At 41.6% G+C, this 57,671-nt stretch carries 57 protein-coding genes, 1 tRNA gene, 1 pseudogene and 1 riboswitch (1 of these 60 running past the window's edge); of the genes and pseudogenes, 36 read left to right on the plus strand and 23 right to left on the minus strand.

Annotated features, from left to right (window positions below):
- Positions 1-127: 127 nt before the first annotated feature.
- Both V3595_RS17000 and V3595_RS17005 read right to left on the minus strand, forming a co-directional pair.
- Positions 128-475: a phage holin family protein gene (locus V3595_RS17000; protein WP_101223581.1), complete on the minus strand. Its 348-nt coding sequence runs from the start codon at positions 473-475 to the stop codon at positions 128-130.
- A 404-nt stretch (positions 476-879) separates the two neighbouring features.
- Complete coding sequence (locus tag V3595_RS17005) at positions 880-1,770, minus strand: TetR/AcrR family transcriptional regulator (protein ID WP_101223580.1); 891 nt, start codon at positions 1,768-1,770, stop codon at positions 880-882.
- A gap of 612 nt (positions 1,771-2,382) precedes the next feature.
- On the opposite strand from V3595_RS17005, the gene katA reads away from it, so the two are divergent.
- The 3 genes from katA (at position 2,383) to V3595_RS17020 (ending at position 5,547) form a co-directional block, all read left to right on the plus strand.
- Positions 2,383-3,837, plus strand: coding sequence for a catalase KatA (gene katA, locus V3595_RS17010; protein ID WP_101223579.1), 1,455 nt, complete (start codon positions 2,383-2,385; stop codon positions 3,835-3,837).
- A 248-nt stretch (positions 3,838-4,085) separates the two neighbouring features.
- Positions 4,086-4,262 carry a hypothetical protein gene (locus V3595_RS17015; protein ID WP_485908481.1) on the plus strand — a complete coding sequence of 59 codons (177 nt, stop codon included), beginning with the start codon at positions 4,086-4,088 and terminating at the stop codon, positions 4,260-4,262.
- Between the two features lie 91 nt (positions 4,263-4,353).
- Positions 4,354-5,547, plus strand: a complete 1,194-nt coding sequence (locus V3595_RS17020; RefSeq protein ID WP_485908482.1) for a M14 family metallopeptidase — start codon at positions 4,354-4,356, stop codon at positions 5,545-5,547.
- A gap of 439 nt (positions 5,548-5,986) precedes the next feature.
- Here V3595_RS17020 and V3595_RS17025 read toward each other — a convergent pair whose 3' ends face one another.
- A complete protein-coding gene (locus V3595_RS17025) occupies positions 5,987-6,313 on the minus strand; it encodes a hypothetical protein (RefSeq protein WP_241663268.1) in 327 nt (108 codons plus the stop codon).
- Between the two features lie 276 nt (positions 6,314-6,589).
- Between V3595_RS17025 and purT the strand changes: the two genes are divergently transcribed.
- The 10 genes from purT to rpsN all read left to right on the plus strand — a co-directional run bounded on the left by purT (position 6,590) and on the right by rpsN (position 14,769).
- A complete protein-coding gene (gene purT, locus V3595_RS17030; RefSeq protein WP_402903896.1) occupies positions 6,590-7,747 on the plus strand; it encodes a phosphoribosylglycinamide formyltransferase 2 in 1,158 nt (385 codons plus the stop codon).
- A 471-nt stretch (positions 7,748-8,218) separates the two neighbouring features.
- On the plus strand, positions 8,219-9,586 hold the full coding sequence (locus tag V3595_RS17035; RefSeq protein ID WP_485908483.1) for an alkaline phosphatase: 1,368 nt from the start codon (positions 8,219-8,221) through the stop codon (positions 9,584-9,586).
- A gap of 20 nt (positions 9,587-9,606) precedes the next feature.
- Positions 9,607-10,254: a DUF4352 domain-containing protein gene (locus tag V3595_RS17040; protein WP_485908484.1), complete on the plus strand. Its 648-nt coding sequence runs from the start codon at positions 9,607-9,609 to the stop codon at positions 10,252-10,254.
- A 103-nt stretch (positions 10,255-10,357) separates the two neighbouring features.
- Positions 10,358-10,510, plus strand: coding sequence for a YpzG family protein (locus tag V3595_RS17045; protein WP_283899230.1), 153 nt, complete (start codon positions 10,358-10,360; stop codon positions 10,508-10,510).
- A gap of 207 nt (positions 10,511-10,717) precedes the next feature.
- Positions 10,718-11,098, plus strand: a complete 381-nt coding sequence (locus V3595_RS17050; protein WP_170946990.1) for a nucleotide excision repair endonuclease — start codon at positions 10,718-10,720, stop codon at positions 11,096-11,098.
- A gap of 154 nt (positions 11,099-11,252) precedes the next feature.
- A complete protein-coding gene (locus tag V3595_RS17055) occupies positions 11,253-11,423 on the plus strand; it encodes a hypothetical protein (RefSeq protein WP_485908485.1) in 171 nt (56 codons plus the stop codon).
- A 436-nt stretch (positions 11,424-11,859) separates the two neighbouring features.
- Entirely contained in the window at positions 11,860-13,053 is a 1,194-nt protein-coding gene (locus V3595_RS17060) for a GTP-binding protein (protein ID WP_485908486.1), read from the plus strand.
- A gap of 22 nt (positions 13,054-13,075) precedes the next feature.
- Positions 13,076-13,225, plus strand: coding sequence for a 50S ribosomal protein L33 (rpmG, locus tag V3595_RS17065; protein WP_034310390.1), 150 nt, complete (start codon positions 13,076-13,078; stop codon positions 13,223-13,225).
- 66 nt (positions 13,226-13,291) lie between these two features.
- Positions 13,292-14,461: a SidA/IucD/PvdA family monooxygenase gene (locus V3595_RS17070; RefSeq protein ID WP_485908487.1), complete on the plus strand. Its 1,170-nt coding sequence runs from the start codon at positions 13,292-13,294 to the stop codon at positions 14,459-14,461.
- Between the two features lie 38 nt (positions 14,462-14,499).
- On the plus strand, positions 14,500-14,769 hold the full coding sequence (gene rpsN / locus V3595_RS17075) for a 30S ribosomal protein S14 (protein WP_350300407.1): 270 nt from the start codon (positions 14,500-14,502) through the stop codon (positions 14,767-14,769).
- A 131-nt stretch (positions 14,770-14,900) separates the two neighbouring features.
- On the opposite strand, the gene V3595_RS17080 is transcribed toward rpsN, so the two are convergent.
- Positions 14,901-16,544, minus strand: coding sequence for an alkaline phosphatase (locus V3595_RS17080; protein WP_485908534.1), 1,644 nt, complete (start codon positions 16,542-16,544; stop codon positions 14,901-14,903).
- Positions 16,545-16,714: 170 nt separating this feature from the next.
- Positions 16,715-17,101 (minus strand): VOC family protein, encoded by a 387-nt coding sequence (locus V3595_RS17085; RefSeq protein WP_485908488.1) that lies wholly within the window; start codon positions 17,099-17,101, stop codon positions 16,715-16,717.
- Positions 17,102-17,421: 320 nt separating this feature from the next.
- Between V3595_RS17085 and V3595_RS17090 the strand changes: the two genes are divergently transcribed.
- From V3595_RS17090 to V3595_RS17100, 3 genes are all read left to right on the plus strand, one after another.
- Positions 17,422-17,691, plus strand: a complete 270-nt coding sequence (locus V3595_RS17090) for a DUF1292 domain-containing protein (RefSeq protein ID WP_137020263.1) — start codon at positions 17,422-17,424, stop codon at positions 17,689-17,691.
- Between the two features lie 382 nt (positions 17,692-18,073).
- Positions 18,074-18,502 carry a cell wall hydrolase gene (locus V3595_RS17095; RefSeq protein WP_137020264.1) on the plus strand — a complete coding sequence of 143 codons (429 nt, stop codon included), beginning with the start codon at positions 18,074-18,076 and terminating at the stop codon, positions 18,500-18,502.
- Positions 18,503-18,648: 146 nt separating this feature from the next.
- Positions 18,649-20,115 (plus strand): PAS domain-containing sensor histidine kinase, encoded by a 1,467-nt coding sequence (locus tag V3595_RS17100; protein WP_485908489.1) that lies wholly within the window; start codon positions 18,649-18,651, stop codon positions 20,113-20,115.
- Positions 20,116-20,152: 37 nt separating this feature from the next.
- On the opposite strand, the gene V3595_RS17105 is transcribed toward V3595_RS17100, so the two are convergent.
- The gene (locus V3595_RS17105; RefSeq protein WP_485908490.1) at positions 20,153-21,145 is read right to left on the minus strand and encodes an NADPH:quinone oxidoreductase family protein; all 993 of its coding nucleotides are present in this window, start codon (positions 21,143-21,145) and stop codon (positions 20,153-20,155) included.
- Positions 21,146-21,307: 162 nt separating this feature from the next.
- Here V3595_RS17105 and V3595_RS17110 point away from each other — a divergent pair, with 162 nt between their 5' ends.
- Complete coding sequence (locus V3595_RS17110; protein WP_063234129.1) at positions 21,308-21,748, plus strand: peptidylprolyl isomerase; 441 nt, start codon at positions 21,308-21,310, stop codon at positions 21,746-21,748.
- Between the two features lie 74 nt (positions 21,749-21,822).
- Here V3595_RS17110 and V3595_RS17115 read toward each other — a convergent pair whose 3' ends face one another.
- Both V3595_RS17115 and V3595_RS17120 read right to left on the minus strand, forming a co-directional pair.
- On the minus strand, positions 21,823-22,761 hold the full coding sequence (locus V3595_RS17115) for an oxidoreductase (protein ID WP_485908491.1): 939 nt from the start codon (positions 22,759-22,761) through the stop codon (positions 21,823-21,825).
- Positions 22,762-22,868: 107 nt separating this feature from the next.
- The gene (locus V3595_RS17120; protein ID WP_485908492.1) at positions 22,869-23,639 is read right to left on the minus strand and encodes a TSUP family transporter; all 771 of its coding nucleotides are present in this window, start codon (positions 23,637-23,639) and stop codon (positions 22,869-22,871) included.
- 216 nt (positions 23,640-23,855) lie between these two features.
- Here V3595_RS17120 and V3595_RS17125 point away from each other — a divergent pair, with 216 nt between their 5' ends.
- Positions 23,856-24,638 (plus strand): TrmB family transcriptional regulator, encoded by a 783-nt coding sequence (locus tag V3595_RS17125; protein ID WP_350300401.1) that lies wholly within the window; start codon positions 23,856-23,858, stop codon positions 24,636-24,638.
- Positions 24,639-24,702: 64 nt separating this feature from the next.
- Here the strand turns inward: V3595_RS17125 and V3595_RS17130 are convergent, their stop codons facing one another.
- Entirely contained in the window at positions 24,703-25,056 is a 354-nt protein-coding gene (locus tag V3595_RS17130) for a hypothetical protein (protein ID WP_485908493.1), read from the minus strand.
- A gap of 104 nt (positions 25,057-25,160) precedes the next feature.
- On the opposite strand from V3595_RS17130, the gene nagZ reads away from it, so the two are divergent.
- Together nagZ and V3595_RS17140 are read left to right on the plus strand one after the other, a co-directional pair.
- On the plus strand, positions 25,161-26,477 hold the full coding sequence (gene nagZ, locus V3595_RS17135; RefSeq protein WP_485908494.1) for a beta-N-acetylhexosaminidase: 1,317 nt from the start codon (positions 25,161-25,163) through the stop codon (positions 26,475-26,477).
- A 91-nt stretch (positions 26,478-26,568) separates the two neighbouring features.
- Positions 26,569-26,757, plus strand: a complete 189-nt coding sequence (locus V3595_RS17140) for a hypothetical protein (RefSeq protein ID WP_101223561.1) — start codon at positions 26,569-26,571, stop codon at positions 26,755-26,757.
- Positions 26,758-26,936: 179 nt separating this feature from the next.
- On the opposite strand, the gene V3595_RS17145 is transcribed toward V3595_RS17140, so the two are convergent.
- Together V3595_RS17145 and V3595_RS17150 are read right to left on the minus strand one after the other, a co-directional pair.
- Positions 26,937-27,338, minus strand: coding sequence for an SET domain-containing protein (locus tag V3595_RS17145; RefSeq protein ID WP_034310428.1), 402 nt, complete (start codon positions 27,336-27,338; stop codon positions 26,937-26,939).
- 274 nt (positions 27,339-27,612) lie between these two features.
- Positions 27,613-29,238 (minus strand): M4 family metallopeptidase, encoded by a 1,626-nt coding sequence (locus V3595_RS17150; RefSeq protein ID WP_485908495.1) that lies wholly within the window; start codon positions 29,236-29,238, stop codon positions 27,613-27,615.
- Positions 29,239-29,680: 442 nt separating this feature from the next.
- Between V3595_RS17150 and V3595_RS17155 the strand changes: the two genes are divergently transcribed.
- The 3 genes from V3595_RS17155 (at position 29,681) to V3595_RS17165 (ending at position 33,306) form a co-directional block, all read left to right on the plus strand.
- A complete protein-coding gene (locus tag V3595_RS17155; protein ID WP_485908496.1) occupies positions 29,681-31,162 on the plus strand; it encodes an amino acid permease in 1,482 nt (493 codons plus the stop codon).
- Between the two features lie 215 nt (positions 31,163-31,377).
- Complete coding sequence (locus V3595_RS17160; RefSeq protein WP_485908497.1) at positions 31,378-32,502, plus strand: CaiB/BaiF CoA transferase family protein; 1,125 nt, start codon at positions 31,378-31,380, stop codon at positions 32,500-32,502.
- Positions 32,503-32,781: 279 nt separating this feature from the next.
- Entirely contained in the window at positions 32,782-33,306 is a 525-nt protein-coding gene (locus V3595_RS17165) for a hypothetical protein (RefSeq protein ID WP_485908498.1), read from the plus strand.
- 145 nt (positions 33,307-33,451) lie between these two features.
- Here the strand turns inward: V3595_RS17165 and V3595_RS17170 are convergent, their stop codons facing one another.
- Complete coding sequence (locus tag V3595_RS17170; protein ID WP_485908499.1) at positions 33,452-34,555, minus strand: 5-methyltetrahydropteroyltriglutamate--homocysteine S-methyltransferase; 1,104 nt, start codon at positions 34,553-34,555, stop codon at positions 33,452-33,454.
- 83 nt (positions 34,556-34,638) lie between these two features.
- Positions 34,639-34,740: riboswitch (SAM riboswitch) on the minus strand.
- Positions 34,741-34,896: 156 nt separating this feature from the next.
- Here V3595_RS17170 and V3595_RS17175 point away from each other — a divergent pair.
- The 4 genes from V3595_RS17175 (at position 34,897) to glpK (ending at position 38,595) form a co-directional block, all read left to right on the plus strand.
- On the plus strand, positions 34,897-35,316 hold the full coding sequence (locus V3595_RS17175) for a hypothetical protein (RefSeq protein WP_485908500.1): 420 nt from the start codon (positions 34,897-34,899) through the stop codon (positions 35,314-35,316).
- 172 nt (positions 35,317-35,488) lie between these two features.
- On the plus strand, positions 35,489-36,031 hold the full coding sequence (locus V3595_RS17180; protein ID WP_048683275.1) for a glycerol-3-phosphate responsive antiterminator: 543 nt from the start codon (positions 35,489-35,491) through the stop codon (positions 36,029-36,031).
- Positions 36,032-36,257: 226 nt separating this feature from the next.
- Entirely contained in the window at positions 36,258-37,082 is an 825-nt protein-coding gene (locus V3595_RS17185) for an MIP/aquaporin family protein (protein WP_485908501.1), read from the plus strand.
- A 22-nt stretch (positions 37,083-37,104) separates the two neighbouring features.
- Complete coding sequence (glpK, locus tag V3595_RS17190; protein WP_485908502.1) at positions 37,105-38,595, plus strand: glycerol kinase GlpK; 1,491 nt, start codon at positions 37,105-37,107, stop codon at positions 38,593-38,595.
- 161 nt (positions 38,596-38,756) lie between these two features.
- Here the strand turns inward: glpK and V3595_RS17195 are convergent, their stop codons facing one another.
- The gene (locus tag V3595_RS17195) at positions 38,757-38,927 is read right to left on the minus strand and encodes a hypothetical protein (RefSeq protein WP_485908503.1); all 171 of its coding nucleotides are present in this window, start codon (positions 38,925-38,927) and stop codon (positions 38,757-38,759) included.
- Between the two features lie 41 nt (positions 38,928-38,968).
- Here V3595_RS17195 and V3595_RS17200 point away from each other — a divergent pair, with 41 nt between their 5' ends.
- The 3 genes and pseudogenes from V3595_RS17200 (at position 38,969) to V3595_RS17210 (ending at position 43,220) form a co-directional block, all read left to right on the plus strand.
- Positions 38,969-40,621, plus strand: a complete 1,653-nt coding sequence (locus tag V3595_RS17200) for a glycerol-3-phosphate dehydrogenase/oxidase (protein WP_485908504.1) — start codon at positions 38,969-38,971, stop codon at positions 40,619-40,621.
- 203 nt (positions 40,622-40,824) lie between these two features.
- A complete protein-coding gene (locus V3595_RS17205) occupies positions 40,825-42,279 on the plus strand; it encodes an alanine/glycine:cation symporter family protein (protein ID WP_485908505.1) in 1,455 nt (484 codons plus the stop codon).
- Between the two features lie 235 nt (positions 42,280-42,514).
- A pseudogene (locus V3595_RS17210) lies at positions 42,515-43,220 on the plus strand (MBL fold metallo-hydrolase).
- A gap of 124 nt (positions 43,221-43,344) precedes the next feature.
- Here V3595_RS17210 and V3595_RS17215 read toward each other — a convergent pair.
- The 4 genes from V3595_RS17215 to V3595_RS17230 form a co-directional block, all read right to left on the minus strand.
- Positions 43,345-44,565: a PucR family transcriptional regulator gene (locus V3595_RS17215; protein ID WP_485908506.1), complete on the minus strand. Its 1,221-nt coding sequence runs from the start codon at positions 44,563-44,565 to the stop codon at positions 43,345-43,347.
- Between the two features lie 133 nt (positions 44,566-44,698).
- Positions 44,699-46,165, minus strand: a complete 1,467-nt coding sequence (gene putP / locus V3595_RS17220) for a sodium/proline symporter PutP (RefSeq protein WP_034310465.1) — start codon at positions 46,163-46,165, stop codon at positions 44,699-44,701.
- A 167-nt stretch (positions 46,166-46,332) separates the two neighbouring features.
- Positions 46,333-47,874 carry an L-glutamate gamma-semialdehyde dehydrogenase gene (gene pruA, locus V3595_RS17225; protein ID WP_348962579.1) on the minus strand — a complete coding sequence of 514 codons (1,542 nt, stop codon included), beginning with the start codon at positions 47,872-47,874 and terminating at the stop codon, positions 46,333-46,335.
- Positions 47,875-47,931: 57 nt separating this feature from the next.
- Complete coding sequence (locus V3595_RS17230) at positions 47,932-48,849, minus strand: proline dehydrogenase family protein (protein WP_485908507.1); 918 nt, start codon at positions 48,847-48,849, stop codon at positions 47,932-47,934.
- A 408-nt stretch (positions 48,850-49,257) separates the two neighbouring features.
- Here V3595_RS17230 and V3595_RS17235 point away from each other — a divergent pair, with 408 nt between their 5' ends.
- Positions 49,258-49,422 carry a hypothetical protein gene (locus V3595_RS17235; RefSeq protein WP_485908508.1) on the plus strand — a complete coding sequence of 55 codons (165 nt, stop codon included), beginning with the start codon at positions 49,258-49,260 and terminating at the stop codon, positions 49,420-49,422.
- A 552-nt stretch (positions 49,423-49,974) separates the two neighbouring features.
- Here V3595_RS17235 and V3595_RS17240 read toward each other — a convergent pair.
- Positions 49,975-50,205: a helix-turn-helix domain-containing protein gene (locus V3595_RS17240; RefSeq protein ID WP_289326739.1), complete on the minus strand. Its 231-nt coding sequence runs from the start codon at positions 50,203-50,205 to the stop codon at positions 49,975-49,977.
- 495 nt (positions 50,206-50,700) lie between these two features.
- Here V3595_RS17240 and V3595_RS17245 point away from each other — a divergent pair, with 495 nt between their 5' ends.
- Entirely contained in the window at positions 50,701-51,903 is a 1,203-nt protein-coding gene (locus V3595_RS17245; RefSeq protein WP_485908535.1) for an aminotransferase-like domain-containing protein, read from the plus strand.
- 540 nt (positions 51,904-52,443) lie between these two features.
- Here the strand turns inward: V3595_RS17245 and V3595_RS17250 are convergent.
- Positions 52,444-52,509 (minus strand) — tRNA-Ala (locus V3595_RS17250).
- A gap of 186 nt (positions 52,510-52,695) precedes the next feature.
- Between V3595_RS17250 and V3595_RS17255 the strand changes: the two genes are divergently transcribed.
- Positions 52,696-52,929 (plus strand): phBC6A51 family helix-turn-helix protein, encoded by a 234-nt coding sequence (locus tag V3595_RS17255; RefSeq protein WP_353750400.1) that lies wholly within the window; start codon positions 52,696-52,698, stop codon positions 52,927-52,929.
- Positions 52,930-53,522: 593 nt separating this feature from the next.
- Here V3595_RS17255 and V3595_RS17260 read toward each other — a convergent pair.
- Genes V3595_RS17260 through V3595_RS17270 form a run of 3 tightly spaced genes read right to left on the minus strand, consistent with a single transcriptional unit; the run spans position 53,523 to position 54,350 of the window.
- Positions 53,523-53,927: an endonuclease domain-containing protein gene (locus V3595_RS17260; RefSeq protein ID WP_485908509.1), complete on the minus strand. Its 405-nt coding sequence runs from the start codon at positions 53,925-53,927 to the stop codon at positions 53,523-53,525.
- 20 nt (positions 53,928-53,947) lie between these two features.
- Entirely contained in the window at positions 53,948-54,130 is a 183-nt protein-coding gene (locus V3595_RS17265) for a hypothetical protein (protein ID WP_485908510.1), read from the minus strand.
- Positions 54,123-54,350: a helix-turn-helix domain-containing protein gene (locus V3595_RS17270; RefSeq protein WP_191930686.1), complete on the minus strand. Its 228-nt coding sequence runs from the start codon at positions 54,348-54,350 to the stop codon at positions 54,123-54,125. Before V3595_RS17270 ends, V3595_RS17265 begins: the two co-directional genes overlap by 8 nt.
- Positions 54,351-54,709: 359 nt before the next feature.
- On the opposite strand from V3595_RS17270, the gene V3595_RS17275 reads away from it, so the two are divergent.
- From V3595_RS17275 to V3595_RS17285, 3 genes are all read left to right on the plus strand, one after another.
- Positions 54,710-55,033, plus strand: a complete 324-nt coding sequence (locus V3595_RS17275; protein WP_485908511.1) for a hypothetical protein — start codon at positions 54,710-54,712, stop codon at positions 55,031-55,033.
- 314 nt (positions 55,034-55,347) lie between these two features.
- Positions 55,348-56,208: an FtsK/SpoIIIE domain-containing protein gene (locus V3595_RS17280; RefSeq protein WP_485908536.1), complete on the plus strand. Its 861-nt coding sequence runs from the start codon at positions 55,348-55,350 to the stop codon at positions 56,206-56,208.
- On the plus strand, positions 56,195-56,842 hold the full coding sequence (locus tag V3595_RS17285; protein WP_485908512.1) for a hypothetical protein: 648 nt from the start codon (positions 56,195-56,197) through the stop codon (positions 56,840-56,842). The genes V3595_RS17280 and V3595_RS17285 overlap by 14 nt, the downstream gene beginning before the upstream one ends.
- Before the next feature lie 347 nt (positions 56,843-57,189).
- Here V3595_RS17285 and V3595_RS17290 read toward each other — a convergent pair whose 3' ends face one another.
- On the minus strand, positions 57,190-57,671 hold the end of the coding sequence (locus V3595_RS17290) for a hypothetical protein (RefSeq protein WP_485908513.1). 553 nt of this gene lie beyond the right edge of the window; 482 of the gene's 1,035 nt are visible here — the last part of the coding sequence; its start codon lies beyond the right edge, outside the window — the gene reads right to left on this strand; its stop codon occupies positions 57,190-57,192.

Raw genomic sequence — 57,671 nt, forward strand, 5'->3', positions numbered from 1 at the left:
CCGGAACGCCCGCGGAAAGCGAGTGCCTGTAGTGGAAATCAACGTTCATATTGTATAAACTCAAAAAAAACTGTAGACAAATTCGATTTTTCATCGAGTTTGTCTACAGTCTGAAACCGTCAGTATGCTACTGACGGTTTTTTTTACTCTGTTTTATAAGAAGACTTTGAATGAAACTCAATAACAATGATCCGATTAAAGCTCCCCAAAAAGAATTTATTACAAAGCCACTGACGGCATAGGAAGTGATTTGGAATGTGAAGGCATTGATAATAAAAGAAAACAACCCGAACGTCAGGATGGTGATCGGCAATGTGATAAGCTGGAGAATGGGCCTAACCAGCAAGTTCATGATTGATAATATAAAAACCGCCAGCAAGGCTGTTCCGTAAGATTTAATCGTGATGGAGTCGAGAAGCCAGTCAATAACGAGCAATACCAGCCCGTTGATAAGAAAACGCATTATTATGTTCATGAAAAACTCCTCCTGAAGTCACCTTAACTACAAGTCATTATACTAAAATTTCATGAATTTCAGTTATATGTTTGCAGAATTGTCACAAAAAAAGAGGAATACGATATGTATTCCCCAAGATTGGAAAAAGGTCCATTTAAGGGTCTTAGAGCAGTTTTTTTTAAAAAAAACGTTCCAGCTGTTTCAGAAATCCGCTCCCTTTCCGCCGGCTGACTGCCAAGCCTCCTCCGCTCAAGCGCCTGCTGTCTCGTCTAGCCAGTTATTCGGCAGGGGTGTCGCAAATTTCTTCAATCCAGTGAGGGTTTCATATAATAGTAAAAAACCAATTAGTATAACTTAGTCTTGTTGTGAAATCATGGTTTGGGATAAGACCATTCCGAACCCCATTTGTCTTCTTTTTCTATTTAATTGTTGGCAATGATCTTTTCGAATTCACTTAATTCCAATGTGTTTTTCAATTTTGGATTGGTGTTTAAGGAAAGCAGGGCACTTTCAATGAGAAAGGTTCGCGGTTCAACGTTTTGTAATAATTCCTCTTGGATAAAGTGAATCAATTTTAGGTTTTTAACCCGTTCTGCTTCATCATCTTGGCATAACCTTAGGATCATCTTTTTTAGGTCGTTTGCAGAGTGCAGGAGTGCAGTATGAAAATCCTGCTGTGAATGGAAGCACTCTGGCAGCCATTGCTTGATGAGGTCGGGTTCCAAAAGCTGTGCATTTGACTGGCTGACATCTTCGAAAATCGATTTAATCCTATCGACGCAATAACGGATAATTTCAGTAGGGTTGAAATCGGGCTCTTTAGCCAAAGCATTAAAATGAATCGTTTGATGCATCATTCCCGAGTAAAGAATGGCGCAGTCCAAAATATAGGGTTTTTTATCAGCACCGAAAATGTCCAGAAACCGTTTTGATAGCCAATGGATATGCTGGAATTTTGCATGTGTGATGAAGTTCTTAAGTTCGGTATCATTTGAAATCATTACTTCTTCATATAAGAAAAAGATTTTATTGTTTTTGTTGGAGTGCATTTGTAATTCCGATTGTTTGATGAATATCTCAATATCTGCAAGGTTTTGCCCAATCAGCAATTCATTCCGCTCTTTTTCGAATTTTTCTTGCGAAGTTAGAAAGACTGCCTTAAGCAATTCGCTTTTAGAAGAAAAATAGTTATAAAATGTTCCTTTTGAAATGCCGCTATAATCTAAAATATCCTGAATGGAAGTTGCTTGATATCCCTTTTCAATAAATAATTGGTGTGCATATTTAACTACCAATTGTTTGCGCTCATTCATATATATCACCCTTACTCTTATTGGACGGTCATTTTAACGTAATAGTATCTTATTTTCTATACGAACACAAACCAGTATGTTTACAATTGCTCTAGCAAATTAAGGGTGAAGGCCTCTTGTTTCAGTCAATTCATGAAGTGTTCTGCTGAAGATAGGGTTCACAAAAGCGATGAAAAATCGTTTCTATGCATCCTTCTATTCACCATGTAAATAAAGGCAGATGAAGTGAACAAAGTCACAGGAGAACACTTCGGTTTGTTATAAGATAAATAGAAGGAGATGGGTGAAGTAGCGCAAAGTATCTATAATATTCGGCATCATTCTCGATTACTAACCCATTGGTAGGAGAAATGATAAAATCACTTGTCGTGAAGGAATATTGGTTATAAGGGTCGTATACCATTATTAGGAATGTGATTATGGCAATATGCTGTTCCTTAAACGGTTTATACCATTATTATTTTCCATATGTTGGGTGCGGTTAAAGTTATAATGTTAATAAATAAATAATGAATTTATTATTATATTAAAATTATTATAAATAAGTATTGATTTTTTTCTGAGAAGCTTTATCATTATATACATAAATAATAATGAAAAGGTGGTTCAATTATGACAAATAAGAAAAACCTTACTACAAGCTGGGGAGCGCCAGTTGGAGATAATCAAAATTCGATCACTGCCGGCGAGCGCGGCCCGGTGCTCATTCAAGATGTACACTTATTGGAAAAGCTAGCCCACTTCAACCGTGAACGTGTGCCTGAACGTGTAGTTCATGCGAAGGGTGCCGGTGCATTCGGAACTTTCGAAGTAACGAACGACCTTTCTCAGTACACGAAAGCTAAACTTTTCAATGGTGTGGGCAAGAAGACAGATCTTTTTATCCGTTTCTCCACAGTTGCAGGTGAATTGGGTTCTGCTGATACAGTCCGTGACCCGCGTGGATTTGCTGTTAAATTCTACACGGAAGAAGGAAACTACGATATCGTCGGTAATAATACGCCTGTATTCTTTATTCGCGATGCGATTAAATTCCCCGACTTCATCCATACACAAAAAAGAGATCCTAGAACACATTTGAAAAACCCTACGGCAGTTTGGGATTTCTGGTCACATTCACCGGAATCTCTGCACCAAGTGACGATTCTGATGTCCGACCGGGGCATTCCTGCTACACTCCGTCATACACATGGTTTCGGAAGCCACACATTTAAATGGGTGAATGCTGAAGGAAAAGGCGTTTGGGTGAAATACCACTTCAAAACAGAACAGGGCATCAAAAACCTTGATGTCGATCTAGCTGCAAAACTAGCAGGTGAAAACCCTGATTACCATACGGAAGATCTTTTCAATGCCATTGAAAAAGGGGACTTCCCTGCATGGAAATTGTATGTTCAGATCATGCCTCTGGAAGATGCGGATACATACCGTTTCGATCCATTCGATGTGACGAAGGTATGGTCTCAAAAAGATTATCCGCTGATCGAGCTTGGTCGTATGGTATTGAACAGAAATCCTGAAAACTACTTTGCTGAAGTGGAGCAAGCCACGTTCTCACCGGGAACATTCGTACCGGGAATTGAAGCTTCCCCAGACAAGATGCTTCAAGGACGCCTATTCGCATATGGAGATGCACACCGTTACCGTGTGGGCTCGAATCATAACCAGCTTCCGGTTAACCGTCCGAAAGTGGAAGCGAATAACTATCAGCGTGATGGCTTCATGCGTGCAGATGACAATGGCAAGGGATCTGTTTATTATGAGCCGAATAGTTTTGGAGGCCCTGCCGAATCAACGGAAAATAAAGTCACTCCTTTCGAGGTGACTGGGCAAGCTGCACAAGTCGGTCATAATAGTGATGATCACTACACCCAAGCAGGTGACTTATACCGTCTATTAAGTGCCGAAGAGAAAACTCGCCTTGTTGACACGATCGTGGGCGCAATGAAACCTGTGGAATTGGAAGAAATCAAGCTTCGTCAAATCGGCCATTTTTACAAAGCCGATCCGGAATACGGAACGCGCATAGCCGAAGGTTTAGGTTTACCTGTACCGCAAGAAGCGTAAAATATGGGACTACCAATCTAGTAAATGCAAACAGGCATCCATTCATGAATGGATGCCTGTTTTGTTTTATGCAGGGCGCCATTATATAAATGACACCCGACAAGTTCGGTATGAATATATAGTTATAAATGGTTTGTAAGGAAGTCATGCTGTCAGATTAGTTGGGGGCCAGTTACTTAGATTATCGGTAAAGGGTGGAATTAATGACTAGTAAAAAGAATCGGGATAAAGTAGGCAGTCCAATTTAATTGCCTCACAAGTTATCCGACATTCGCTTGAAGCATCTGGGCTGGGTCAAAGAAGAAGATCGTATGGTGAAATTCAAAAGATATCGGGAATTAGACCCAGAAGGTACGTATGGAAGCACTGAGCAATACCTAAGCATTCTGGATGATGCCCCCAATTTGGTTCGTTTTGAGGAGTGACTTTTATATAATCATGAAGTCCAGAAAGGTCAGGGCGCGTTGGCAATAATTAAATCGAGTCAGCATACATTTGATTAAGAGGAGGTGCAGTATGGACGTTTTTGTGCGGCAGAATGATTCCTTGTGGTATTATAGCCAATTATTCAAGGTGAATTACCAACTTATCATTGATTCCAATAGTGGGATTGATCCACTTGGGCTTATGATTGGCCAACAAATCAAAATTCCTGGCTTTACGACGACCGGCTATAGTATTAAGCAAGGCGATTCGTTATGGGCAATTGCCAGATCACGTAATCTTTCATTGGATGCCCTATTTTTGACTAACCCCAATCTCAACCCGAATGCCCTGCAAGTCGGTCAGACAATTTCTGTGCCATTAAGGATTACGTGGAGGCTAATTCAAGGAAATCGGGAATATGATTATGAGACGATGATGACCGATGTAAGACGTTTGAAAACTATCTATCCATTTATTAAAACCTCCCCCATCGGGGACTCGGTGCTTGAAAGGGATATCCCCGAAGTGCTGATTGGGAATGGTAACAAACGAGTTCACTATAATGGTTCCTTTCATGCGAATGAGTGGATAACGACGCCTGTGATCATGACCTTTTTAAATGATTATTTACTCGCAATCACGAATCAGGCTGACATCCGCGGTCTATCTCTGTTTCCCTTTTATCAACAGACGATGCTGTCGATCGTCCCAATGGTGAATCCGGACGGAGTGGAGTTGGTTCTGAAAGGCCCGCCTGCTGATGAGTCATTGAGAGGACGGCTCGTGGAATGGAATAATGGCAGCGAAGACTTCTCTGGCTGGAAAGCCAATATTAACGGGGTGGATCTGAATGATCAATTTCCCGCCAAATGGGAACTGGAGCAAGCTCGCAATAATGTAACGGAGCCAGGTCCGGCAAATTATCCAGGGGAAGGGCCGCTTACACAGCCAGAGGCTATTGCTATGTCAGAGTTGACAAAAAAACGTGATTTTGGCAAAGTCCTTGCTTTCCACACCCAAGGAGAGGTCATTTATTGGGGGTTTGAAGGTTTGGAACCACCCGAGTCAGAAACGATAGTCAATGAGTTTGCGAGGGTCAGTGGATATGAGCCTGTCAAATCCGCCGGTAGTTACGCAGGGTATAAGGATTGGTACATTCAGGATTGGCGCAGGCCGGGGTTTACCGTGGAGCTGGGCAAAGGAACGAATCCTCTTCCAATATCACAGTTTGATGAAATTTATCAGAAGTCGCTTGGAATTTTCTTAGCAGGGTTATATATGTGAAATTTGACCAGATGAAAAAGCTCAACTCCGTTTCCATGGGGTAGAGCTTTTTAGTCTTATAAACTATTAGACTTGAAACGATGAGGGCTGCTGCAAAAAATAAGTAAAGTTATGCTTTACTTATAGATTGCATGATTAACTCGCTTTTTAGCCTAAAATTAACGGACATTCTCCATGTCCCAGTAATATTGCAGCCCCTACCAAAAGGATTCTAATAGTTTTGCGGTAAAGAAGATTAACTTCCTTAGCGCTAGTATTGGCCCCACCTACGCCAGATACTTTGACGGCCACGCATGCCATCCAACCTAATTTCATTATAATAGAAAGCGCTTACATTTACAAAAATAATCGTATTGCAAATTTCGACATTCGCATAAGTGTCCCTTACCAGTAGGAGGTGAATGGGCATTTTACTGATAAGGGCCTTATAAGATTCAGGTTAATCTGCAATGAATTCCTGCAACTTTTGCTTTAGGCCACCATTGCCGAATTTAATGAACTTTGTTTTTCCGGCATCTTGTTCAGGGGTAGAAGCGAATTCCAAAAAGGCTAAAAGGTTGATCCGGCGGTAAAGGATATGGACAATGCCATATTCATAGAACCAATGATCGATCGTGTTGTAAATCCCTCTATTCAGTCGATATTGCTGCTGGCACCAATGGAAAAATATTCTGTCCGGCAGATTAAGGTACTCCATATTTTCTAAGCCCCCATTTTGCTTCTCATTCATGATAGGGGAAATAATCCGTAGCGATTCCTTTTGCATAGTGTAATCCTCCCTCATTGATAAAAACGAAAAAACCCCCTATCCTTGTTGAATAGAGAGCCTCCAGTGAACTAGTCAGCTTATATATTTTCCTTATATAAAAGTAGCATAAAACATATTAATCCAATTTGTCAAGTTGGTATTCGGAATACTTGAAATAGATATGTTTACTCTATATTTTCTGAGTGAATTGATTGAAAATACGAATAAATATTTATGTTTATTCGTTTATAGTTCGTATATAATGATTTTGACGAATTAAGGAGGAGAGACTGAATGTATAAATCAAAAAAGATTTTATTATTGGGCTCAGGTGAATTGGGGAAAGAGGTCATACTTGAAGCACAGCGGCTTGGTGTCGAGACCGTTGCTGTAGACCGCTATGAACATGCCCCTGCCATGCAAGTCGCTCATCGCAGTTATGTGATCGATATGCTGGATGCGGAACAACTAAGGGGAGTTGTAGAAAAAGAACAACCCGATTTGATTGTGCCGGAAATCGAGGCCATCGCTACATCCGAATTAGTCAAGTTGGAAGAGGAAGGCTTTCATGTCATTCCGACGGCAAGAGCGGCTAAATTGACTATGGATCGTGAAGGAATCAGGAGATTGGCTTCTGAAACTCTGGAGATTCCGACCGCAGCCTACAAATTCGCCGATACATATGAAGAATTTGTCCAAGCTGCCAAGGAAGTTGGCTTTCCCAATGTCGTCAAACCGCTGATGAGTTCTTCAGGTAAAGGACAAAGTGTGTGCCGCACGGAAGGTGACCTGGAGGATTGCTGGAAAATCGCGATGGAAGGCGGCCGGGTTCAAAATGGACGGGTGATCATTGAAGAATTTATCCGTTTTGATTCGGAAATCACGCTGCTTACTGTCCGGGCTGTAAATGGTACCATGTTTTGTGCTCCAATCGGCCATATTCAGCAGGGCGGGGATTATATTGAATCCTGGCAGCCGCATAATATGACTGAAGCGCAAATAATGGAAGCGAAAAAAATTGCCCATGCCATTACGGATGAACTTGGTGGGTACGGATTATTCGGGGTTGAGCTTTTCCTCTCAGGGGATAAAGTCTATTTCAGTGAAGTTTCCCCACGTCCGCATGATACGGGGCTAGTGACATTAGTGACTCAGAATTTGTCCGAGTTTGCCCTTCATATTCGGGCGATTCTAGGATTCCCCATCCCGGAAATCAAGCTGATCAGCCCAGGTGCCAGCCGTCCATTAAAAGCTCAAGAAGAGTTATCGGAATATTCTATAGTCGGTGTTGAAAAGGCTTTGGCTTTACCTAATACACAAGTGCGTCTTTTCGGAAAACCTGTTACAAAGGCAGGTAGAAGGGTGGCAGTCGCCCTGTCATCTGCCGATTCAATCGAGGTGGCGAGAGTGAATGCAGCCCGTGCTTTGGAATGTTTAGTTGTAGAGAAATAATAGTGAAAAAAGCGCTCTTTGAATGGAGCGTTTCAGTCAGTCGCGAAAAGGGAGCGGATTTCTGAAAACGACTGGAACGTTATTAAAGAAAAAAACTGTAGGTATCGGATTTGTCTACAGTCTGACTCTGAAGCATCCTGATTGGATGCTTTATTTTCTTTTCCCCTTTAGCACTTTTAAAATCCTAACAAATGACCCCGATTTGAAGACATTGATTGTAAAGAACCCTGTTCAAGATCACTTACCCACGTTGGTGTTAACCAAATCTTTTTCATTCCTCTAAAGCCTGTAAAATGCCCCCACTCCTGAATAACCAACAACTTCATAAAAGTGCATACAATTTCGTGACATTGCTGCCTTTACCATGTCTTAACAATTATCCTGTTGCTTTTTTACATAGCCTTGACATTGAGTTCATTTTCTTCACCTATAGTTAAATTAAATAGATAACATTAACGGGAGGTCATTCATTTGAATCGCACATGGAGTAAAAAGGTTTTACCAATCACGCTCGTTTCTGCATTAGCATTTGGAAGTTTATCATGGTCCGCTGCGGATCGTGTTTCGGCAAAGGGTAACCCAAATAAAGAACCAGAAATCAAGAACGTGATTTTCCTGATCGGTGACGGCATGGGTGTTTCCTATACCTCCGCTTACCGGTATTTAAAAGATAACCCTGGTACGAAGGTGGCAGAACGGACAGAGTTTGATAAATATTTGGTTGGCCAGCAGATGACTTACCCAGAAGACTCTGCACAAAATATCACGGATTCAGCTTCAGCCGCAACGGCAATGTCTGCCGGAGTGAAGACTTATAACGCTGCCATTGCAGTGGATAATGATAAATCCGAAGTTAAAACCGTATTGGAAGCAGCAAAGGAAAAAGGAAAAGCGACGGGATTGGTTGCCACTTCAGAAATCACTCATGCTACACCTGCATCTTTTGGCGCCCATGATGAAAATCGGAAAAACATGAATTCAATCGCAGACGATTATTATAATGACTTAATCAAGGGCAAACATAAAATTGACGTCCTATTGGGCGGTGGGAAGTCCAATTTTGTCCGGCCTGATGTCAATTTGGCGAAAGCCTTCGAAAAAGACGGTTACAGTTATGTGACTGATAAAAATCAAATGCTTAAGGACAAAAATGAACAGGTCCTTGGTTTATTCGCTTCTGAAGGACTCCCGAAAATGATTGACCGCCCAAGTGAAACGCCTTCTTTGTCAGACATGACAAGTTCGGCGATCCAGCGCTTGAATAAAGATAAAGATGGATTCTTCCTTATGGTCGAGGGAAGCCAGGTCGATTGGGCCGGACATGATAATGATATCGTAGGTGCAATGAGTGAAATGGAAGACTTTGAAAAAGCATACAAAGCGGCCATGGAATTTGCGAAGAAAGACAAACATACCTTAGTGGTGGCTACTGCGGATCACTCTACAGGAGGATTTTCGATCGGAGCCAAAGGAATATATAACTGGTATGGTGAACCGATCAAGGCAGCCAAACGCACCCCTGACTTCATGGCGGATGCCATCGTCAAAGGGGCCGATGTTGAAAAGACTTTAAAGCAATATATTAACCAAAATGAAGTGAAGCTAACTGACGATGAAATCAAAACGGTAACAGAAGCTGCCAAATCAAAAAATGTGACGAATGTCGATAATGCCATCGAAGCTATATTCGATAACCGGACCAATACTGCCTGGACTACTGGGGGACATACGGGTGAAGATGTTCCAGTCTACGCATACGGGCCATATAAAGAACGTTTTGCCGGGCAAGTCGATAACACGGATCAAGCCAAAATCATTTTTGAGCTATTAAAGAAATAATGACTTCAGGGAGGGATTCAATGAACAGACTGATGATTGGTGCCCTGTTATTAACGGCATTTGGTGCTCTAAATACCCAACCAGCTTACGAAGAAGCAACGACAGCTAAAGAAAAAACAGAGGAAATTGCACGACCACTGGAAAAAAAGGATGTCTATGTTCCGAATCCACAGCTTCCTGATGATATAAAATTGAACCGGATCGGTCAGAACGTTTCCGATGCCAAAGGCGAATTAACTTTGAAGGCATATAAAAAAGTGAATGAAACGTTGAATGTTGGCCCGATCGAGGTTAAAGTCAAAGAAATGAAAGTGATGCATGCCACTCCGGATTACAGCATGATCGATTTCTTTCACGGCTATACGCATGATGAAGATTTCGATATCGTAAAAGTGAACGTGGAAATCAAAAACAATACGGATAAGAAAATTAAGTTTTCCCCCGTTGCTTTCCTTGAGACGGACAGAGGAGAACATCTGACATGGGAAGATGAGATCTACTTAGAAGAACTTACTGGTGAAATAGAAGGAAACGGTTCAAAAAGCGGAAACATTGGTTTCATTTTAAATGATGGAAACATTAAGGGCATATCCCTCATGACAAGTGATGCGGTGGATGAAGAAGGGGAAGTCCTTGCAAAAGGCAAGTCAGCTGAATTCGCTTTTTAAAGAATATGTATAAATGCCTTGGAAAAATAAAATACTAGAACAAGTGATGGGAATTACTATCACTGAACGGAATATCCAAATCCTAATGATGAGGTGACACAGAATGAGCTATAAAGATCAATTAGATCCACATTCTCAAAAGTTTCACCATAATTGGACAAGACCTAAGCGTTCAAATTCTCAAGTAAATGGCCATACGGTAGAATCACAAACAAACATTATACTAAGAAGCAATGCAAAGGCTCACAGGTGGTAACGGATATTTCCGACAAAGAAGGAGGCTCTCAGTGAGTCTTCTTCTTTATATTTAATCCAGAATCATCTAAAACCAATCAAGGCATACATGGCTTTTCATTCATAATTATGATACCATTTACCTTTAAGATTAAAGTGATGAGCTTGGCGTGAAACCGGAGTTTTGATTCCGATTGAAAGTTTCACCTTATACAAATAGAGGACGTGAATTGTAATGATTAAAATTGAAATCCCTGCAGCGGATATAAGCATCAAACAAAGAAAGCAAGTTATAGAAGGAGACGAAGCTGTCATTCCTGAAATTTACGGGTTTATCGATTTTCATTTGATTCCCCGTGATAAAGGCGGCATCATCTTGTTTTACAATGAAAACGATGAGCTGATTTTTGTCGGTAAAGCTCGTAAATTAAGACCAAGGGTCAAGAAGCATTTCGAGGATAATGTATCTCCGATTAAAGAGCATCGTAATGAAGTCAAGAAAATTGACATTCTTTTAGTCGAAGATGCTATGGAACGTGAAATTTATGAAACGTACATGATCAATAAACTTCATGCTAAATACAACGTCGACAAAGTGTTTTATAAATAAGAAACACCTATGAAAAGCTGACTGCATATGCACTCAGCTTTTTTGTGTTTACATATGTACAAAAATAATTTCGTACATTTACAGCAGCTACATGTTAGGTTAACAATGCTGGTTTATATTTAGAGTATTCCAATACATTCTCAGGAGGAAGCTATTGAAGAAAATACTTTGTAAAAAGGTGTTAGTTATCTCGATCGGGACAGTGATTGCCTTTGGGAATTTAACGTGGTCCGTATCACAAGCTTCTAAACTGGCGAAACAGAGAGAGATTGAAACTTTTGAACAAAAGAGAGTAACATCTTCAGGGTGGGAAATGGCGGAATAAGCAAAGTAACCAATAATTTTTTTCTCGATTTGCAACAAAGAAAATGAAAAATGTATTGGATAATGAAACGTTGTTGATGATCAGCTGCTTGTCAATATGGAAGTAGAGGTACAATAAATGATAAAACTGCAATGGAGGTTCGTTACACGTGAAGTTATGTGTGATTGGGCTTCCATTTAATTTTTGTTTTAAGTTTCATTAAGAATGTCAGCACCTTTCATTTATCCGTGAGTGCACATGCTGCAGTGTCGGAGCAATCGTGATTACATTTGTTCAGGAAAAGTATTCGGAGGCAATTTTGAAAAAAACTTGCAAATAGTAATGATTACGTTTTATTATTAAAGAGTGTTTTTGCATGGGTGATGGCTTCGGTATTTAAATCGTAATGATTTTGATTTAAGCGCAGCAAAGAAATCAGGTAAAGGAGTGGTAAGGGATGGAGATGAAGAAAATTCCGGTTACGGTATTGAGTGGATACCTTGGTGCGGGAAAGACGACGCTTTTGAATCATATTCTTGAAAATCGGAATGACCTAAAGGTTGCCGTCATCGTTAATGATATGAGTGAAATCAATATTGATGCTTCGCTGGTCAAACAGGGAGGGTTTACCCGGACGGATGAAAAACTGGTGGAAATGCAGAATGGCTGCATTTGCTGTACGCTTCGTGAGGATTTGATGATTGAAGTGGAGAAATTGGCGAAACAAGGGGACATTGATTACATCGTGATTGAATCGACTGGGATAAGCGAACCGGTACCTGTAGCCCAGACCTTTACCTATGTTGATGAAAGCATGGGAATTGATTTATCTGAATATTGCCGGCTTGATACGATGGTCACCGTTGTTGATGGGTATAACTTTTGGCAAGACTTCACTTCCGGAGAAACACTTATTGACAGGATGCAGGCAACTGATGCTGCCGATGGCAGGGAAGTGGTCGATCTATTAATAGATCAGATAGAGTTCGCCAATGTCATCCTGTTAAATAAAATCGATCTAATGGACGCTGACGCCGTTGAGGAATTAAAAGCGGTTCTTCATAAAATGAATGCGAATGCGAGGATCATCGAAACGAATCATTCCAAGGTGCCGCTAAAGGATGTATTGAATACACATTTATTTGATTTTGAAGTGGCAAGCCAAGGGGCTGGCTGGATAAAGGAATTGAATGAAGAGCATATCCCGGAGACCCTGGAGTACGGGATTTCATCCTTCGTTTACAGAAGGCAAATACCGTTTCATCCCGAGAGGCTGATGGAGTGGTTAGAAAACTGGCCCGTACAAGTGGTAAGGGCAAAGGGCTTCCTTTGGCTGGCATCGAGAAATGATACGGCAGGTTTGCTATCGCAGGCAGGACCGTCATTAACTTTACAAGCCGCCGGTAAATGGATCGCAGCATACCCTGAGGATGAACAGCGCCAAATTTTAAAGGAAGCACCTGAATTATTGGAACGGTGGAATGAAGTATACGGTGACAGGATGACGGAGCTGGTGATGATCGGCATTCAAATGAATCAACAGGAAATCGAAACTGAATTAGATCAATGCTTATTGACGGAAAAAGAGTTGCAGCAGGATTGGTCTTTGTATGAAGATCGATTGCCTGCATTTACGGAAAGCGTTCATTAAAAAACTTTAGGAGGAAATAAAAATGAGAGTAAACATTACGTTAGCATGCACAGAATCAGGGGATCGCAATTATATCACAACGAAAAACAAGCGGAATAACCCGGACAGGATCGAATTGAAGAAGTACTGCCCGCGATTAAAGAAACACACGCTTCACCGTGAAACGAAGTAATTTTGAGGTTTAAATCGTAATGATTATGTTTTATTGAAGAGGATGGATATAAAAGGAGTGAAGTTCATGTTGGAATGGATCATTATTGGCGGAGGCATTCAAGGGATGACAATGGCGGCATTTTTACTTAAGTCAGGAAAAACGACAGTGGACCAGCTGGCGATTGTGGATAGAAATGAAGAACCATTGGCAAGATGGAAGCATTGTACGGAAGTCATTTCAATGCCATATTTACGTTCACCATCCGTACATCATCTGGATGTAAATCCATTCAGCCTGCAGAAATATGTGGAAAAAGCAGACTGGAACAATAACTTTTACGGCCAATATAAGCGGCCATCCCTACAATCCTTCAATGAACATTGTGTTCACTTGGCTGATGATTTATCCATTAAGCAGGCATGGGTGCAAGGGGAAGTCACCTCTGCTTGCAAAACGGGACAGGGCTGGGAAATCCAATTGCAAAACAAGCGACGGCTTTTAGGACAAAAACTTGTGATTTCAATTGGTATTGGTGAACAGCCTTATTGGCCTGATTGGGCACAGCAATTAAAACAAAAGCATGAGGGTTCCGTTTATCACATATTCGATGAAAATATTCCGGAGCTGACACAATTAAAAGGACCAATCACGATCATTGGGGGAGGCATATCTTCTATCCATCTTGCTTTGAAGCTGAGTAATATCTATCCCCAAGACGTAACTCTACTAAAGCGGCATCCTTTTAGAATTCATGATTTCGACAGTGATCCTGGTTGGTTGGGGCCGAAAAAACAGCGTCCTTTCCGTGCTATAACAAGCTATCAAAAAAGACGCGAGACCATTATCCAGGCCCGTAATAAGGGTTCCATACCACCTGACTTACATAGAGCGCTGATGAATCAGGTTAAACAGGGATTATTGCGTGTCATGGATGAAGAAGTGATAAGCGCTTTGTGGAGGGACGGGCATATTAGCCTCAGGGATAAAAACGAAAAGCTCATTCAACAAACAGGGACGATCCTTTTAGCGACCGGCTTTAAGTCATCAATGCCAGGGAAGGATTGGCTGACTCCAGTCATCCGGTCGCATGATTTACGCTGTGCGGAATGTGGTTATCCGATTGTATCGCAGTCGTTGCAGTGGGGACCTGGTTTATATGTCACGGGCGCATTGGCTGAACTTGAAATGGGACCGATTTCGAGGAATATATCGGGAGCAAGACAGGCAGCAGAACGAATTGTGAATAGTTTATAGATTTTATAAAATCAAGATTTTTAAAAAGGAGAATTAAAATGGCGAAAAAATCCAAGGTGATAAAAGCGGAAAAACAGCTGGCAATGGTCGAAAAGTATGCAAAACTTAGAAAGGAATTGAAGGAGAAAGGGGATTATGCCGCATTGGCCAAACTCCCTCGTGACTCTTCGCCGACAAGGGTTCACAATCGTTGTGGAGTAACGGGAAGGCCCCGTGGATATATGCGCAAATTCAACATGTCACGTATCGTTTTTAGAGAACTTGCTCATAAAGGGCAACTGCCGGGTGTCAAAAAGTCAAGCTGGTGAAGCGGGGAGAAGAAAGGTGATTTAAGGATTAAAGTCTTTCATTAGAAGAGATCAAGTACTGCAGAGTTCATTCATAAGAAAAGGAGCCCTTGTTAAACAAGGGCTCCTACATCATTATAAAGAAGTGTTGCTTACTTGACTGCCTTTAATGCTTGTTCAGATATATAGAAGTCTTTTCCGTTGTAAACGGTGATAGCATTTATTTCCTTTTGTTTAGTGGATTTAGGAGTCTTGCTGATAACGATATTCTTATTTGCAGGCAACTCCACTTTTTGCTGCCCCTTTTTCGCTACGAAAACTGGGTTATTCGGGTCTGTCACATCAATACGGGTAGAATATCCTTTTTTCTCAAAGGAATCTTTAGCATTCATGTATAGTTTGTTCGATAATTTTTGTAAATCAAAGCCCATGAATTCGGCCATTTTTTTAGGGAGATCTGTATTCTCCACTAATCCAGTCGGTTTTGAAGGGCCATAAGAATATAGGAAAACATCTTCCCCTGTATGACCGCCTGTTGTAAAGCCAATGTTGGCACGGTTAGCAAGCATCTTTGTCATTTCAGCACCTACGTTTTTAGAAGAGGTAAGTTTTGCTGATTCTTCAGATGTCAGATCACCAAGTCCATACAGTGCTGCAACTTCTTTTAGATTGGAATGATCTGGTTTCAACTTACTTAAAGCTCCTTCAACAGTCATCTTCGCTTTCTTTAATGGATCGATATAGGCTGATACGGGTGTTTCCGGGTAGGAGGAGTTCGTGTTTACGTTACCCATTGTAATTCCGCTGTTCCCATGGTCCGTTACAGCAATGACCATCGTGTTTCCGTCATTTTTTGCAAACTTAAGGGCTTCGTTCACTGCATCATCAAAAGCTAAAGTATCACTAATCATTCCAATCGTGTCGTTTCCGTGAGCAGCCCAGTCAATCTTGCTTCCTTCGACAAATAAGAAGAAGCCATCTTTATCTTTTTTCAAGGTTTTAAGGGCTTTATTGGTCATTTCAGCTAAAGTTGGCTCACTTGGCTTTGTTGTTTTACGATCTAAATCATATGCCAGGGCACTTGGTGCAAAGCTTCCCCAAATTTTATTCGATTTAGAGTTTAACAGCTCGTCACGGGTTTCAACAAAATCATATTTGTCTTCATCAAGCACTTCCAAAAGGTTTTCTCCATCAATTCTTGCATTTTTTGTTTTACCTGGTAAAAGGGATTCCTTGCCCCCTCCCAAAACGACGTCAATCCCCTGATAAACCTGCTGTTCCGCAATATCACCATAATTGCTTCGATGTGTCACGTGAGCGGAGAAGCCTGCGGGTGTAGCATGCTGGATTTCAGATGTAGAAATGATGCCAGTAGCCTTTCCGGCTTGTTTCGCACCCTCCAAAACGTTAGCGACTGGTTTATGGGCATTTTTCGGATTAACCGGATCGAGCCCTGGAGAATTAACGATGGCTGGCAGGACACCGACAAATTTATCATTGGATTTATTTCCTGTCGCAAGCGCTGTTGCTGCAGGAGCTGAGTCAGTAATGGCCGATTCAGCAGAGTATGTACGCATGCCGCCTGAAAGCATTTCATCCATGGCTAGATTATCGCCTTTATACCACCTTGAAAGGGTTGTGGCTCCTGTGCTTGTGCCATCCATCACCATCATGATGACGTTTGTTGGTTCTTTTTTCTTGTTTTTTGCCTGAACATCTTCCTTCATTGTTGATATACCCAGTGATGAAATGGCTACCGCTCCCGCTAACGTAATTCCTGCTACCTTTTTGCTCATTTTCCCCAAAATGCATACCTCCAAAAATATTATTACTTTTAGGATAAATGCAGTATATTAAGAAATTACTTCAGTTAAGTAAAGAAAGGTTTTTTATCTGTAAATTTTGCTAAAATATTGAAAAAGCATACTAAAGCAGAAGTCTCTAAGACTCTGCTTTAGTATGCTTTTTACCTTTGGAAAAATTCAATCCACTCTTTTTCCGGTCCATATACGTAGAAATAGCGATAACCATTTGGAAGGGTGACGATCTCTTCATCAATCAACTCGGTGTTATCCAAGCTTTTGATCCGGGCATATTCTTCTTCGATATCATCCACAGTAATGGCAAAATGGTGGATCGTTGCTTCGGATGGCAGTGTGTCGCTATATCCCTGAATCAATTCTATTTCTGTTTCATCCGACTCTTCGTAACCCAGGAATACCAGTTCGATTACCCCATTAGTATGAGTCATGCGTGCTTTTAATTTTAAATCCAGCACATCTTGATAAAAGGCGATGGATTTTTCAAGATCTTTTACAACAACGCCAATGTGATCGACCCTCTTCACAGCCAAGAAATCTTCCTCCTCATTAAATCCAGATTTAATTTGCTAATATTAGTATATATAAGATTATTCGGAATTAAATTACATTTTTATAGCCGTTTTTAGATAATTTTTTAAATGATGGTAAAAAAGGAAAGTGTTGGTAAATAATGAAAAATGACAAAATGGCTTATGGGATAATACTTTTCTTCCATAATATCTATTGATTGATTCTTTTCATGTAAGAATGAAATTTAACATTTTCCAAGGCAAAAATTTGTTTCTAAATGGAATAGTAGATATACTATGGAAACAACTCCATTATTAATGGATATGAGAGGAGAGGTAGTATGGGAAAAATTCGTGAAGGTGAAATTTTCACCCTTACTGATGACAGTGATGAAGGCCATGAAGTTGAGGTTTTAGGTTCATTGGATGTAGAAGGAACGGAATATGTTGCAGTAGGTTTGCTTGAAGATATTGAAGAGGATACAGATGAAGATATCGATATTTTCTTTTTCAGGGTCGAAGGCGAAGGTGAACTGCTCGATATCGAATCGGATGAAGAGTTCGAAAAGGTATCATTGGCGTTTGAAGCTGCATTTGAAGCGAAAGAATGACAAGATAAAAAGACGGCACAATGTGTGCGGCCTCAGTTTGCAGACAAAAAGGTTTCGGAATGACACCATTCCGAACCTTTTTGAGTTAAGCGAGTGCCTGAAGGCAAATTGTACAAAACCTTAAAAACTGTAGATAAACTCGACTTTCATCGAGTTTGTCTACAGTCCGAGACGCACAATATGTGCCGCCTTTTTTATATGTATAAAGAAAGTATTGGCCCCGCCTTCGCCAAATACCATGATAGCCACGCGTGCTATCCAGCCTTACTTAAGTATAGGGTTGTATTATTGATAGGACGTGTACTCCATATGAAGATTTTGTTAATAAACGGAGTATTTTTCCATCTCCGAGGCATAGGATAAAAAAAGTGGAGGTGATGGAATGGCCGTTGTAAAGCACACTGATGCCGATATAGCCTTATTGGCAAGATTGCTTAGGGCGGAAGGCGAGGGCGAAGGTGATCAGGGAATGTTGATGATCGGTAATGTAGGGATCAATCGGATTAGGTCGAATTGTTCCGATTTCAAAGGGCTGAGGACGATTCCAGACATGATCTATCAGGAGCATGCCTTCGAAGCTGTACAGAAGGGGTATTTTTATCAGCGGGCAAGGGACAGGGAAAAAAGGCTTGCACGCCGCAGTGTAAATGGTGAAAGGATATGGCCCTCGAAATTTAGCCTATGGTACTTCAGGCCACCAGGAGATTGTCCGGCAACCTGGTATAATCAGCCGCTGGTTGGACGTTTCAAGCTCCATTGCTTTTATGAACCAACAGGTACAGAATGTCCAAATATTTATAATACATTTTAAGAAAGAGGCTGAACTTATGGGGGTTTGGCCTCTTTGTGTATCAATCCTTAAGTTGGAAAAATCATATGATAAAACTGGCAAATGATTTACTGATACTGTAAAATTGAGACTGTAAATTTCCGGATAAGAAAGGAATAAAAAAATTGATGAGTAAAAGGCTTATTAATTATGGACAAGGGCAAATGGGGGAACAGCCGGAGGATAATACCGAGAAATTTAAGTCTTTCATGGAGAACAACCCGGACGCCATTTCCATTGTTGATCTGGAAGGAAAGACCCTTCAAGTGAATGCAGCTTTTGAAGAGTTTTTCGGTTGGACGAATGATGAGCTCATAGGCATGCCGTTTCCAATTATTCCTGATTTCTTGAAGGAGTCAGTCAATGAATTGCATGACCAGATTAAGGCAGGGGTACAAAGGAAAGGCTTTGAAACGGTCAGGTTAAGGAAGGATGGCCAGTTAATCGATGTAAGCATTTCCCTGTTCAATATCCGTAATGATGAAAATGAGCCGTGTGCACTCGTTTTCGTTTATCGGGACATCACGAATCAAAAACTTGCTGAAGCTGCCTTGAAGGAAAGTGAGCAAAGGTATCGCAGTTTAGTTGAGGTGTCACCTGAAGCGATTTTTGTACATCGCAATGGGATAATAGAGTATATGAATCCCATGGGGGCAAAAATGCTTGGGATGGATAGTGTGGAAGATATTATCGGTAAATCGGTTTTTCAGTTCGTTCACCTGGAGTCCCGGGAAAGTGTACAAAAAAGAATCGAGATCATGAGGGACGATCATCAGGCGGTTGGATTACTGGAACAAAAGTTCATTCGACTTGACGGACAAGTATTTTATGGAGAAACACTCGGTCTTCCGATTATATATAAAGGTCAACCGGCCATACAGGTATTTTGCAGGGATATTACGGAGCGTAAAAAGACCGAAGAGCTGCTCTGTAAATCCAATATGTTATCGGCGGTAGGACAGATGGCTGCGGGCATCGCACATGAAATAAGAAATCCATTAACTACGGTCAAAGGATTTTTACAATTATTAAGGGAAGACCCTGAGCAAAAGGACTATCTTGAAATGATGGTCAGTGAAGTAGAAAAAATCGAAAACCTGGCCAATGAGTTTTTAAGTTTAGCAGAGCCTGAAGCGAAGGTTTGTGAATTCATTCAGCTTAACGATATATTGGATAGTGTGATTACTTTAGCCGAGTTTCAAGCGATATTGAATGATGTCAAAATCATCAAGGAATATAATGCGGATTCGGCATCTGTCTTTGGCGAACCGAATCAGTTAAAACAAGTATTCACGAATGTCGTCAATAATGCGATAGAAGCCATGCCGAATGGCGGCAAACTTCATATACAGTTAAACCATGAAGGTGACTCTGCAATGATCCGGTTCATTGATCAAGGCTGCGGAATCTCAAATGAGCGCATGAAGCATCTAGGCCAGCCTTTTTATAGCACATCTGAAAAAGGAACAGGGTTTGGGCTCATGGTCAGCACTAAAATCATCCATGAGCATAATGGGGAAATTCATTTCAGCAGCGAAGTGGGACAAGGGACGATTGTAGATATCAGTCTCCCTATCAATGAAAGTTCACAATGAAAAGTGACGAGAAGCCATGCTCTCGTCACTTTTTGGTTCATAGCTTAACGATCGTTCTGCCTCTTGCTTCCCCTTTTAATAGGGTAGGAAGGACGTCAGGCAATTCTTCAAGTGTAATTTCCTGTTGAACGAGCTGTTCTAAATGCTCGAGTTTAAAGTCGGTGGCAAGGCGATGCCAAACTTTCAATCTTGTATCCATCGGGCAATTGACCGAATCGATCCCAAGAAGATTAACCCCTCTTAGGATGAAAGGAAAGACGGTGGCAGGAAGGCTTGTACCAGCTGTCAATCCACTGACCGCCACAGCCCCGCCATACTTGATTTGGCTAAGGACCGATGCTAGCGGTTCACCGCCGACGGGATCTACCGCCCCGCTCCACTTCTGCTTGCCCAGTGCCCGCAGCTTGCCATCATATACATCTTCTCGCGATACAATGGTCGCCGCACCGATTTTCTTCAAGTATCCATGTTCCGATTCTTTTCCTGTACTCGCCTCAACGGAATAGCCAAGTTTGGAAAGGATCGAGACAGCGAAACTGCCGACCCCGCCAGTTGCACCAGTGACGAGAACGCTCCCTTGCTCAGGGGTGAGGTTATTTTCTTCCAATCGCAGAACCGATAGTGCTGCAGTGAAACCGGCCGTTCCGATGATCATCGCCTCTTTCATTGTAAGGCCATCAGGTAGCGGGACGATCCACTCTGCAGGAACACGGGCAAACTGGCTATAGCCTCCTGATTGGGAAACGCCAATCCCGTAGGAGGTCGCAATGACTTCGTCTCCTTCTTTAAAGCGGGAATCCTCAGATGAAACGACAACACCAGCCATATCAATGCCCGGAACGATCGGATAGCTGCTGACGATGTTTCCATTCGGAATGGCTGCAAGGCTATCTTTATAGTTCACACCGGAATAATGAACACGGATGAGCACTTCGCCTTGAGGTAGATCATCAAGTGATAGTTGCTGAATGTTAACGGTGAATTGATCATCTTGCTTGTTCACGACTAAAGCATCAAATTGCTGAATCATGGTACGTTCCCCCCTATAATAATGAATCTACCCCATTATAAAAGAAAAAGTATAGGAATGTATAATGATACAATTCGAAATAAGTAGCGCTTGCTTTTCTTTCTGCTTCTAAAAATGGTACTATTAGATTTGATTCAGTTCATATTAAAGGAGATGTTTTACATGGCTAAAAAAGGATACATACTTATGGCAAATGGAGAAAAAATCGAATTCGACCTTTTCCCGAACGAAGCACCGAACACAGTGGCTAACTTCGAAAACTTGGCAAACACAGGATTTTATAATGGCGTGGTCTTTCACCGTGTCATCCCTGGTTTCGTAAGCCAAGGCGGAGATCCAACAGGAACAGGCGCAGGCGGAAGCGGTAAGCAAATCAAATGTGAAACAGAAGGAAACCCTCACAAACATGAGGCAGGAAGCCTATCTATGGCACATGCCGGAAAAGATACAGGCTCAAGCCAATTCTTTATCGTGCACGAACCACAACCGCATCTTAACGGTGTTCACACAGTATTCGGTAAAGTGACATCTGGACTTGAAACAGCCAAAGCTATGAAAAATGGCGACAAAATGGAAAAAGTCGAAGTTTTTGACGCTGAATGATGGAAGCGAAAAGAGGGGGCATTATGCTCCCTCTTTTTTAGCACTGTACATGAGAAAACAGGGGAAATATAGAGTCATTTTGGCGTAATGCTTACAGTGAAACGATATTTGACCTCTGTCAAGGTTTCTGAAATATCCCATAATCTTTTCGAAGTTTCTTCATTATATAAGGTATCGATGATATCGTCTTTTCTAGGAAAGCCTTTTCTGCTCTTCTTTCCATCGGGTCCGATATACTCCCCGCCTGTTAATGTAAGTTCCGTTGCGGCATAAAGGGTAGGCAATGCTCCCATACTTGCCGGCTGGGTGATGGTTTTTGAAAGGAAATGCACGAATCTATTTATGGGTTTGCCAGATCCGCGTGACATGAGGTTAGTATGGGAAAGGCCCGGATGACAGGCAACACTGATCTGACTTGCACCATGCTGGTTGAATTTGTTCTGTAATTCGCGGGCGAAGAGTAGATTGGCCAGCTTGCTTTGCCCATAGTATTTCATTGGTTTATAACCGTTTTCGCCATTTAGGTTTTCGAAGTCTATATATCCATTGATGGCGGCCAAGCTGCTCAATGTGACCACACGCGATTTTGGCGTAGAAAGGATTCGCGGAAGAAGGAGACCTGTCAAAGCAAAATGTCCGAGATGATTGCTGCCGAATTGCAGCTCGAAACCATCCTTCGTCTTACTGTATGGCGGAATCATCACACCTGCATTATTGATGAGGACGGAGAGTGAGTCATAGTTTTCCTGAAAGGAATCAGCAAAATGACGAATGCTGCTTAAGTCACTTAAATCCAACTGCATCACACGTACATTTGCCTTAGGGTGGACCGATAAGATTCTATCGACGGCCTTTTCTCCCTTTGAAGCATTCCGGACAGCAAGGATGATTTCTGCCCCCTTACCAGCCAGTGCAAAAGCCGTTTCGAAGCCAATCCCACTATTGCCACCAGTAATCACAATGGTTTGCCCTGATACATCTGCCATTTCTTCGCCATTCCACTTTTCAATCATCCAACCACACCTTTCCACACAGTCTATACCTATCATATACCCAAATAATTCCTATATGTCACATACTGTGGCGGGAATCAGGTGCTGAATTCTATTTTTTAAAAAAATTAGCCGCCCATTAAGTAATCCATTAAATTTTTCATGATCAGAATGACGGTTACTATGATAAATAATACTCTTACATATGCCACTCCCTTCTTAATGGCAAATTTAGAACCGGCCAATGCTCCTGCTATCATGGAGATCCCCATCGGTATTCCATAGGAAAAGTTGACGGTATCAAGGAATATGAACATGATCAGTGCTGCCAAATTACTTCCGAAGTTCAAAAATTTTGCATTTCCTGCAGAGTGCAAAAAATCAAAGCCAATCATTAAAAAGGCAAACAAAATGAAAGATCCCGTTCCAGCGCCCAAAAAACCATCATAAAAACCAATGGCAAATATAGCGAACGCAAATAGTGCAGTCTTTTGCCATGTGAGTTTATGGTAAGTCGATTTCTGTCCCCAGTCCTTTTTAAAAAAGGTATAAATGGCAATAGCTATTAATAGAACCAAGATCATTGGTTTTAATAATTCAGGTGAGACGAAATTGACAACCCAAGCCCCTAGCAGGGAACCTATGAAAATCAGTGGGAAAAGTTTGGAAACCAATTTGAAATCAACTTTACCTGAGCGAATGAAGGCAATGGTACTTGTTAAAGACCCCATGGAACTTGCTAACTTATTCGTTGCGATCGCTGCTGACGGGGAAAGTCCTGAAAATAATAAAGCGGGTATGGAAATCAGGCCACCGCCGCCGACCACAGAATCAATGAATGCTGCCAAAAATCCGAAAAACATCAGCAGCAAAAGTGTTGAAATTTGTATATCTTCCATCTAAGAAGCCTCCGTATCAATGGCATTATGGCTGGATTGCTTGTTTTGCTGAAGTCATAACCCAAGTTTTTTAATTAGTCACTATTTAGATAGTAACTAATAGAAACCGTTCTGTAAATAAGAATATTATGAGTCATACCGATTGAAATCAAATAGATTTCGATAAGAGATTTGGTATGATAGGCATATAACTTACTAAAAGCACTAGGAGGTACTATGCAAGATATCATTCAAAAACTACAGTCTCTCGGGTTTAGTCAATATGAAGCAAAGGCTTATGTTTCTTTGGTTCGCCAAGGCCCAACCAGTGCCTATCAAGTAAGCAAGGAATCAGGAATTCCAAGGGCCCGTATCTATGAAATATTAAATGGACTGCAAGAAGAAGGAATCGTCTTAAAAGAGGAAATCAATGACTCGATACAATATTCACCGCTACCAGTCGATGTTTTTTTAGAATCGGTTCAATCAAAATGGAACAATACCTATCAATCCATCAGCCATACACTAAAGCAATTCGAGAAAATCGAACCGATGTCTGACAATCGTGTAATGACGCTTAAGGGTGAAGGGCACATCCTATCCTTCTGCCGTACTTTGATTCACAAAGCCGAGAAAAGGGTGGTGGTTTCCTTATGGGACGAGATGTATGGAAAACTTGAACAAGAGCTAAAAGGGGTCGCCGGGCATTGCACTCTCAAGGGGATTGCATTTCAGGTTGAAAACCCATTATCAGGTATAGATATACATCGAAAAACAAGCTATGTGGAAAATATCGGAGAAAACAAATGGTTCATCTTATCCATCGATGGCAAGGAGACGATTTACGGCCCTTCTCCCGAAACGAGGGAAACGGCGTTTTACACAGATGATCCCATTCATATCAATTTTCTCGAAAATTACATTTGGCATGATATCCTCGTTAACCGCTTGGTTAAAAAGGATGAAGAAGATGCAGAGAAATGGATTTCAAGTGAAAGAGACCGTTTTTTCTCCCTATAAGATTTAAAAAAAGCTGATAACCCCATATGCAGGGGATATCAGCTTTTTTATTTTTGTAACGAAGTCATTCGGATAGAAGGGTTTTAGGAAATCTAATGGCCGTGGGCAAGCTTGATTTATCTCTATAAGACCTGTAAGACACAATCGTATGATTATGCGCTCGAACATCCAACTGGAGAACCTGTGAGCTTTTCATTTCCAAATAGTACGTAACGTCTTCTTTTTGTAAATGATAAAAAGAAAAATGTATACCTAAAAGGTTTTTCCTGATTAGTTTTGTTTCAGGCTGATTGATGATGTGCTCACTCAATTCCGTTATCGTAACAGAAGTTGTTCCTGTAATGGCCGTTATTTTTTCTTTTGCATAATCGACTGCATGACTGAAGGTGACGGCAATATTCTTCAAGATTCCGTTCATGGGGGCATCTCCTTTTAATTAGGCTATGTTTGTAGTATGGTACGCGGCTAATGCTTTATTCAAAAAAATCCGCAATGATGATATAGAATTGTCACTTTATGAACATGATTAAGAAGTGTGCAGCGAAATCAATAAAAGGGCTATCAAGGAAGGACAGAGAAAATGTCAATGAAGGTCAAAGCATGAAGAGTAAAAAAAATATATATTGGGGTCTTTTCCTCATCGTAATTCTCGCTTTTACAGTGGTGTTCATTCAGTTGAATATGGATGTGAATTCCAGAGCGGAAAAAGGGAAAGACGCCGGTGCGGATAATCATGAGAGAATAGAAAAATTGCTGAAAAAAATGACGCTTGAAGAAAAAATCGGACAGCTTATGATGGTCGGTTTCAAGGGAACCGAAAAGAGCAGTGAAATTACGGAGCTTATCCAACAAAAACATATAGGGGGCGTCATTTATTTTGACCGCAATATGAAATCCCCTAAACAAGTGGCTAGGTTATCCAATTCGCTTCAGCAAACGGCCGATCGAAGTGCCCATTCGCTTCCGTTGATGGTGGCCATCGATCAGGAAGGCGGGGACATCATTCGGATGAAGGAAAGGGTATCGCCCCTCCCTGCGCAACAGGACCTTGGAAAAAATGCATCTGTTACAGACGTGTACAAAGTGGCCAAATTGAATGGTACAGAACTGGGCTCCATGGGGATTAACATTAATTTCGCCCCTGTTCTTGATCTATCGAAAACGGATAAGCGTTCATTGGGACAAGATCCGGAAAAGGTGTATCAATACGGAAAGAAAGCCATTCAAGGCTTGAACGATGTATCGATAACTGGTGCATTGAAGCACTTTCCTGGAAACGGACGCAGCGAAATCGATCCGCATGTCGAAACATCATCCGTGGAGGCAAACCAACTTGATCTGGAAAATTCGGATATTTATCCTTTCAAGCAAATCATTAGTGAACTGGATAACCAAAAGTTTTTCGTGATGGTGACCCACATTAAATATCCAGCCTATGATAAAGAAAAACCAGCAAGCCTTTCCAAAATCATCATCGAAGACCTGCTTCGGGGGAAACTTAAATATGAAGGACTTGTCGTTACAGACGATTTGGAAATGGGTGCTGTGAACAAGTATTTCTCCTATGAAGAGATGGGGAAGCAGGCAATCCTTGCAGGAGCTGATTTATTACTTGTCTGTCATGAATATTCCCATGAGCTTGAGGTATATAACGGATTACTGCAAGCAGTAAAAGCAGGGGAAGTTCCAATGGATAGAATTGACGAGTCAGTGAAAAGAGTGCTGACATATAAACTTAACAACATGAAGCAAACGAAAGCTGACCCGGATCAAGCTGAAAAAGTCGTGAAAAATCCCGAAAGCATAAAGTTTATCGAAAGCCTGAGCGAGGATGAATAAAAGCGAAACCGCTCTCTCAAAAGTATGCTTTTGTTTAAATTAGCTGATAGGGGGAATACTATATAGGACTAACTTGAAGGAGGAAACTAACATGCCATCAAACAAAATGCTTGGAACCGTCCTGATAGGAGCAGCCGCATTTTTAATGCGCAATAAGAAAACCCGTGAAAAAACGATGAGTCAAATAAGGTCTCTAGCCACACCAGAAACCATTGATAAGGTTAAGGGCCAATTCCAATCAATAACCAAAACGAAATCAAGTAACCCATCCGTACGTTAAGGTGAAATGACCCCATTAAGTTATTCTTAATGGGGTTTTTTATTGCTTATATCCTTTTAGTAAAATCCAGCAGTGAATTCATCAAGCAGGTAAAAGGAAAAAGGAAAAGCACCCGCCTCTTTCGAAGACCCTTGGACAGGTCTTTCAAAAGTACAAGTGCTTTCATGAATGATCAATGATCATTCAGCTTCATCTTCACCGTCATTTTCTTTATTGAACCAAAGCGGATCCTCATTATCGACTTCACCATTATAATTAATCAGGATTTCTTCTCCTGCTTTTATGTCGGTGTAAGCAAAGAAATCAAACGTATGATTCTTGAAGTTTATGTCATACGTAGCGTTGGGTGTATAAGAATGATTAAACAACATGCCATAGCCTAAAAGCATGGCAGTATGGTTTATACCATATTCAAACGCATAATCAGCCAGCAATGTCTTCTCTATGAAAACATGCTCCTCGTTTGGATATGCAATGACAGGTGCCTCATGCAAAAGCTCACCTTTTTTAATATCTCGTGTTGCGAATACGCCTCTATTGAACTCACCATCACTGAGTGTGGAAGTTTTAACTTCAATCATGTTCGTCACCTACTTGTTCTATTCAATATAGTCCAGATCATCTAAGCTTGACAGTTAATAACAAGAAAAGCAACTATTTTACGGAATTAATCATTTTTAGCAAACGACAAGATTGTTTTTATTGAGGCTCTCCCCGTACCAAAGGACGGAATTCTTCACTTGAAGGCCGAAAAAAGGTAGCGAACTGCTCAAATAATCGGGATAGCCCCGCATAAGAAAAAACACCTCCGCTAGAGGTGAAGCTAGGGAGGTGTTTGATATATAGGTAAATCTCTTAATTCACACCGACAGCTGTAAAGGCATTTTTGACAGCCGTGACTTCTGCACTGCTTGAACCGTATAAATCAGAGGCCGCTTGTATGACTGCCGCTCTAGCTTGTGAAAAAGTCGACGAGGTAGTTAAATAAGTTGTGTTTGCCCGGTAAAAGATGGTTCCTAGTTTATCAATGCCGATCCCGGATACACTCACGCCATGATGGGTTCCGCCTGCAGAGATTAAATAAGCTGCCTTATTAATGATTCCGCTGTTCGTGTGGACTCCGCCATTATCACCCGTTCCTGTATAACGGTCCGAATAATGGTCAGGGTCACCATTCAATGTTGGATTAGCCATCGAGCGTAGTGCATCACCGGAAATGTTAGGAGTGTAAATATCTTCCCCGACCAAATAATCGGCTTTGGCACTTTGATTCTTAAATTCTACAACGGTGCCAAAAATATCAGATATCGCTTCATTCAAAGCACCGGATTCATATTGATAGGTAAGATTCGATTCCGAGGAAGTCACCGCATGCGTCAGTTCATGTGCAACGACATCGAGACCCCCGGACAATGGGATGAACGTCGTGCCATCTCCATCACCGTAAACCATTTGGGTACCATCCCAGAAAGCATTATTGTATCTTGAGCCATAATGGACGGTTGATTTCAGGATGGTTCCATTTCCATCATAAGAGTTCCGTCCAAATGTCGATTTGTAATAATCATAGGTTTTACCCGCATAATAATGGGCATCCACCGCAGCTTTATCGGCAGAAGCTGTAAAAGCATTTGTTGTGTTTGAAAAGAGTGTACCAGGCAATCTTGAACGGTTATTGGCATTATAAGTGAAGATACCTTTACCGCGTGTATTGTCTTGTAAGTAGTATCGACCGTTGGATAAGGTAGTGTTCAGCGACACGGTGTTGTTTAAGACGCCCGTGCCCGTTCCGACGGAATTGGTTCCCGTCACTTCATCTAGTGTATTATATTTATTCAGGATTTTACCCGTTTTGACTGAAATGAAATAATTATGATTTCCTGGTTCCGGACTTAAGAATTTCAAATTGACTTTATATACATAATCGGCCTTGCCTTCATTCGCGTATACATATAGGTCAGATTCAGGTGATTGTTCATAGGCAGGAGTGAACCCAAGATCAGCTTCCGCTATTTTGATAGCTTCGGATTTACTGATGCCTTTTTTAGCCTTTTTGCCTAATTTCGTGTTTAGATTGGCTTCAACCGTACCGGATACGACGGTCAATACACCTTTAGCGTCAATCAATACTGCTTGTGTGGAATTCCATACAGGTACACCTTTATAGGTTTGTTGCAATCTAAGGACGGTATTGCCTAGTTCATCCTTGCTTTCTTTCTCGATCGTGAAGGAGTCTTTCGCCTTTTGCTTTTCTAGCTTGTAAGACTTTTTGTTTTCATCAAAAAAGGTAAGAATGATCTCTTCTGCCGTTTGCTTTGAGGGATCCGTAAGTTTCCCAGACTTGTATTCTAGCGAATCCTTATGCTTATTGTACTTTTCAACACTTAACACATTTTTTGCCGCTAAAGCTTCTTGATGGGGAATGGCAGAAAATAATAGACCGATGGATAGTGCAGTTCCTAAAAATACCTTACCTTTCATTACACTCAACTCCTTCATGAGAATACCTCATTTTTACATCGTTTCATATTATTATCAAATGGAGAAAACTTGCGAAAAATATGACATTTAAAGGAATAAAATGGAGAAAAATGGATTTTGATAGAAATATTCTTTGAATATATTCTTTTAGTAATATTTGGAATGTATTAAAATTGAACCAAATGAATAAAAGTGCAAAAAAACATGGCATAATGTGCAAAAAAACATGGCGTAAAGTGCAAAAAAATTTGTCTATTTAAGGCGATTTTTTTGATGATTTGTTGAATATTGCGTTTTATAAACTTGGCATGAAAATTGCATATATTCAGAAAAGGAATTCGAATTGTAAATTAGGTCTATTTGAAAGTCTATGAAATAGGAAAATTTATTAAATGGATTTCTCCATATATGAAAGCGCTTATATAGAAAGGGATGAAAATTTATGATACCAAAACAAGAACATGACATCTTGCATCCTCCACAGCAAGAAGGACAAGAACTAAAGCGCGGTTTAAAATCCCGCCATTTAACGATGATTTCCATTGGTGGGGCTATTGGCACCGGGCTGTTCCTCAGCAGCGGGGCAGCCATTCATACAGCTGGACCAGGCGGCGCATTACTTGCTTATGCCTTAGTTGGGGCAATGGTGTACTTTGTGATGACGAGCTTAGGGGAACTGGCAGCATTCATGCCGACAAGCGGCTCATTCAGTACCTATGGATCGAAATTCGTCGATCCGGCATTTGGGTTTGCCTTGGGATGGACGTATTGGTTCAATTGGTCGATGACGATAGCGGCAGAGTTGGCAGCCTCGACAATGATCATGAAATTCTGGTTTCCGAATAGTCCATCATTGATGTGGAGTTCATCATTCTTAGTGCTCATTTTCCTATTGAACTATTTATCCGTTAAAGGATATGGCGAAGGGGAATACTGGTTTTCCTTCATAAAAGTCACGGCCATCGTTATTTTTATAATCGTCGGGCTGCTAATGATCGTCGGCATTATGGGCGGCGAAGCAGTAGGTTTTAAAAACTTCACTGTCGATGAGGCTCCTTTCCCGGGTGGGTTCATGGGTGTCTTCATTGTATTCATAGCGGCTGGCTTTTCTTTTCAAGGTACTGAAATTGTCGGTGTGGCTGCCGGTGAAAGTGAAGATCCAGCAAGGAATATACCGAAGGCCATTAAAAGTGTATTCTGGAGAATCCTGCTCTTTTACGTATTTGCAATCTTCGTAATAGGACTGCTTATCCCTTATACGAACCCAAGTTTACAAGGCGATAACGTCATGGTAAGTCCATTCACGCTCATTTTTGAAAAAGCTGGAGTGGCCTTTGCTGCTTCGCTTATGAATGCAGTCATTTTAACAGCGGTATTATCAGCAGGTAACTCCAGTCTATATGCATCAACGCGTATGTTATATTCAATGGCAAAAGATGGGCAAGCACCGCGTATTTTTGCAAAACTTAATAAACGCGGAGTACCGGTTGCAGGAATGATTTTGACATGTTCCATCGGCATGCTAGCCTTTTTAGCCTCCGTATTCGGTGATGGTAAAGTGTATATTTGGTTAATGAATGCCATTGGAATTACAGGATTCATCTTTTGGCTGGGCATTTCCATCAGCCATTACCGTTTCCGGAAAGCATTCATCGCTCAAGGCCATTCATTGGAGAAGCTGCCATATAAGGCATTATGGTTCCCGATAGGTCCGATCTTTGCCATATTAATTGGCATGATCGTCATCCTGTCCCAAAATATCCAAGCCTTTTTCTCAGACCAGATCGATTGGGGCAGTGTTATAGCTGCATACCTGGGAATCCCGCTTTTCCTTGGTCTATGGTTTGGCTATAAACTAATAAGAAAAACTAAATTCGTTAAACTTGATGAAGTCGAATTTGACTTTGACAAAAAATATGAATGAACAACCTTAAAGTGAAATCAGCCGGACAATGCAGTATTGAATTGTCCGGCTTTTACTTGTTAGGCTCATTATCAAAAAGCTAGGAAGCCGATTCCTAGCTTTTTATTTTTGTTAAATGGAAATTTATACATATCCGAGGAGAGGTGTTATATGATAATCGTAATCTCTGCTAAATTGAATGCACAGAACGACGCGGAAAGCTTTTAATATTTTCAATGGAAAGGGAAGGTGCACGGCTGATGACCTTATTGACTCATTTAAAAGTATTGGACTTTTCAACGTTACTGCCAGGCCCATTTGCCACTTTGATGCTAGCGGATTTAGGAGCGGATGTTTTGAAGGTAGAGAGGCCGGGAGCAAAGGATTCATGGGGTGTGAACCAATATCTTAACAGATCGAAGAAGTCGATCACACTGGATTTAAAACAATCTGACTCAATCGAATCCGTAAAAAAACTAGTGAAGGAATACGATATCGTCATTGAACAATTCCGTCCAGGTGTCATGGAACGTCTGGGACTGGGGTATGAGGCATTAAAATCGATCAATCCAAAGCTGATTTACTGTTCCATCACGGGCTTCGGCCAGACTGGTCCCTATAAAGACCGACCGGGACATGATATCAATTATATTTCGATTGCAGGCTTATCAGGCTATTCCGGTACGAAAAAGGGCGGACCGGCAAAAAACGGAACCCAAATAGCAGATCTTGCCGGAGGCTCATTGCATGCTGTTATCGGTATATTATCTGCAGTCATTCACAGGGAAAGAACGGGCTTCGGCCAAGCCATCGACATCAGCATGACCGACTGCAGTTTTACCTTGAATGCCATATCCGCACCTTTGAATTTACAAGGGGGCCTCGAACTTGAACCAGAAAAAATGATGTTAAACGGAGGGTCCTTTTATGACTTTTACGAAACGAAAGATGGACGCCATTTTTCGGTAGGAAGCCTTGAGCCCCCATTTCGAAAAGCATTATGCGAAGCAATCGGTGCACCCGAGTTGTATGAACTGAGCATGAAAAGCGATGAAGAAAGCGGAATCAGGTTTAAAACGGCCATCCGACTGGCTTTCCTTGAAAGAGATTTTCATGAATGGCAGGAAATATTCACTGATTTCGAGGCCTGCGCAGAACCAGTGCTGACCTTCACCGAAGCGGCCGAACACCCCCAATTGAAGGAGAGGGGAATGATCGTCGAGGTACCTGACGGAAAAGGAAATGTCCAGAAGCAAATCGCCTGCCCAATCAAAACATCGGTTTTTACCCCTGAATATAAACATGCTGGCTTGAGGCCAGGACAAAACAACGCAGAAATTCTTCGCACCCCCAATCGCTAAATAAAGATGTAAAGGCTATCACTTTTCCGGAATTTTTGGGAAGGAGATAGCCTGTTTTTTTTTGAAGGCCGGAAAAAGCATGAGGAAGGTAGAATATAGCTGGAGATAGGTCGAATTAATCGGTGGGAGGCCGGATTAAGCAGAAGAGAACAAATTATCCTCTTATCACATGTGGAAAGCAACATATTACTACTGTGAAAATTTACTAGTTATAACTAGTGTGGGCAGGGTATCAGAGTAGCATCCTGAAAATGCTCTGGTAAGGAGGGTTGATTAAACATGTTTGGTCTCTCTGATATCATTAAATTTCTATTTTCCTTTTTTTTGATCATGCCAATCGTTACGCTGATACATTTGAGCGGGCATATTTTCTTTGTTACGATCTTTGGGGGATCAGAAAAGAAAATCTTGATCGGTTGTGGTAATAAACTTTTCGCCTTTCGGAACATAGAGGTGAGGAAATATTATTTTTGGAATGGGACTTGCGAGTTCAAGGGATTGAAACATGACAATCGATTGACGAATACGCTGATATATTTAGGCGGGTCTATCTTTAATTTAGTCAGCATGCTGATTATATATAGCTTAGTGTATCAGAATATCCTGGACAGCTCGGTAATCTGGTATCAATTTATCTATTTTTCTTTCTATATTATGTTTTTTTCCTTGTTTCCGATGTATTTCTCGGACGGATCGCCTAGTGATGGGAAGGCTGCGGAATTGGCCTTGAGGAACAAGCTGGAAGATAGGGTGACGGATGATATAGTTGTGAAGAAAATGGATGATGATGATAGTTGCAAGTAAAAAAGGGGACGTGCTGTGGTGGCCGTTCTTTTTTTTATTTGCTTTCAGTTTTAGGATTTTAAGTATTAACCTAATCGGCACGCTTATATATTGCCGATTAGGTTGTTGAATCTTATAAATCAGTATTAAAGTTTCCGCAAAAAAATCATTCCCACACTTCTTTTGCTACATCAACGACGAATTTCAGCTTTTCCCATTGCTGTTCTTCGGTTAGCTTGTTGCCGTGATGGGTGGAGGCGAAGCCGCATTGAGGGCTTAAGCATAATTGTTCGAGAGGAACGAAGTGCGAGGCTTCTTTAATGCGTGCCTTAACAGCTTCCTTGTCTTCGATTTCACCATTTTTTGAAGTGACGACCCCCAGTACAACCTGTGCACCGCCATTTGGAATGTATTCCAATGGTTTGAAATCCCCTGAGCGTTGATCATCATATTCCAAGAAGAATCCATCCACTTTTTCTTTTGCCAATAAAGTTGGAGCGATACGGGCATAGCTTCCTTCAAACGCCCAAGTCGACTGATAGTTTCCACGACAAAGGTGGGTAGTGACGACAAGGTCTTCTGGTTTGCCTTCCAATGCTCCATTAATGACACGAAGTGCAAGATCAATTAACTGTTCCCTCGTATATTTTCCATCTTTGAACTGGAAATCTGGAGCTGAAAGTCTGGCAATATATACATCATCCAATTGAAGATAACGCACACCTGCTTCATAAAAGGCTTCCAAAGCATGCTGATACGCCTTGATGATATCATTTGCATAATCTTCAATATCAGGGTAAATGTCTTCATTATGAATGCCTGCAGCAAATAACTGATTCGGACTGGGAATGGTTTGCTTGGCAATGGCACGTCCGTTCACGATTTTGTTCAATTCAATGAAATCACTAATGAAGGGATGTTCAGAATTGAATGAAACCTTCTCGGTATTGCGAACGTTATATCTCTCTGTTTCCACACCATCGAATGTGAGACCTTTTTCAGTCACATATCCCTCGATGCCATTTAAATGTTCGAGGAAGTCAAAGTGCCACCATGTTCGTCTGAACTCGCCGTCCGTAACAGCCTCTAATCCAACTTCAATTTGTTTATCGACAATCCGATTGATTTCTTCGGTTTCAACTTCCCGAAGCCGCTCTGCTGATATGGTACCTTCCTTATAGTTCTTTCTGGCAATATGTAAACGTTCTGGTCTTAATAAACTTCCGACGTGATCGGCCCTGAATGGTGCTTTCGTTAATGTGATTGACATGTTGCATTCCTTCTTTCCTTTTAAAAATAAAACACCTCTTCTTAAAAAATAAGAAGAGGTGTTGGCAACAAAGCTATATACTCTTCTTATCTTCAAGTTTTTACACTTCTGGAATTAGCACAGTACATGATCAGTCTGTTGCTGAGGCATCAAAGGGCCAGTCCCTCCACCTCTCTGGATAAGAGTTGTCTATTAAATTAATTATGACTATACAGGTAGTTTTTACAAAGGTCAAGCGTTAGAGGTTGAATATTTAGAATATACCGATTATTAATTCACGCTGAAATGTTAACGGCATCAGGGAATCCGGCATATGCTTTGAGTGGGGAGGGAATGCAAGGATGAGTCCATTCAAAAGTGGCATACCGATAACGGTAACTGAAGCTATGATAGAGAGAATCATAAAAATGAAATCATCTGGTCCGGATATTAAAGTCGAGATTACGCCAAAGCAAATAGTGATTTCCGGAACGATGGAAGTGAAAAAAATGATGTTTAGGAAAGACGTAGCTTTCCGGATTACATTAATTCCGGTACACGTTGAAAAAAGAATGATTTCATTTGAATTAGTGAAAATGGAACCAATTGACAGGGATTTCATCAACCAAAGGATATTTAACAGGCCGCCATTTTTTGAATTTGAAAAAAGAACGATCAAAATGAATGTTAATGCTTGGAACATCGTGAGAAAAATTCCGGTGGGCACAATTAAATCGTATGAACTTGTCGAAGGTGCATTGAAAATGAAACTTTCTTTATGAGTTAAGGGATATTTTACATACAACCTTATCCGCAATCTATAAAGGGAGTGCCAGGTATGTTAGTGTTATGGTGAGATTGGTCATGAAAAAAATGTGATTGATAAATCAAGCTCTTTAAAATATACTAAATAACTTGAAGTTTTGAGTTTTTCTGGGAATGAGGAGGATAATGATGGATCAAAAGATTTTGCCTGCTTCAGCAAGCATGAAGGATTTTGAAAGATTTCTAGAAAGTTCCTATGAAATAGGTGTGTTTCTTGATTTGCATATATCACAATTGAAAAATGTAAGTATGATGGCAAAACAGCATAATAAGAAAATGATTTATCATGTTGATTTGATCCATGGCATAAGAAGTGATGAGTACGCGACAGAATTCATTTGTCAGGAATATAATCCCTATGGGCTGATTTCGACTAAATCAAGCGTTATATTGAAGGCGAAGCAAAAAGGGGTCATTGCCATCCAGCGAATCTTTTTAATAGACTCACATGCGCTTGAGAAAAGTTATAAGCTGGTGCAGAAAACCAAGCCGGATTATATCGAAGTATTGCCGGGCGCCATGCCATGGATGATTAAAGAAGTGAAGGAACGATTGCAGACACCGATTTTTGCAGGCGGCCTCATACGTACTTCGGATGAAGTCCTGAATGCCCTTGATGCTGGAGCTTCGTCTATCACCACATCCAAAACTGAATTATGGGATATCGTCTAATAGGGGAAATTTGAAAAAAATTACAGAAAAATAGATTAATTTTTCACAAAATATTGACAGCGTTTTCATAACCTAGTATATTTTACAGTACAAGTTAATATATGTGACGGAGACTAGGAGATTCACAACAGATCTATTCATAATTTATTTATGAAGATAGTTCTGCTGTGGATCTCCTTTTATTTGTTGGCAAGGTTTAAAAATTTATCAGGGGAGGGGTTTTATCATGACTCCATTTTGGGGAGAAGTGTTAGGCACGATGATATTAGTTGTATTCGGAGCAGGTATTGGGGCTGGTTCATCCTTAAAGGGTTCCTATGCAAAAGATGCCGGCTGGATTGTTGTCACGATTGCGTGGGGATTGGCCGTTACCATGGGTGTTTTTGCAGTGGGGTCCATAAGCGGGGCGCATTTAAACCCGGCGGTCACAGTAGGTTTTGCCATTATTGGAGAATTTCCTTGGAGTGATGTGCCCGGTTACATCGTTGCCCAGATGATTGGCGCAATCCTGGGCGCAACTCTAGTATTCCTGCACTATTTGCCACACTGGAAAGCTACGGATGATCCAGGAGCGAAGCTTGGTGTGTTCGCGACTTCACCTGCGATCCCGCACACATTTTCAAATCTATTAAGTGAAATGATTGGAACTTTCATCCTTGTTCTTGGATTATTATTTATAGGTGCCAATGATTTTACAGAGGGTCTAAACCCATTCGCAGTCGGGTTATTGATTGTCGTGATCGGGATGTCACTTGGGGGAACGACAGGATACGCCATTAACCCGGCCAGGGACCTGGGGCCGCGCATCGCTCACTTTTTGCTGCCGATACCGGGTAAAGGCAATTCCAATTGGGGCTATTCATGGATTCCGGTCATTGGACCGATTGTTGGAGGTTCACTTGGTGCCGTTTGTTATAAAGCATTCTTTATGGGGGAAATAACAGCAGGATTTTGGTCTGTTTTGGGTGCAAGCCTGGTACTATTGATATTAGCCTATGCTTTTGGTAAAAAACATTCACATGAATTGGAAAGCAGAAATATCGCCAGTTAAATTAAAAGGAGGGGCATACACAATGGAAAAATACATTTTATCATTAGATCAAGGAACAACGAGTTCTCGGGCGATTTTATTTAACGAAAAGGGGGAAATCGTCCATTCCTCCCAAAAGGAATTCACGCAGCATTTCCCTAAACCAGGCTGGGTCGAGCATAACGCCAATGAGATTTGGGGATCGATCCTGGCGGTGATTGCCGGTGTACTATCTGAATCCGGTGTAAAGCCAGAGCAAATTGCCGGTATCGGGATCACTAATCAGCGTGAAACGGCAGTCGTTTGGGATAAGGAAACAGGTACTCCTGTCTATAATGCGATTGTATGGCAGTCCAGGCAAACAAGTGAAATCTGTGATGATTTGAAGGAAAAGGGACTTAATGATCTATTCCGGGATAAAACGGGATTGTTGATAGATGCTTATTTTTCCGGAACGAAAGTGAAATGGATCCTCGATAATGTAGAAGGGGCACGACAAAAGGCGGATGAAGGCAAGCTGTTATTCGGTACCATCGATACTTGGCTGATCTGGAAGCTATCAGGGGGCAAGGCTCATGTAACGGACTATTCCAATGCATCCCGGACATTGATGTACAATATCCATGAACTGAAATGGGATGAAGAACTGCTTGAGATATTGACTGTACCAAAGTCAATGCTTCCGGAAGTAAGGCCTTCATCTGAGGAGTATGCACGTACGATCGAATATCATTTCTTCGGCCAATCAATTCCGATCGCCGGGGCAGCCGGTGATCAGCAGGCAGCATTATTCGGCCAAGCCTGCTTTAATGAAGGAATGGCTAAAAACACGTATGGAACAGGCTGTTTCATGCTCATGAATACAGGAGCCAAGGCTGTCAGCTCCGAACACGGACTATTGACGACTCTTGCTTGGGGATTGAATGGGAAGGTCGAATATGCACTGGAAGGCAGTATATTCGTAGCTGGCTCCGCAATCCAATGGCTGCGCGATGGTCTGCGGATGCTTCATGATGCCAAGGACAGCGAAGCCTATGCAAAACGGGTGGAAAGTACGGATGGAGTATATGTAGTACCAGCTTTTGTAGGACTTGGAACCCCATATTGGGACAGCGAAGTGCGGGGAGCCGTTTTTGGTTTGACGCGCGGCACATCAAAAGAACATTTCATTCGGGCCACACTTGAATCACTTGCGTATCAAACGAAGGATGTCCTTGATGCAATGGAGGCGGATTCAGGAATCGAGCTGCAGACATTAAGAGTGGATGGGGGGGCAGTCAAGAATGACTTCCTGATGCAATTCCAAAGCGACTTATTGCGTGTGCCCGTCGAGAGGCCGACAATAAACGAAACTACAGCATTAGGTGCTGCATACTTAGCTGGCCTTGCTGTCGGGTATTGGAAGGATCAAGAAGAAATCTCCCGGCAATGGGCGGTAGATAAAACCTTTAAACCATCCATGGAAGAGCAAGAAAGTGAAAAATTATATGAAGGCTGGAAAAAAGCTGTACATGCCGCTATGGCGTTTAAATAAAAAACAAGATGTATTCTTTCTCAAATGAGCTGGAGTATGCTATAATGAAATCAAGTTAATAACTCGGCCGGAGAACAGGAGAGACCATGAATGCGTTATCGTTAATTCGATAATGTGCATTTATGGTCTCTTTTTTTGTTTTTAATGGCAGATTAAGGATATTAATATCTATATAAACTATGCGAACAAATGAACCAATTGAATATAAGTACCAAAATTACGAATTCACGAGTAAACGGCGTAAATTCACGAGTAAACAGCGTAAATTCACGAGTAAAAGTGCAGAATTCACGAGTAAACCGCACGAATTCACGAGTAAACGCAGAATTCATACAAAAAAACTAGAATGCAATACTTTAAGGAGGAGTCAGGGATGAGGTTTTCAAATATATATCGGGAAGAAACGATCGAACTTCTTAAAAAAGAGAAATATGATGTAGTTGTCATTGGTGGGGGAATTACCGGTGCAGGGATCGCCCTTGATGCAGCGACCCGTGGAATGAAAGTGGCTTTGGTCGAAATGCAGGACTTTGCAGCAGGTACTTCAAGCCGCTCGACAAAGCTTGTTCATGGCGGATTACGGTATTTGAAGCAATTTGAAATAAAAATGGTTGCCGAGGTTGGTAAAGAGCGAGAAATCGTTTATGAAAATGGACCGCATGTGACCACGCCGGAATGGATGCTGTTACCGATGCATAAAGGAGGGACCTTCGGGAAATTCAGTACCTCCATCGGACTTCGGGTATATGATTTCCTTGCGGGCGTTAAAAAAGCTGAACGCAGGAAAATGCTTTCGGCGGAGGAAACACTAAAACGGGAGCCTCTCGTTAAGAAAGAGGGATTGAAGGGCGGAGGCTACTATGTTGAATATCGGACAGATGATGCACGTCTTACGATTGAAGTCATGAAGGCGGCTGTCGATAAAGGTGCAACACCGATAAATTATACTAAGGTAGAAAAATTGTTATATGAAAATGGAAAGGTAAACGGCGTCCAAGTTGCCGATTTACTTTCAGGTGATGCTTATGAAATATACGCAGACAAAGTCATTAATGCAGCAGGTCCATGGGTGGATTCCATTCGAGAGAAGGACCAATCGAAACAAGGGAAAACGCTGAAGTTATCCAAGGGTGTTCATGTGGTCATCGACCAATCGAAATTCCCGTTGAAGCAGGCGCTTTATTTTGATACGCCTGATGGCCGGATGATTTTTGCCATCCCAAGAGCCGGTAAAGCTTATGTAGGGACTACGGACACTTTTTATGATGGTGATCCTGCAGTGCCGACCGTTACTTCCGAAGACCGTGCCTATCTATTAAAGTCCATACATTATATGTTTCCAAAAGTGAACATTACGAATGATGATATCGAATCTAGCTGGGCAGGGGTAAGGCCGTTGATTCTTGAAGAAGGGAAAGATCCTTCTGAGATATCAAGGAAAGATGAAATATGGGAGTCCGATTCTGGACTTATCACGATTGCGGGAGGGAAATTGACCGGTTATCGCAAAATGGCAAAAACGACGGTCGACCTTTTGGCAGGGAAGCTTGCCCAGCAATCCACTAAAACTTACCCAGCCAGCAGCACTAAAGGCATGCCGATTTCCGGAGGGGATGTCGGGGGATCAAGCAACTTCTCCGATTATATCAAGCAACATATTCAAATGGGAGTTGACTCAGGACTCGCTGTAAAGGACTCCGAAGCGATATTGGCCATGTACGGTTCCAACGCACCTGTGTTATTCGATATCGCAAAAAGCGAAGGAGACGGAGGAGCAAGCAGCGGCCTTCCAAAGAAATTGTTCGTACAGCTGAAATACGCACTAGCTCATGAAATGGCCGCAACTCCAGTGGATTTCTTTTTCCGCAGGACGGGGACGCTATTATTCGATATCGATTTAGTCCAAACGCATAAACATGCAGTGATCGATTATATGGCTGGATATTTTGGATGGACGGAATCAACAAAAATGGAGAGAACCAATCAATTGGAACAGGAAATATTGGGTGCGATTAAAGTATCTTGACCTATATGCCAAAAAAATGACGCCGGCGGAATCGCTGGCGTTTTTTTGAATTCGGAATGTGATTATCGGGGCATTTGCAAGTGGAAAAATAAAAATGTTCATGTTAGGTTTCCTGACGCGAAAACTATTGTTTAATCCATCAAGATGAAATATAATCATTAAAAGATAAATTAGAATTTTCAAAATATAAAGGGGGAGCTTTATTGTCTGATTTTATTACGGCTTTAAATGGGGTTTTATGGAGTGCACCAGTCATTTATATTTTATTGGGAGTAGGTTTATTATTCTCTATTTTAACCCGGTTTCTGCAAGTGAGGCATATTAAGGAAATGGTCGTTTTGATGTTCCAAGGCAAAAGTTCGGAAGCGGGGGTTTCTTCATTCCAGGCTTTATCAATAGCCCTTTCAGGGCGGGTAGGTACAGGTAATATTGCAGGAGTGGCAACGGCTATCGCCTTTGGCGGTCCCGGTGCAGTTTTCTGGATGTGGGCCATCGCCTTCATAGGAGCGGCCAGTGCATTTGTGGAATCCACTTTAGCTCAAATTTATAAAGTCAAACAGGATGGACAATATCGGGGAGGCCCTGCTTATTATATTGAAAAGGGGATAGGGTGGAAGTGGTTTGCTGTTCTTTTTGCATTTGCAGCCCTTATAGCCATGGCGATCCTTATGCCAGGTGTTCAATCCAATTCGATTGCTGCCGGGGTGGAAAATGCATTCGGCATCAAACCGGTGTTCACTGGTTTGGCAATCGTCCTTTTACTGGGCTTCATTATATTCGGCGGTGTAAAACGGATAGCTAATGCTGCAACCTTAATCGTGCCTTTCATGGCTCTAGGGTATATATTGCTATCTGTCGTCATCGTCCTATTGAATATCACTGAATTACCAGGAGTCATCTCTTTGATATTCAGAAGTGCCTTCGGGTTGGATTCTGCATTTGGGGGGATCATTGGCATGGCGATTGCTTGGGGAGTGAAACGCGGCGTTTATTCGAATGAGGCCGGCCAAGGGACAGGCGCTCATCCGGCAGCTGCGGCTGAAGTATCACATCCGGCAAAGCAGGGTCTTGTCCAAGCATTCTCGGTTTATATCGACACATTGTTCGTTTGTTCCGCTACGGCCTTCATGATTTTATTTACAGGCATGTATAATACACAAGCGGAAAATGGTTCATATATCGTCAATAATTTGGGAGAGGTAACACCTGGTCCAGGGTATACACAAGCGGCTATCGATAGCGTAATCCCAGGTTTTGGTGCTGGCTTTGTTGCAATAGCCCTTTTCTTCTTCGCCTTTACGACGATCATGGCCTACTATTATATTGCTGAAACCAATATCGCCTATTTAATGCGCAACCGGAATGGTAAATGGGCCATGTTCGCCCTGAAACTCATCATCCTTGCAGCCAGTTTTTACGGATCCGTGCGTACGGCAGAGTTGGCTTGGGCATTAGGGGATGCTGGATTAGGCATTATGGTATGGCTCAATGTCATTGCCATTTTAATTCTGGCTAAACCGGCGCTTATTACGTTAAAGGATTACGAAAAGCAAAAGAAGGCAGGGGTCGATCCGGTTTTCAATCCAAAAGCTTTAGGCATAAAAAACGCCGATTTTTGGGAACATGAATACACCGGTGACAAAGAAAATGTTTCTTGAGGGAAAATGCCCTTAAATTAATTTAATATAAGAAGATACATAAAAAACCAGCTCAAGTTATTTGAGAGCTGGTTTTTTATGGTTTTGCGATAACCAGGAAAAAACTGAAATTGCGAACATAACCAGTGAGGCTTTAGTTTACATAGAAAGACTATAAGGATGGAATATTTTTGAGAAAATAATCATATTATTTATGATTGTAATTATATAAGTGTGTGAGGGAGGTTGATTAAAGATGAAGCTGACAAAGGTCGATACAGTATATCAACTATCTTTCATGCCACGCGTATTTCCCGTAAACTGTTATTTCGTAGAAGAAGAGGATAGCCTTACACTAGTAGATGCAGCTTTACCCTACAGCGGAAAAAGTATTTTGAAGGCGGCGCGGATTATCGGAAAACCGATAACAAGAATAATAGTTACTCATGCACATGATGATCATGTTGGTGCGCTAGACGGGCTAAAAGCGTTAATGCCTGATGTACAGGTGAGTATTTCTATCAGGGAAGCATCATTACTGGCTGGTGATTCCAGCCCCTTGCAAAATGAAAATCCAATCCGCGGTGGAGTCCCTAAAAAACATTCAAACTCAACCAGACTTACTGCTTAAAGAGGGCGACTGTATCGGTTCATTGGAAGTTATTTATTCACCTGGGCATACCCCTGGTTCGATATCGCTTCTTGATACCCGGAATCATAGTTTAATTGTCGGGGATGCCCTGCAGACAAGAGGTGGAACTGCAATTTCTGGAATCATTAAACCTTTATTTCCATTCCCGGCCATTGCTACATGGGATAAACTCATTGCCCTTGAAAGTGCAAAGAAATTAAGAGGTCTTAATCCGCATTTGCTTGCTGTGGGTCATGGAAAGATGCTAGAACAACCTTGGAATTCCATGGACAGAGCAATAGTTGAAGCTGAATTAAAATTCCAACAATGAAAGAATGGGAAATGCCGGCATCTTGAGGTGTTATCCAAAAAAAGAGCGAGGAACACGGCTGATGGGTCTCCGTGCTCCTCACTCCTTAGCTGATTGAATCTCTTAACCATAAAAGCGAAATGCCTTAAGATTTTTGCTTTATAAGCTGTAAATCGATGTATAGTTGCATTCTCGAATGAAAGTCATCAAAATCGATGGAGGTGAGATCGGTTATTTGATTCAATCTATATTTCAATGTGTTGGTATGAATGTATAGTTGTTCAGCTGTCGGTTTGATCCGGCAATTGTTCAACAGATATATTTCCAGTGTTTGAAGGAGTTTGGTCTGGCTTTCCTGGTCCTTCTTTTGAAGAAGCTCTAAATCCGTATTGATATAATTCGTTTTAGTATGATGGTTGGAGATCATTTCGAGGTAACGGAAAATCCCAAGCTTGCTATATTGGAAAGGAAGCTGTTCAGGTTCACCGATGAACTTGGCTGCGTTGATCACTTCTAGGGCTTCGAGATAGGATTTTCTTAATTGAAGAATCGAAGAATACTCATTTCCGATTCCCGGGAATACCTTTTTGTCATTGAATTGGGAAAGAACGGTGTTCGTTAAATCATTGGCGCTATCGGTAAGCAGGTCTTTCCCTTTTCCGTTGCTGCCAATCAGGACGATGATCTTCAATTGGTTTGTGAATACATGGGTAAAATGATTCAACGCATTGGCGAACAGACTGACTGTATCCGCTAATTCATCGAAATGTTCCGCATCGGATTGAGCGATGGTAAAGACATTGACAAGGAAAGTTTCCGGAATGAGAAGACTCATATTGGCGGCTTCCCATTTTATTTGGTTTTCCGTTTGATAGACTTCGTCAATGACCTTTTGATAAAACTCATTTTTTTCTTCATCTTTTTTCATGTTTATCTGTTTTTTCTGATAAAGGAGCTTGCCGATATGATGGGAAACTTCGTGTAAAAATTCCAGATCGGAATCAGTCATCATTTCCGTTTCTTGGACCCAAATGAACCCGAAGACCTGTCCTTTATGAACGGCGCTCACAACGACCCTTTGATTTAACCCGATTTCCTCAATTTGTTTCACCCTAAATGGATGCTCCACTGTTTTAAGCTGTTCGACAATGCCCTCATCCATGAATTTTTCCAGAATTGGAATCGGCCAATGCTTTGTGAAGATGGTTTGCCGATTGGCTTGGTCGAAGTGTTCGATATAATATGAACTATATGCCAGCAATAAAAATTGGTCATTTTCGATGACGACTGGTTTTTTTAAATAAGTGCTGACCATATCCGTTATATCGTTGATGTTTGTTAGAGTCAGGATTTTTTCTAATGACATATATGGCCCCCTGTAGTTTTTTGAAGTGTATGACAACTTAGTTTAATAATACTTTTAAACTAATGATGTGTATAGGGGCAAGAACAAAGAAGGAACGGTATATGAAAAAATACCGTTCCTTTTAGGGGTTTTATTATTGTTTTAAAGTTTTTTCGAATTCTTCGAATTTCGCTTCTACTTCTTTTGATGGTTTCGCTGTTAGAAGACTGACCAGGATGATGGCAATCAAGCTTGCGCCAAAACCAGGAATCATTTCATAAAGCGTATCGGATAATCCAGCCATGGACCAGAAAATTACAGTAGCGGCACCTACGATCATCCCTGCTAAAGCGCCCCATCTTGTCATTCGTTTCCAGCAGAGGCTCAGTATGACCAATGGACCGAATGAAGATCCGAATCCAGCCCATGCATAGCCGACAAGTCCAAGGATCGTGTCATTCTGTTCCCAAGAGAGAATGAGCGCTATGACGGATATGGCCAGTACGGAAAGTCTGCCCAGGAAAACAAGCTCTTTATCTGAAGCGGAACGACGGAAGAAAGTTTTGTACATATCCTCCGTTAAAGAGCTGGCCGTAACCAAAAGCTGCGAAGAAATCGTGCTCATGATGGCTGCCAGTATCGCTGAAATCAAGAAACCAGTGATAAGCGGGTGGAATAGTATTTCCCCTAACTCTATGAAAATCGTTTCAGGATCAGCTAACTTCAGGTTGTTCTGATGAAAATACGTGATACCGATGAATCCAGTCAGCATGGCACCGATACTGGAGAAAATCATCCAGCCCATTCCGATAGTACGGGCTTTCTTGATTTCTTTAATAGAACTGATCGCCATAAAGCGGACAATGATATGCGGCTGTCCGAAGTAACCCAGTCCCCAAGCAAATAATGAGATGATTCCTAAAAAGCTGGTCCCCGTGAAAATATTCAACAGAGCAGGATCAATGGAACGTGGCGTGTCAATCGCAGGACCGAAACCGCCAACATGGAAAAGGGTGACGATCGGTACAAGAACCAAGGCGACAACCATGATGATCCCTTGAACAAAGTCTGTCCAGCTTACTGCCAGGAATCCACCGAATAAAGTATAGGCAACGGTGACGCCTGTTAAGATCCATAGGCCTGTATGGTAATCAAGGCCAAATGTACTTTGGAATAAGACTCCGCCGGATACCATTCCGGAAGAAACGTAAAAGGTAAAGAATACGAGGATAACCAAAGCCGAAATGAGCCTTAAGATCTGTGAGCCCTCGCCAAAACGATTTTCCAGGAAAGCGGGGATCGTAATCGAGTTATTGGCGACTTCCGTATAGGTTCTCAATCTAGGTGCAACATACAGCCAGTTCATATAGGCTCCTAATGTGAGACCGATTACAATCCAGATTGAACTTAGTCCTGTTGCGAACATGGCACCAGGCATACCCATTAAAAGCCAACCGCTCATATCCGCGGCACCGGCGCTTAATGCAGTGACAGCAGGTCCAAGACCCCGGTCGCCCAGCATATAATCATTTAAATTGGAAGTCCTTTTGTATGCGAAGTAACCGATGAGAAGCATGCCAGCCATGTAAATGCTGATCGAAATTATTAATGCGTAATCCATAAAAGACTCCCTTCGTGATGAAATATATAATTTTTTGTTTTAAAAGAGGAAGCAACCTATTTGTCACTTCCTCCATTTAACTTCATTTTGGTTTCCGTATCCAGAATGGAGGATACGGAAACCATAGGGATTTCAAATCATCTTCCAAATTGCTCAATGGAACATTATCAGAATGTTTCGGATGTTGTTTTTGCTTGCATATGAAGCTGCAAGTAGTCCGGTCCGCCTGCCTTGGAATCAGTTCCTGACATGTTGAACCCGCCGAATGGCTGATAACCTACGATTGCACCAGTACAGCCGCGGTTGAAATACAAGTTCCCGACATGGAATTCTTCGCGTGCCTTTTCCATGTTAAGGCGATTTGTCGTAATGACAGCCCCAGTCAAACCATATTCAGTGTTATTGGCAATCTCAAGTGCTTCGTTAAAGTCCTTGGCTTTTGTGAAGGCAACGACTGGTCCGAAGATTTCTTCTTGCATCAAGCGGGCTTGCGGATCGACATCGGCAACGATTGTCGGTTGAACGAAGTAGCCTTTAGAGCTATCTCCTTCTCCGCCAGTCATAATGCGTCCTTCTTGGTTCCCGATTTCAATATAGCTCATGATTTTGTCAAAAGCCGCTTGATCGATAACCGGTCCCATGAAATGATTTTCTACAGGATTACCAACTGTAAGCTGTTTTGTTAATTCAACAGCGCGAGCTAAAACTTGATCATATACATCTTCAACGATGACAGCACGGGAACAAGCAGAACATTTTTGTCCAGAGAAGCCAAATGCAGATTTCACGATCGATTGAGCCGCCAATTCAAGATCTGCCTCTTTGTCGACGACGATTGTATCTTTTCCGCCCATTTCAGCGATGACACGCTTCAGCCAAATTTGGCCTTCGTTCACTTCTGAAGCACGTTTGTAAATGCGCAGACCTACATCACGTGAACCTGTGAAGGAAATGAAACGTGTTTTAGGATGATCGACCAGGTAGTCGCCGACCTCTGCTCCGCTTCCTGGAACGAAATTCAATACACCTGCTGGAAGGCCGGCTTCAAGCATCACTTCAACGAATTTCGCAGCAACGATAGGAGTAGTAGAAGCTGGTTTCAACAGGATTGTGTTACCAGTAACGATAGCGGCAACAGCTGTACCTGCCATGATCGCAAATGGGAAGTTCCAAGGAGAAATGATGATGCCGACTCCTAATGGAATGTAATCATAGCGGTTGAATTCTCCCGGACGGCTTTGAACAGGCACACCATCTTTAAGAGTCAGCATTTGACGAGCATAGAATTCAAGGAAATCGATTGCTTCCGCTGTATCAGCATCAGCCTCATTCCAAGGTTTTCCCGCTTCTTTCGTCAATAACGCAGAGAATTCATGCTTGCGTCTGCGAATGATGGCAGCCGCTTTGAACAAAACGTCTGCGCGGATTTCCGGCTTCACTTTTTTCCAGCTTTCAAAAGCGGTAACAGCTTCTTGCATGGCTTTTTCAGCAAGGTCCCTATTGGCTTTCGATACGCGGCCGATGACCTCTTGCTTATCTGCAGGGTTGTATGAAACGATTTTCTCATCAGTCGTCACTTGCTCTGCCCCGATATAAAGAGGGTAGTCTTGCCCTAAGTAGCCCTCAACAGTTTGAAGTGCTTCCTGATATGCTTTTTTGTTTTCCTCGTTTGTAAAATCAACAAATGGTTCGTGTTTATATGAAATCATTGATAATCACACCTTTTAATAGATTTTTTGTAACAATTAATAATGTTGAAAGTATATTTAGCTTCTGACCATCCCTTTGAAGGCAAAGGCAATATTGGATGGCCTTTCTGCAAGCCTTCTCATGAAGTATCCATACCAATCGAGACCGTATGGTACATAGACACGCATTTTGTAACCTTGCTTGACCAATTCGTATTGAGTCTTGTTCCTCATGCCATAAAGCATTTGGAATTCGAATTGTGTATTAGGGATGTCAAACTTCTTGGCCAGCTCTTTTGTATATTCGATGATTTTATCATCATGTGAGGCAATGGCCGTATAATTTCCGTTAAGAAGACTTTGCTTAATCAACTTTTTATAGTTTTCGTCTACATCATCCTTTTCGGGAAATGCCACCTCGGCGGATTCCTTGTAGGCACCCTTTACGAGACGCAGGAATGGCTTATATTGGCCAAGGTCCTCCAAATCTTTCTCTGTGCGGAATAAATATGCTTGTAGAACAGTACTTATGCAGCTGTATTTTTCTTTGAACTGTCTAAAGATATCGATTGTAGCCTGACAGCGAACTTCATCTTCCATATCGATCGTGACCATGACTTTATGTTTTTCGGCTGTATCAAGAATTTTCGTCATATTCTCAATCACTAGTTTATGATCGATATCAAGTCCTAAAGAAGTCATTTTCAGAGAAACCTGTGAATCAAGTTTTTCCCTGCTGATCATTTCGATGGTTTCGATGCATTCTGCCGTCCGTTCCTGAGTCACTTCCTTGGAATCAACGAATTCCCCAAGATGGTCGACTGTAACCGACAAGCCGCTATTATTAAGTTGTTTAATGAATTTAATGGAACTTTGGAAATCAGTTCCCCCAATGATCTTTCCAGCAGCAAAATTTCCTCCGCTTTTTTTAGCAATATTATTAAGTAGGTTATTCTTAGATAAAAATAAGAAAAAGTCCCTTGTAATGGCTTCCATATAAAGCGCACCCCCTAAGAAGATGTATTTCTTAAATTAAGCTTAAGGTTTTTCGACAATATTCTCAATGTTCTCAAAAAACAATAATTCTGTCATTTCTTTGTCGGTTTTGGACAAATGAAAAGGTTTACATTTTTTCTTGTATGCTCGGATGAAACGAAGGTTTATATTTTAACTTAAAGAGAAACGCTAGAGGTAAAGCCTTTATTAGTGAGCGATGAGGTGAAGGACATCAATGGATGCGTTTAAAAGTGGCAGCTCGACCATAATCATCCAATGCGTTATAATGAACCTTATTTAACAGAATCGGTCAATGTTCGAAGAAAAAACGATAAATGAAGCTTTCAGACTTAAAATCGGTGAAAAACCGTAAAAATAAGTGCATCGGCAAGCCGGGGAGGATAATGAATGGATGCTGTACTTGAAGAACTTAGAGAAACATCGGGATTGATAGTAGGATTAATAATGGCCCTGGTAATTATGGGTCTGATCGGTTATGCCCTTACGAATGTACATGAATCCATCGTTTCACCTGTGGTTCAGTTCATAAAGAAAATAGTCGGCCGAAAATAGCTCAAGCGGAATACATAACCTTTTGTTCCTAATCGATAACTAGCCCTTGTTAAAGAAATCCCTGCAGGGTTTGTCTAAAAGGAACAAAAGAACTGCAAGAAATAAGCATATCATCCGAAAATGAAGAAAATCCCCGCTCCTAATGGAGGTGGGGGATTTCAGACTGTAGACAAATTCGAATAATTTGCCTACAGTTTTTTTATTTAATAAACGTTCCAGTTGAATCAAAAATCCACTCCCTTTCCGCCGACTGGCTGCCAAGCCTCCTCACCGCAAGCGCCTGGACAATCTCCCGACCGGTATGATCTTTGGTGTATGTAAGCTTGAAAATTGTTTGAAGGTAATTGAAAATAACGGGATGCAGGCAATACTGGAAGATGGACAAGTGGAATCAAGGCAATGATTTTTCTTAGGAGCCTTCACAGTGGGAGAATACGCCTGGGAAGTTAAGGACATGCTGCTGTTCCAGCGAAAGGAAAGCTTGGACTAAGGGAGCATGGATAAGGTGAGTATCAACATTTAGCCCTGGCCATTACGCTGGGGCTTTTTTGTTTATAAATCAAAGTAGTCATCTGCCTTTGCGCCAGCATCTATACTTCGAACCGCCTTCATGATTTTCTTTAATACTCCGGCTGACGGCACATACTTGGGATCGCTGCAAACTCTGCTTATCGTATTTCGTGAGATTCCAGACGCACTTACAAACTCCTCTTGTGAATATCCGTGCTTATCGATGAATTTGCCGACCTTGCTTCGTGGCTTTCCCTTCCCGAATCTAAACATTTTGATAACCTCCTAGATTAATTTACTAGCAGTCTCGTCCAACTTTCACAAAAATATACGCATAGTTTCGCAAAAATTTGGTATTACGGACAAAGTAAACAATTGGATGTGTAAAATATAGGTGTGAGGTTGTCAAGGTTTCTTATACTAACGGCAGAATATGAAATATCCATTCACTATAGTAAATAATGATTAACGAAAAATGTTATAATGCATAAGGTATCAGAATATTCAAAATTTCATTGGCGTGAAAAAGGCAAACATAAATAAAAAAAGGGGATTTTTGTTTTGGCCCAGCTATGTATGGAAAGTGCGGGTGATGAAGAAGTGAATAGGGTAATTCTTTATTACCAATAAGTCGGTCTACCTTATACATTAAAGCAGCTGGAGATCAAAGGCTAACGGAAATCTATGATTTATTTCTTAAAAAGGCAGCTATCCACAAAAATTGTGAGAATCAATTAAGGCTCGATTGAAGGAAGGTGTATGGTTGAAGTGAATGTTGAATCTTTTTTTTCTGAAAACATTAAAGCGGCACTTAAGAATGATCCGCCCGGTGCATGGATGCCGGATCTGCCAGATGGCTGTATTCGCTTGAGTTCAGGCTATCCTGATCCTGCTCTCGTTCCTGCTGAGGAGCTCAAGGCAGCTGTAGCCAGACTTCTTGATGAGGAGCAGGATTTGCCGCTCCATTATCTTGGAAGTCCACGAATTGCAAAACTGAAGCAGCAAATCCAGAAAAGATTGGCAGAGCGTGGAATTTGTATTTTGGAAGAACAGCTTTTGATTACATCAGGAGCTTGCCAGGGGATTGATCTCATTGCCCGCATTCTTCTTGATGATAAAGCGGTCGTTGCGGTAGAGTCTCCCACCTATATGGAGGCTTTAGAGATTTTTCAGAACTATACGAAGCAGATTATCAGTATACCTATAGATGAACAAGGGCTCCAAACATACCGATTAAAAGAAATGCTGGATGAAAGGAAGCGTACAGGTCTAACCCTCCCGCGTTTTCTTTATACTATCCCTAGCTTTCAAAATCCAACTGGCACGACTATGACAATTGAGCGCCGGAAGCATTTATTGGAGCTTTCCATCGAGTTTGATTTTCTCATTCTAGAGGATGATGCGTACGGAGAATTATCCTTCGATAAAAATCCGGTGCCAATAAAATCTATTGATGAACGCGGGCGGGTCCTCCACGTTGGGTCTTTATCCAAGGTTGTTGCGCCAGGAATGCGGATTGGATGGATAGCAGGAGAAATTGAATTCATTAAGGCTATAGAGTGGTTTAAAAAAGATTTAGACCATCCATTTGCTCAAAGTACAATGGCTGTATACTTAGAAAACGCCGATTTTGATAAACGGCTTGACCTACTAAAAGATGTGTATCGTTCTAAATGTAATGCGTTAATCCGTTCGATGGAACAATTTCTTCCAGAATCCGTTTCATGGTATGTGCCAGATGGCGGTTACTTTGTATGGGTGAGAATTCCAGGTGTGGATACGTCGCATTTATTATCACAGTCTCTGGCTGAGGGTATTTCATATGTTCCAGGGAAATACTTTTTCTTGGATCAAAACGATGGAACCGAGTTTGTTCGGCTTTCGTTCAGTTATGCCGATGAGAAAGAAATAATCGAGGGAATTCGAAGACTAGGACAGCTTATCGCATCTTTTATTCATAGATTGACCTGAAGGGTTGTTAATTAGTTGGTCAATCTATAAGTTATTTCGATGCTTTGTTGAAAATGAATTTGAATACGCCTACTTCCTTAAAGGGGGTAGGTTTTTTATTGATAAAAGAATTCTTTATATCTGATAAGAACCACAACGGGCCTGCTTAGAAACATAAAATAAAAATGCGATGATTCAAATGATCGCCATGATCATTTCAATTCTTGAAAGGAGAGACCCGATTTTTATTCTCTTTACTAAAGTTGGGCTGGGATATTCTTGAAAAAAAGTACGTACGTCTGGGCAAAAACAAGAATGATTATGATAGTTTAAATGTTTTATATTCAATTACATATAAAAAGGTATTCACATGTTCTTCCGACCATGCAAGAAGAAGTGGCTCGTAAATTAGATGAAAGCATTAAAAAATGAGCGTTTATGGCCAAAAAAGTGCTTTTACATAAAAACCTTATCGCGGTGTTTGAAGGAAATATTAGGGGTGGCAGTGGCGGACAAATAGACAAAAAGAAAAAACCCTTGATATACAAGGGTTTCCAAGTATGGAGCATAGCGGGATCGAACCGCTGACCTCTACGCTGCCAGCGTAGCGCATTACGTTAGCCTTCCGGTAAGTCACCCGAAAAGTCAGCGTAAAGTGAGGTGTAGTAAGGGTTCGAACGCATTCGTTATTCCGTCCAATTACGAATATATTCGATATTATACGCCATAGGAGCGCTACTATACAAGGTAAACAAGCGTTACGCTGTCCGGTAAATCATGGGCGGCTTTTTTATATTTAAAGGAGGTGATCGCATGGGTAAACGAGGACCAGAACGCCAGCCATTAACGCCAATACAGAAATTCGCAGCTTTTCGGTTAGTATATCGGAATGGGTCTACGATGCAGGATATCGCAGACGAAGCCGAAGTATCACGCATGACTTTATGGAAGTGGCAACAACGGGAGGATTTCGCTAAGCATTACGAACAGGAATACCGGAATATGGTGCAGAGAATACGGATGAGTGGGCGGAGAAGAGTCCGATAGTGTAGGATAACCGGACATACTCCGAAATGCCGTCATATCAAGGGGTTCGATGGGAATAACTGGTTTACAAAATTGCACTATATACGACGTTTTTACTGCAACGTGCTCCTCGTGGACATCGACCTAAAACGTTTTGGGGCGGGTTATATATCGTAAGGTTGCACGGAGTACCTAACGGAGATAGCACCGTTAAACTCAGGTGGTTATCGTATGCAGTAGATAACGGATCAGCAGGCGGTGAGGATACGGTATAAACGCCGTTATATCAACGATGTTTAAATGAATGTATAATCGATAATCATTGCGTTTACACAAACGTTGTAACAGCGCGGTTTATGCAACGTATTAACTACCGCAAATGTCTATTATGTTAACTAGAATTGCGTTGTTCATGCAACGATATGAATAAAATTATAAAGCAATTCGCGTGCCAACGTAGGTATACGCTCGTGTATACGGGAGTGCCGACGGGTATGACCGGATTACCCCAAGGCAGGGGTCGAATATCTCTGCAGCTGCTGTATTAAAAATCCGCGCAGTAAATTTTTACTTCGGGGGGGCCTGTTAGCTGTAAAAAAATTCGCAGTAAAAAATTAAACTCGGTGGGTTATCTTATCCTCGATCCTACGCAGTACCTTCGGCATCTCCCGATTTATTTGCCTTCCACTAAACCGAAGAACAGTCCATCCGTTCTTTTTCAAATACTCATTCTTTCGCTTGTCGCGCGCCTTCTGAGTCGGTGACGAGTGATAAGCCTTTCCGTCAGCTTCTATTGCTATACGAGCGCCAGGAATCGTTATATCTATACGATAAGGGCCGCAAGGTGTTTGCGTTTCTATTTGATAGCCGTTTTGGAGCAAGGCGAGATATAACCGCCGTTCAATTGGGCTTTCGCAGTTCTTATAAGGATCGTCGACGCATACCGGCAAAGGCAGATATCGCCAGCACAACGCAATAGGCACCGCCAGCAATACGAAAAAGACAAGGTAATCGACCATAAAGTCGTACCTCCTAGTTTTTAGTCGTGCTTCTTATAACAATCGTTCACAGCTTTCGCTATTTGTTTTAGTACCGGATTTCCGGCTTTTTGCTCTGACCTATACCACTCCCGGCGCTCCTCTTTCGTCATATCCATTAACTTCGAGTGAATTATTATCTTTCCGTTCCCACTCTTAAATTCTCTTCCTTTTCCGTTAGACATCAAAGAAATCCTCGCTACGAGCGCCCGGATCAACCTGGCGTATCGCCTTCATTATCTTCTTTATCGTACCCAAAGTAGGTTCCCGTTTGTCAGCGCAAAGCTCCGATATAGTGGTCCGGCTAACCTTCGATGTCTTTATCAGCCATTCCTGCGATATTCCCCGATCATCTAGCCAGCGACCTAATTTAGAACGCGGCTTACCTCCGAATAATCCAAACATATTAATCTTCCTTTCATTCGCTTTTTAGTTCATTTATGCCCGTCGATGAAACAAGTTATACTTACCGCCGGATAAAATTATTTTCGCGGACAAGTAAATTTGGACAATCGGTGTGACATAGGCTACTAACACGAAAGCAACACAGTTGAAAAACGGTAGCGTCATGAAATCGGATGTTTTCATTTTCAATTCCGTAACAGATTCAACTTAGTTATATGAGTACACTTATACGAGCAATAAAGCTGGTGTAATAGGAATCCGAAAACCTGTTAAGAAAGGACCGGCGGGAGAGAGTTGGGAGGGAGCGCGAGGGAGGGTAGGGACTATTCAGACAATTCAAATAAACGGAGATGAGCGAAATGTTTAGAAAACAACAGCTAGAAGTAATCGACTTCAAAACATTCATGGCGGGTAAATACCGGAAGCCGAAGAGCCTCATAATTACAAGCGTGTATAGTTTCATGCCGTCCATTACGGTTAGTAGCTTTTTTTCGCCAGACGTAGCCGGCATATATGCGGTTGTATTGGGCGTATTTGCTATCGGCATGTTATCGCACGGTTTAGAGGTTTACGCAGCCAGTTCGGGCCGTGAATCGCTTGCTGAGGCGATAGAAACGGTAACGAGGTTAGCTTTTACGATTGGCGGATTTAGCTTTATCGGATATTTTCTACTATCGCTATAGGGGGCGGAATGATGATAAAAGAATTTCTTTATAAATCGAAAGCTAAAGCCGAATTAATCAAGGGGTTTCGGAGTGCGGGGCTTCATAAGACGTATAAAAGTAAAGGCGGAAGCGAGCGCACCATATTTCCGCAAATACACGACATACACCTCGACAAAGTAAATAAGACGCTCCGATATACATTTACCTTACTTAACGGAATGGATCCGAAGGAAGTAAAAAAGAAGGAGTTTGTCTTCCGACAGCACTTTGGCCGGTCAATTTCCCTTGAAGGCGATTTAAAGAAATACGTTTTGACCATTTACGCGACCTCAATGCCGAAGGAATTGCCGTACAAAGTCGAAGGGGTACGCGAAGCTGTTTCGCCATTTACCCTCGGGATTATTTGCGGTAAGGACCGAAACGGGCAGTATAACGCGTTCGACTTATTAAAGCAGCCGCACATTCTAATCGCTGGCGAAACTGGCTCGGGTAAATCCACTCAACTACGTTCTATATTAACGACGCTTATCCTCACTAAAAAACCCTCGGAACTAAAGCTATACCTCGGCGATTGTAAGAAATCGGAGTTCCATATTTTCCGCAAAGTGGAGCATGTCCAATGCGTACTAAGTAGCGCCAAGGATATCGCCAGAATGTTACGCGGTATTAAAAAGGAGCTCGACGAAAGGAGCGAATTGACGGAGATATTCGAAGTTGGCCACGTCGACGACCTTCCGTCCGAGCACCGGCGGCCTTATTTAGTCGTATGTATTGACGAATTTGTTATGCTGAGGAAGAACGACGAGATTATGGATATCCTTACGGAATTAGTGGCGATTGGTCGGACGCTTGGAGTCTTCGCTATTCTTTCGATGCAACGCCCGAATGCTAAGGTACTCGATACGACAGTACGCGCTAACTTAACGGTGAGTATGGGCTTTAAGCTTCGCGATAAAATGGAGGCACGCATCGTAAATACGCCAGGAGCGGAGGCACTCGAAGTTAGCGGACGCTTCATAATGAACAGCGATAAACTTTACGAGCTGCAGGCGCCATATCTTACGATTAAAAAGGCGAAAGAACTTCTTAATCCGTTCATGGTGGCGAAGGGGACCGTTAAGGAAGTTACGCCAGAGGAACCGACCGTAAAGGGATTAACGGAAAAGGACGTGTTTAACGATGTCATTGACTAACCGTGATAAGCAGATTATTAAAACGCTTGATAAATTTAGGGTTATGGATCGCGATAGTATTTCGGAGCTATTCTTTGCAGGGTTAAAGAATCCGAAGTACGCGGCGAATAACGTCTTGCTCCGACTACACAGGGACGGAGAGATACAACGCTCGACCGCATTTATTCCGTATTGTTATTTCGGTCCTAATGTTCAAATTAAGCAACAAAGCCAGAAAATTTCTCATTTCTTAGCGATATTAAACGTTTATAAAGAGATGCTGAGGCTTGGCGAGCTGGAATCGTTTCTCGTAGAACCAAAATACGGAAAGAAAAAGGACGGATGCTGCGAGCCGGACATATACGCACACTTTCGGCGGACTCCGTTTTTTATCGAGGTACAGAAAACTGTTTACTCTATGAAGCAAATGGACGAAAAGCTCGAGCGTTATTGCCAGCTTTACGAAAGTGAAGCCATAGCTAAGCCCTTTCCGCATGTCCTAATATTATCGGATCAGCGTTACGCAATAGACAACAATTACGCCTTTAAGATATTTCAAGCAGAATCATTTAGGGAGTTTGTAGCGTCGCTGAAAAGTGAGCCGGCGCCCGTGAGCAAGCCAAGTGAACGTGGTGTGCGGATCGTTGTAAAATAAAAAAAGGCATTGTTAAACTATAATTGTAATGTTTGAACAAATAAAAGAGACCACTTATTGTGGTCTTCTTTAGTCCATCATAGAACTAACGCACCCGTTTACAAGACTTCACCAATCTTTTCTTTACCTTAATCTAATTCCTTAAATGTGTTGAGCATTACAAAAAGACGCCTTCTTATTAAAGAAAAGCTCCCTTTAATTGAATAACGGAGCTTCTATTAGCTTGTTTAGCCGTACAGACCGTGGTTATCGGGCCATTTAGACCGGAGCTGCAGACCCTTTAGGGCGCCCCAAAACATGCTCTTGATCTTAAACCTATAGAACAAAAATAATTTCATGAAAATTTTCTAAAGTTTTATTCTAGTAAAGATAGACCAATCTTTTGGTGGCCTACCTCTTGCTAAACGTGAGGTCATAAGTACATACCTGAACCAAAGGTAAGTATCAGAAGTTACATAGCCACCCTTAGCAGATATTAAGGCAATCTTATCATTTCCCAATTCCATGATTTCAAAGGTTTCCCAAGCCCCTATATTATCTACAGTAGCTGTTAAGATGGCACCCGCCCATCCTCCTTTCTTCGCGATTATGAATTTATTATTGTACGCTTTTAAAGCAACCTTATTATGTCCTAAATGGATAAATTCAAACTTTTCCCACTCACCTATTTTATCTCTAGTAAGTGTTAAACATATTTCATCCGTCCAAGATACACTATCAGCACATACATATTTGCTATTGTGTCCTTGTAATGCAATTAAGGTTCTAGTCTTTGGATAAAAAACTTTTGCAAATATCATATCCATTTCTGACAAGGTAGTGTTCAATA

The sequence above is a fragment of the Bacillus sp. CFBP9009 genome (assembly GCF_036541465.1).
Taxonomy (GTDB): Bacteria; Bacillota; Bacilli; order Bacillales; family DSM-1321; genus Peribacillus.

Excerpts from the sequence above, each read along its gene's own strand:
- V3595_RS17230 (WP_485908507.1), bottom strand. The coding sequence starts at position 48,849 with ATGGAAGCCATTACAAGGGACTTTTTCTTATTTTTATCTAAGAATAAC.
- putP (WP_034310465.1), bottom strand. The coding sequence starts at position 46,165 with ATGGATTACGCATTAATAATTTCGATCAGCATTTACATGGCTGGCATG.
- V3595_RS17275 (WP_485908511.1), top strand. The coding sequence starts at position 54,710 with ATGTTTAGAAAACAACAGCTAGAAGTAATCGACTTCAAAACATTCATG.
- V3595_RS17145 (WP_034310428.1), bottom strand. The coding sequence starts at position 27,338 with ATGATTGAAGTTAAAACTTCCACACTCAGTGATGGTGAGTTCAATAGA.
- nagZ (WP_485908494.1), top strand. The coding sequence starts at position 25,161 with ATGATTAAGAAGTGTGCAGCGAAATCAATAAAAGGGCTATCAAGGAAG.
- V3595_RS17090 (WP_137020263.1), top strand. The coding sequence starts at position 17,422 with ATGGGAAAAATTCGTGAAGGTGAAATTTTCACCCTTACTGATGACAGT.
- V3595_RS17240 (WP_289326739.1), bottom strand. The coding sequence starts at position 50,205 with ATGTTTAGATTCGGGAAGGGAAAGCCACGAAGCAAGGTCGGCAAATTC.
- purT (WP_402903896.1), top strand. The coding sequence starts at position 6,590 with ATGTATAAATCAAAAAAGATTTTATTATTGGGCTCAGGTGAATTGGGG.
- V3595_RS17140 (WP_101223561.1), top strand. The coding sequence starts at position 26,569 with ATGCCATCAAACAAAATGCTTGGAACCGTCCTGATAGGAGCAGCCGCA.
- V3595_RS17130 (WP_485908493.1), bottom strand. The coding sequence starts at position 25,056 with ATGAACGGAATCTTGAAGAATATTGCCGTCACCTTCAGTCATGCAGTC.
- V3595_RS17235 (WP_485908508.1), top strand. The coding sequence starts at position 49,258 with ATGGATGCTGTACTTGAAGAACTTAGAGAAACATCGGGATTGATAGTA.
- V3595_RS17265 (WP_485908510.1), bottom strand. The coding sequence starts at position 54,130 with ATGTCTAACGGAAAAGGAAGAGAATTTAAGAGTGGGAACGGAAAGATA.
- V3595_RS17060 (WP_485908486.1), top strand. The coding sequence starts at position 11,860 with ATGGAGATGAAGAAAATTCCGGTTACGGTATTGAGTGGATACCTTGGT.
- V3595_RS17105 (WP_485908490.1), bottom strand. The coding sequence starts at position 21,145 with ATGATTCAGCAATTTGATGCTTTAGTCGTGAACAAGCAAGATGATCAA.
- V3595_RS17270 (WP_191930686.1), bottom strand. The coding sequence starts at position 54,350 with ATGTTTGGATTATTCGGAGGTAAGCCGCGTTCTAAATTAGGTCGCTGG.
- V3595_RS17260 (WP_485908509.1), bottom strand. The coding sequence starts at position 53,927 with ATGGTCGATTACCTTGTCTTTTTCGTATTGCTGGCGGTGCCTATTGCG.
- V3595_RS17165 (WP_485908498.1), top strand. The coding sequence starts at position 32,782 with ATGTTTGGTCTCTCTGATATCATTAAATTTCTATTTTCCTTTTTTTTG.
- V3595_RS17120 (WP_485908492.1), bottom strand. The coding sequence starts at position 23,639 with ATGGAAGATATACAAATTTCAACACTTTTGCTGCTGATGTTTTTCGGA.
- V3595_RS17110 (WP_063234129.1), top strand. The coding sequence starts at position 21,308 with ATGGCTAAAAAAGGATACATACTTATGGCAAATGGAGAAAAAATCGAA.
- V3595_RS17095 (WP_137020264.1), top strand. The coding sequence starts at position 18,074 with ATGGCCGTTGTAAAGCACACTGATGCCGATATAGCCTTATTGGCAAGA.
- pruA (WP_348962579.1), bottom strand. The coding sequence starts at position 47,874 with ATGATTTCATATAAACACGAACCATTTGTTGATTTTACAAACGAGGAA.
- rpmG (WP_034310390.1), top strand. The coding sequence starts at position 13,076 with ATGAGAGTAAACATTACGTTAGCATGCACAGAATCAGGGGATCGCAAT.
- V3595_RS17195 (WP_485908503.1), bottom strand. The coding sequence starts at position 38,927 with ATGAATTCTGCGTTTACTCGTGAATTCGTGCGGTTTACTCGTGAATTC.
- glpK (WP_485908502.1), top strand. The coding sequence starts at position 37,105 with ATGGAAAAATACATTTTATCATTAGATCAAGGAACAACGAGTTCTCGG.
- V3595_RS17005 (WP_101223580.1), bottom strand. The coding sequence starts at position 1,770 with ATGAATGAGCGCAAACAATTGGTAGTTAAATATGCACACCAATTATTT.
- V3595_RS17150 (WP_485908495.1), bottom strand. The coding sequence starts at position 29,238 with ATGAAAGGTAAGGTATTTTTAGGAACTGCACTATCCATCGGTCTATTA.
- rpsN (WP_350300407.1), top strand. The coding sequence starts at position 14,500 with ATGGCGAAAAAATCCAAGGTGATAAAAGCGGAAAAACAGCTGGCAATG.
- V3595_RS17155 (WP_485908496.1), top strand. The coding sequence starts at position 29,681 with ATGATACCAAAACAAGAACATGACATCTTGCATCCTCCACAGCAAGAA.
- V3595_RS17185 (WP_485908501.1), top strand. The coding sequence starts at position 36,258 with ATGACTCCATTTTGGGGAGAAGTGTTAGGCACGATGATATTAGTTGTA.
- V3595_RS17045 (WP_283899230.1), top strand. The coding sequence starts at position 10,358 with ATGAGCTATAAAGATCAATTAGATCCACATTCTCAAAAGTTTCACCAT.
- V3595_RS17000 (WP_101223581.1), bottom strand. The coding sequence starts at position 475 with ATGAACATAATAATGCGTTTTCTTATCAACGGGCTGGTATTGCTCGTT.
- V3595_RS17125 (WP_350300401.1), top strand. The coding sequence starts at position 23,856 with ATGCAAGATATCATTCAAAAACTACAGTCTCTCGGGTTTAGTCAATAT.
- V3595_RS17100 (WP_485908489.1), top strand. The coding sequence starts at position 18,649 with ATGAGTAAAAGGCTTATTAATTATGGACAAGGGCAAATGGGGGAACAG.
- V3595_RS17040 (WP_485908484.1), top strand. The coding sequence starts at position 9,607 with ATGAACAGACTGATGATTGGTGCCCTGTTATTAACGGCATTTGGTGCT.
- V3595_RS17175 (WP_485908500.1), top strand. The coding sequence starts at position 34,897 with ATGAGTCCATTCAAAAGTGGCATACCGATAACGGTAACTGAAGCTATG.
- V3595_RS17255 (WP_353750400.1), top strand. The coding sequence starts at position 52,696 with ATGGGTAAACGAGGACCAGAACGCCAGCCATTAACGCCAATACAGAAA.
- V3595_RS17020 (WP_485908482.1), top strand. The coding sequence starts at position 4,354 with ATGGACGTTTTTGTGCGGCAGAATGATTCCTTGTGGTATTATAGCCAA.
- V3595_RS17115 (WP_485908491.1), bottom strand. The coding sequence starts at position 22,761 with ATGATTGAAAAGTGGAATGGCGAAGAAATGGCAGATGTATCAGGGCAA.
- V3595_RS17200 (WP_485908504.1), top strand. The coding sequence starts at position 38,969 with ATGAGGTTTTCAAATATATATCGGGAAGAAACGATCGAACTTCTTAAA.
- V3595_RS17070 (WP_485908487.1), top strand. The coding sequence starts at position 13,292 with ATGTTGGAATGGATCATTATTGGCGGAGGCATTCAAGGGATGACAATG.
- V3595_RS17285 (WP_485908512.1), top strand. The coding sequence starts at position 56,195 with ATGTCATTGACTAACCGTGATAAGCAGATTATTAAAACGCTTGATAAA.
- V3595_RS17080 (WP_485908534.1), bottom strand. The coding sequence starts at position 16,544 with ATGAGCAAAAAGGTAGCAGGAATTACGTTAGCGGGAGCGGTAGCCATT.
- V3595_RS17215 (WP_485908506.1), bottom strand. The coding sequence starts at position 44,565 with ATGTCATTAGAAAAAATCCTGACTCTAACAAACATCAACGATATAACG.
- V3595_RS17170 (WP_485908499.1), bottom strand. The coding sequence starts at position 34,555 with ATGTCAATCACATTAACGAAAGCACCATTCAGGGCCGATCACGTCGGA.
- V3595_RS17025 (WP_241663268.1), bottom strand. The coding sequence starts at position 6,313 with ATGCAAAAGGAATCGCTACGGATTATTTCCCCTATCATGAATGAGAAG.
- V3595_RS17180 (WP_048683275.1), top strand. The coding sequence starts at position 35,489 with ATGGATCAAAAGATTTTGCCTGCTTCAGCAAGCATGAAGGATTTTGAA.
- V3595_RS17160 (WP_485908497.1), top strand. The coding sequence starts at position 31,378 with ATGGAAAGGGAAGGTGCACGGCTGATGACCTTATTGACTCATTTAAAA.
- V3595_RS17280 (WP_485908536.1), top strand. The coding sequence starts at position 55,348 with ATGCCGAAGGAATTGCCGTACAAAGTCGAAGGGGTACGCGAAGCTGTT.
- katA (WP_101223579.1), top strand. The coding sequence starts at position 2,383 with ATGACAAATAAGAAAAACCTTACTACAAGCTGGGGAGCGCCAGTTGGA.